This is a genomic window from Rhodanobacter soli (assembly GCF_040548735.1).
Lineage (GTDB): Bacteria > Pseudomonadota > Gammaproteobacteria > Xanthomonadales > Rhodanobacteraceae > Rhodanobacter > Rhodanobacter soli_A.
Genome location: NZ_JBEPSD010000002.1, coordinates 220,119 through 276,241, shown reverse-complemented (window position 1 = coordinate 276,241; position 56,123 = coordinate 220,119). Strand labels below are relative to the sequence as shown.

The 56,123-nt window shown below is 66.9% G+C and carries 53 protein-coding genes (2 of these 53 cut by a window edge); 24 read left to right on the top strand and 29 right to left on the bottom strand.

Annotation, left to right across the window (positions count from 1 at the left end):
- Window positions 1–16 carry the 3' end of a winged helix-turn-helix transcriptional regulator gene (locus tag ABIE04_RS12130; protein ID WP_354550450.1) on the top strand. It extends 398 nt beyond the left edge of the window, so only the last 16 of its 414 coding nucleotides appear in the window; its start codon lies beyond the left edge, outside the window; it ends in the stop codon at window positions 14–16.
- Between the two features lie 34 nt (window positions 17–50).
- Here ABIE04_RS12130 and ABIE04_RS12125 read toward each other — a convergent pair whose 3' ends face one another.
- The 5 genes from ABIE04_RS12125 to ABIE04_RS12105 all read right to left on the bottom strand — a co-directional run bounded on the left by ABIE04_RS12125 (window position 51) and on the right by ABIE04_RS12105 (window position 5,333).
- Window positions 51–1,301 carry an RNA polymerase sigma factor gene (locus ABIE04_RS12125; RefSeq protein WP_354550445.1) on the bottom strand — a complete coding sequence of 417 codons (1,251 nt, stop codon included), beginning with the start codon at window positions 1,299–1,301 and terminating at the stop codon, window positions 51–53.
- 1 nt (window position 1,302) lies between these two features.
- A complete protein-coding gene (locus ABIE04_RS12120; protein WP_354550441.1) occupies window positions 1,303–1,650 on the bottom strand; it encodes a YciI family protein in 348 nt (115 codons plus the stop codon).
- Window positions 1,651–1,773: 123 nt separating this feature from the next.
- Window positions 1,774–3,144 carry an FAD-containing oxidoreductase gene (locus ABIE04_RS12115; RefSeq protein ID WP_354550437.1) on the bottom strand — a complete coding sequence of 457 codons (1,371 nt, stop codon included), beginning with the start codon at window positions 3,142–3,144 and terminating at the stop codon, window positions 1,774–1,776.
- Window positions 3,145–3,261: 117 nt separating this feature from the next.
- Complete coding sequence (locus ABIE04_RS12110; RefSeq protein ID WP_354550432.1) at window positions 3,262–4,485, bottom strand: DesA family fatty acid desaturase; 1,224 nt, start codon at window positions 4,483–4,485, stop codon at window positions 3,262–3,264.
- 278 nt (window positions 4,486–4,763) lie between these two features.
- Window positions 4,764–5,333, bottom strand: coding sequence for an NADPH-dependent FMN reductase (locus ABIE04_RS12105; RefSeq protein WP_354550428.1), 570 nt, complete (start codon window positions 5,331–5,333; stop codon window positions 4,764–4,766).
- 300 nt (window positions 5,334–5,633) lie between these two features.
- On the opposite strand from ABIE04_RS12105, the gene ABIE04_RS12100 reads away from it, so the two are divergent.
- Window positions 5,634–5,786 (top strand): hypothetical protein, encoded by a 153-nt coding sequence (locus tag ABIE04_RS12100; protein ID WP_354550424.1) that lies wholly within the window; start codon window positions 5,634–5,636, stop codon window positions 5,784–5,786.
- A gap of 81 nt (window positions 5,787–5,867) precedes the next feature.
- Here ABIE04_RS12100 and ABIE04_RS12095 read toward each other — a convergent pair whose 3' ends face one another.
- Window positions 5,868–6,242, bottom strand: coding sequence for a hypothetical protein (locus ABIE04_RS12095; protein WP_354550420.1), 375 nt, complete (start codon window positions 6,240–6,242; stop codon window positions 5,868–5,870).
- Window positions 6,243–6,459: 217 nt separating this feature from the next.
- Between ABIE04_RS12095 and ABIE04_RS12090 the strand changes: the two genes are divergently transcribed.
- On the top strand, window positions 6,460–7,317 hold the full coding sequence (locus ABIE04_RS12090; protein WP_354550416.1) for a class I SAM-dependent methyltransferase: 858 nt from the start codon (window positions 6,460–6,462) through the stop codon (window positions 7,315–7,317).
- A gap of 103 nt (window positions 7,318–7,420) precedes the next feature.
- On the opposite strand, the gene ABIE04_RS12085 is transcribed toward ABIE04_RS12090, so the two are convergent.
- A complete protein-coding gene (locus ABIE04_RS12085; RefSeq protein WP_354550412.1) occupies window positions 7,421–9,277 on the bottom strand; it encodes a hypothetical protein in 1,857 nt (618 codons plus the stop codon).
- A gap of 331 nt (window positions 9,278–9,608) precedes the next feature.
- Here ABIE04_RS12085 and ABIE04_RS12080 point away from each other — a divergent pair, with 331 nt between their 5' ends.
- From ABIE04_RS12080 to ABIE04_RS12070, 3 genes are all read left to right on the top strand, one after another.
- The gene (locus ABIE04_RS12080) at window positions 9,609–10,397 is read left to right on the top strand and encodes an SAM-dependent methyltransferase (RefSeq protein ID WP_354551449.1); all 789 of its coding nucleotides are present in this window, start codon (window positions 9,609–9,611) and stop codon (window positions 10,395–10,397) included.
- A gap of 103 nt (window positions 10,398–10,500) precedes the next feature.
- Window positions 10,501–10,863 carry a hypothetical protein gene (locus tag ABIE04_RS12075; RefSeq protein ID WP_354550408.1) on the top strand — a complete coding sequence of 121 codons (363 nt, stop codon included), beginning with the start codon at window positions 10,501–10,503 and terminating at the stop codon, window positions 10,861–10,863.
- A 58-nt stretch (window positions 10,864–10,921) separates the two neighbouring features.
- Window positions 10,922–12,649, top strand: coding sequence for a tetratricopeptide repeat-containing diguanylate cyclase (locus tag ABIE04_RS12070; protein WP_354550404.1), 1,728 nt, complete (start codon window positions 10,922–10,924; stop codon window positions 12,647–12,649).
- A 147-nt stretch (window positions 12,650–12,796) separates the two neighbouring features.
- On the opposite strand, the gene ABIE04_RS12065 is transcribed toward ABIE04_RS12070, so the two are convergent.
- Both ABIE04_RS12065 and ABIE04_RS12060 read right to left on the bottom strand, forming a co-directional pair.
- Entirely contained in the window at window positions 12,797–13,600 is an 804-nt protein-coding gene (locus ABIE04_RS12065; RefSeq protein WP_354550400.1) for a LytR/AlgR family response regulator transcription factor, read from the bottom strand.
- Window positions 13,597–14,709: a sensor histidine kinase gene (locus ABIE04_RS12060; RefSeq protein WP_354550396.1), complete on the bottom strand. Its 1,113-nt coding sequence runs from the start codon at window positions 14,707–14,709 to the stop codon at window positions 13,597–13,599. The genes ABIE04_RS12065 and ABIE04_RS12060 overlap by 4 nt, the downstream gene beginning before the upstream one ends.
- Window positions 14,710–14,928: 219 nt before the next feature.
- Here ABIE04_RS12060 and ABIE04_RS12055 point away from each other — a divergent pair, with 219 nt between their 5' ends.
- Window positions 14,929–15,294, top strand: coding sequence for a hypothetical protein (locus ABIE04_RS12055; RefSeq protein ID WP_354550392.1), 366 nt, complete (start codon window positions 14,929–14,931; stop codon window positions 15,292–15,294).
- Window positions 15,295–15,348: 54 nt separating this feature from the next.
- On the opposite strand, the gene ABIE04_RS12050 is transcribed toward ABIE04_RS12055, so the two are convergent.
- The 3 genes from ABIE04_RS12050 to ABIE04_RS12040 all read right to left on the bottom strand — a co-directional run bounded on the left by ABIE04_RS12050 (window position 15,349) and on the right by ABIE04_RS12040 (window position 19,030).
- Complete coding sequence (locus ABIE04_RS12050; protein ID WP_354550388.1) at window positions 15,349–17,301, bottom strand: M61 family metallopeptidase; 1,953 nt, start codon at window positions 17,299–17,301, stop codon at window positions 15,349–15,351.
- 113 nt (window positions 17,302–17,414) lie between these two features.
- Window positions 17,415–18,257 carry a DUF2182 domain-containing protein gene (locus ABIE04_RS12045; protein ID WP_354550383.1) on the bottom strand — a complete coding sequence of 281 codons (843 nt, stop codon included), beginning with the start codon at window positions 18,255–18,257 and terminating at the stop codon, window positions 17,415–17,417.
- An 8-nt stretch (window positions 18,258–18,265) separates the two neighbouring features.
- Complete coding sequence (locus tag ABIE04_RS12040; protein WP_354550379.1) at window positions 18,266–19,030, bottom strand: DUF899 domain-containing protein; 765 nt, start codon at window positions 19,028–19,030, stop codon at window positions 18,266–18,268.
- 116 nt (window positions 19,031–19,146) lie between these two features.
- On the opposite strand from ABIE04_RS12040, the gene ABIE04_RS12035 reads away from it, so the two are divergent.
- Entirely contained in the window at window positions 19,147–20,367 is a 1,221-nt protein-coding gene (locus ABIE04_RS12035) for a helix-turn-helix domain-containing protein (RefSeq protein ID WP_354550375.1), read from the top strand.
- A 9-nt stretch (window positions 20,368–20,376) separates the two neighbouring features.
- Window positions 20,377–21,027 (top strand): Vgb family protein, encoded by a 651-nt coding sequence (locus tag ABIE04_RS12030; protein ID WP_354550370.1) that lies wholly within the window; start codon window positions 20,377–20,379, stop codon window positions 21,025–21,027.
- Window positions 21,028–21,066: 39 nt separating this feature from the next.
- Here the strand turns inward: ABIE04_RS12030 and ABIE04_RS12025 are convergent, their stop codons facing one another.
- Both ABIE04_RS12025 and ABIE04_RS12020 read right to left on the bottom strand, forming a co-directional pair.
- The gene (locus tag ABIE04_RS12025) at window positions 21,067–22,434 is read right to left on the bottom strand and encodes a permease prefix domain 1-containing protein (protein ID WP_354550366.1); all 1,368 of its coding nucleotides are present in this window, start codon (window positions 22,432–22,434) and stop codon (window positions 21,067–21,069) included.
- Window positions 22,435–22,436: 2 nt separating this feature from the next.
- A complete protein-coding gene (locus tag ABIE04_RS12020) occupies window positions 22,437–22,823 on the bottom strand; it encodes a PadR family transcriptional regulator (RefSeq protein ID WP_354550364.1) in 387 nt (128 codons plus the stop codon).
- Window positions 22,824–23,088: 265 nt separating this feature from the next.
- Between ABIE04_RS12020 and ABIE04_RS12015 the strand changes: the two genes are divergently transcribed.
- Window positions 23,089–25,272, top strand: coding sequence for an alpha-galactosidase (locus tag ABIE04_RS12015; protein ID WP_354550362.1), 2,184 nt, complete (start codon window positions 23,089–23,091; stop codon window positions 25,270–25,272).
- A 130-nt stretch (window positions 25,273–25,402) separates the two neighbouring features.
- Window positions 25,403–26,179, top strand: a complete 777-nt coding sequence (locus tag ABIE04_RS12010) for a ThuA domain-containing protein (RefSeq protein ID WP_354550358.1) — start codon at window positions 25,403–25,405, stop codon at window positions 26,177–26,179.
- A gap of 27 nt (window positions 26,180–26,206) precedes the next feature.
- Here ABIE04_RS12010 and ABIE04_RS12005 read toward each other — a convergent pair whose 3' ends face one another.
- The 6 genes from ABIE04_RS12005 to ABIE04_RS11980 all read right to left on the bottom strand — a co-directional run bounded on the left by ABIE04_RS12005 (window position 26,207) and on the right by ABIE04_RS11980 (window position 32,634).
- Window positions 26,207–26,689, bottom strand: coding sequence for a hypothetical protein (locus tag ABIE04_RS12005; RefSeq protein ID WP_354550353.1), 483 nt, complete (start codon window positions 26,687–26,689; stop codon window positions 26,207–26,209).
- A 93-nt stretch (window positions 26,690–26,782) separates the two neighbouring features.
- Window positions 26,783–27,352 carry a gluconate 2-dehydrogenase subunit 3 family protein gene (locus tag ABIE04_RS12000; RefSeq protein WP_354550349.1) on the bottom strand — a complete coding sequence of 190 codons (570 nt, stop codon included), beginning with the start codon at window positions 27,350–27,352 and terminating at the stop codon, window positions 26,783–26,785.
- Window positions 27,349–29,043 (bottom strand): GMC family oxidoreductase, encoded by a 1,695-nt coding sequence (locus tag ABIE04_RS11995; protein ID WP_354550345.1) that lies wholly within the window; start codon window positions 29,041–29,043, stop codon window positions 27,349–27,351. The genes ABIE04_RS12000 and ABIE04_RS11995 overlap by 4 nt, the downstream gene beginning before the upstream one ends.
- Window positions 29,040–29,990, bottom strand: coding sequence for a 3-keto-disaccharide hydrolase (locus tag ABIE04_RS11990; RefSeq protein WP_354550341.1), 951 nt, complete (start codon window positions 29,988–29,990; stop codon window positions 29,040–29,042). The genes ABIE04_RS11995 and ABIE04_RS11990 overlap by 4 nt, the downstream gene beginning before the upstream one ends.
- Before the next feature lie 112 nt (window positions 29,991–30,102).
- Window positions 30,103–30,915 (bottom strand): SGNH/GDSL hydrolase family protein, encoded by an 813-nt coding sequence (locus ABIE04_RS11985; RefSeq protein ID WP_354550337.1) that lies wholly within the window; start codon window positions 30,913–30,915, stop codon window positions 30,103–30,105.
- 141 nt (window positions 30,916–31,056) lie between these two features.
- Window positions 31,057–32,634, bottom strand: coding sequence for a M20/M25/M40 family metallo-hydrolase (locus tag ABIE04_RS11980; protein WP_354551446.1), 1,578 nt, complete (start codon window positions 32,632–32,634; stop codon window positions 31,057–31,059).
- Window positions 32,635–33,029: 395 nt separating this feature from the next.
- On the opposite strand from ABIE04_RS11980, the gene ABIE04_RS11975 reads away from it, so the two are divergent.
- The 4 genes from ABIE04_RS11975 (at window position 33,030) to ABIE04_RS11960 (ending at window position 35,754) form a co-directional block, all read left to right on the top strand.
- Window positions 33,030–33,566, top strand: a complete 537-nt coding sequence (locus ABIE04_RS11975; protein ID WP_354550335.1) for a bactofilin family protein — start codon at window positions 33,030–33,032, stop codon at window positions 33,564–33,566.
- Window positions 33,563–33,925, top strand: a complete 363-nt coding sequence (locus ABIE04_RS11970; RefSeq protein WP_354550333.1) for a hypothetical protein — start codon at window positions 33,563–33,565, stop codon at window positions 33,923–33,925. Before ABIE04_RS11975 ends, ABIE04_RS11970 begins: the two co-directional genes overlap by 4 nt.
- Before the next feature lie 122 nt (window positions 33,926–34,047).
- Window positions 34,048–34,395 carry a RidA family protein gene (locus ABIE04_RS11965; protein ID WP_354551444.1) on the top strand — a complete coding sequence of 116 codons (348 nt, stop codon included), beginning with the start codon at window positions 34,048–34,050 and terminating at the stop codon, window positions 34,393–34,395.
- Between the two features lie 138 nt (window positions 34,396–34,533).
- Window positions 34,534–35,754 carry a serine hydrolase domain-containing protein gene (locus tag ABIE04_RS11960; RefSeq protein WP_354550331.1) on the top strand — a complete coding sequence of 407 codons (1,221 nt, stop codon included), beginning with the start codon at window positions 34,534–34,536 and terminating at the stop codon, window positions 35,752–35,754.
- 36 nt (window positions 35,755–35,790) lie between these two features.
- Here the strand turns inward: ABIE04_RS11960 and ABIE04_RS11955 are convergent, their stop codons facing one another.
- Window positions 35,791–36,177 (bottom strand): hypothetical protein, encoded by a 387-nt coding sequence (locus ABIE04_RS11955; RefSeq protein ID WP_354550329.1) that lies wholly within the window; start codon window positions 36,175–36,177, stop codon window positions 35,791–35,793.
- Between the two features lie 224 nt (window positions 36,178–36,401).
- Between ABIE04_RS11955 and ABIE04_RS11950 the strand changes: the two genes are divergently transcribed.
- Window positions 36,402–37,256: a DUF899 domain-containing protein gene (locus ABIE04_RS11950; RefSeq protein WP_354550327.1), complete on the top strand. Its 855-nt coding sequence runs from the start codon at window positions 36,402–36,404 to the stop codon at window positions 37,254–37,256.
- Window positions 37,257–37,293: 37 nt separating this feature from the next.
- On the opposite strand, the gene bglX is transcribed toward ABIE04_RS11950, so the two are convergent.
- Both bglX and ABIE04_RS11940 read right to left on the bottom strand, forming a co-directional pair.
- A complete protein-coding gene (gene bglX / locus ABIE04_RS11945) occupies window positions 37,294–39,693 on the bottom strand; it encodes a beta-glucosidase BglX (RefSeq protein WP_354550325.1) in 2,400 nt (799 codons plus the stop codon).
- Between the two features lie 120 nt (window positions 39,694–39,813).
- Window positions 39,814–40,755 (bottom strand): LysR family transcriptional regulator, encoded by a 942-nt coding sequence (locus tag ABIE04_RS11940; protein ID WP_354550323.1) that lies wholly within the window; start codon window positions 40,753–40,755, stop codon window positions 39,814–39,816.
- A 171-nt stretch (window positions 40,756–40,926) separates the two neighbouring features.
- Here ABIE04_RS11940 and ABIE04_RS11935 point away from each other — a divergent pair, with 171 nt between their 5' ends.
- A complete protein-coding gene (locus ABIE04_RS11935; RefSeq protein WP_354550321.1) occupies window positions 40,927–41,448 on the top strand; it encodes a hypothetical protein in 522 nt (173 codons plus the stop codon).
- Window positions 41,449–41,612: 164 nt separating this feature from the next.
- Window positions 41,613–43,556: a CocE/NonD family hydrolase gene (locus tag ABIE04_RS11930; protein ID WP_354550319.1), complete on the top strand. Its 1,944-nt coding sequence runs from the start codon at window positions 41,613–41,615 to the stop codon at window positions 43,554–43,556.
- Between the two features lie 159 nt (window positions 43,557–43,715).
- Here ABIE04_RS11930 and ABIE04_RS11925 read toward each other — a convergent pair whose 3' ends face one another.
- The 3 genes from ABIE04_RS11925 to ABIE04_RS11915 all read right to left on the bottom strand — a co-directional run bounded on the left by ABIE04_RS11925 (window position 43,716) and on the right by ABIE04_RS11915 (window position 46,984).
- Window positions 43,716–44,624, bottom strand: coding sequence for a DUF5996 family protein (locus tag ABIE04_RS11925; RefSeq protein ID WP_354550317.1), 909 nt, complete (start codon window positions 44,622–44,624; stop codon window positions 43,716–43,718).
- A gap of 158 nt (window positions 44,625–44,782) precedes the next feature.
- Window positions 44,783–45,769 (bottom strand): VOC family protein, encoded by a 987-nt coding sequence (locus ABIE04_RS11920; protein WP_354550315.1) that lies wholly within the window; start codon window positions 45,767–45,769, stop codon window positions 44,783–44,785.
- A gap of 279 nt (window positions 45,770–46,048) precedes the next feature.
- Window positions 46,049–46,984, bottom strand: coding sequence for a GlxA family transcriptional regulator (locus tag ABIE04_RS11915; protein ID WP_354550313.1), 936 nt, complete (start codon window positions 46,982–46,984; stop codon window positions 46,049–46,051).
- A 260-nt stretch (window positions 46,985–47,244) separates the two neighbouring features.
- Here ABIE04_RS11915 and ABIE04_RS11910 point away from each other — a divergent pair, with 260 nt between their 5' ends.
- Both ABIE04_RS11910 and ABIE04_RS11905 read left to right on the top strand, forming a co-directional pair.
- Entirely contained in the window at window positions 47,245–48,147 is a 903-nt protein-coding gene (locus ABIE04_RS11910) for a hypothetical protein (RefSeq protein WP_354550311.1), read from the top strand.
- Between the two features lie 99 nt (window positions 48,148–48,246).
- Window positions 48,247–49,098, top strand: coding sequence for a zinc-dependent peptidase (locus ABIE04_RS11905; RefSeq protein WP_354550309.1), 852 nt, complete (start codon window positions 48,247–48,249; stop codon window positions 49,096–49,098).
- Window positions 49,099–49,156: 58 nt separating this feature from the next.
- Here the strand turns inward: ABIE04_RS11905 and ABIE04_RS11900 are convergent, their stop codons facing one another.
- A complete protein-coding gene (locus ABIE04_RS11900) occupies window positions 49,157–49,960 on the bottom strand; it encodes a hypothetical protein (RefSeq protein WP_354550307.1) in 804 nt (267 codons plus the stop codon).
- A gap of 426 nt (window positions 49,961–50,386) precedes the next feature.
- Between ABIE04_RS11900 and ABIE04_RS11895 the strand changes: the two genes are divergently transcribed.
- The 3 genes from ABIE04_RS11895 to ABIE04_RS11885 all read left to right on the top strand — a co-directional run bounded on the left by ABIE04_RS11895 (window position 50,387) and on the right by ABIE04_RS11885 (window position 53,533).
- The gene (locus ABIE04_RS11895) at window positions 50,387–52,054 is read left to right on the top strand and encodes a tetratricopeptide repeat protein (protein WP_354550306.1); all 1,668 of its coding nucleotides are present in this window, start codon (window positions 50,387–50,389) and stop codon (window positions 52,052–52,054) included.
- 4 nt (window positions 52,055–52,058) lie between these two features.
- Window positions 52,059–52,199 (top strand): hypothetical protein, encoded by a 141-nt coding sequence (locus tag ABIE04_RS11890; protein ID WP_354550304.1) that lies wholly within the window; start codon window positions 52,059–52,061, stop codon window positions 52,197–52,199.
- 95 nt (window positions 52,200–52,294) lie between these two features.
- A complete protein-coding gene (locus ABIE04_RS11885; protein ID WP_354550302.1) occupies window positions 52,295–53,533 on the top strand; it encodes an MFS transporter in 1,239 nt (412 codons plus the stop codon).
- Between the two features lie 59 nt (window positions 53,534–53,592).
- Here the strand turns inward: ABIE04_RS11885 and ABIE04_RS11880 are convergent, their stop codons facing one another.
- The gene (locus ABIE04_RS11880; protein ID WP_354550300.1) at window positions 53,593–54,528 is read right to left on the bottom strand and encodes a LysR family transcriptional regulator; all 936 of its coding nucleotides are present in this window, start codon (window positions 54,526–54,528) and stop codon (window positions 53,593–53,595) included.
- A gap of 96 nt (window positions 54,529–54,624) precedes the next feature.
- On the opposite strand from ABIE04_RS11880, the gene ABIE04_RS11875 reads away from it, so the two are divergent.
- A complete protein-coding gene (locus ABIE04_RS11875) occupies window positions 54,625–55,797 on the top strand; it encodes a YbfB/YjiJ family MFS transporter (RefSeq protein ID WP_354550298.1) in 1,173 nt (390 codons plus the stop codon).
- 30 nt (window positions 55,798–55,827) lie between these two features.
- Here the strand turns inward: ABIE04_RS11875 and ABIE04_RS11870 are convergent, their stop codons facing one another.
- On the bottom strand, window positions 55,828–56,123 hold the 3' portion of the coding sequence (locus tag ABIE04_RS11870; RefSeq protein ID WP_354550296.1) for a LysR substrate-binding domain-containing protein. 586 nt of this gene lie beyond the right edge of the window; the window shows 296 of its 882 coding nt (coding positions 587–882); the start codon falls outside the window, past its right edge; the stop codon is at window positions 55,828–55,830.

The window sequence follows — 56,123 nt, the reverse complement described above, 5'->3', positions numbered from 1 at the left end:
GCGGGGAAACGCCTGACCTCCCGTCGCGATCCCTTCGCAGCGCACCAGGCTCAGCGCGGCAACGCGGCCTGGCGATCCTGCAGGTAACGGCGCACGGCTGGATCGCCGGCAAGACCGATCGCGACGTCGAAGGCGTGCCGCGCATCGTGGCAGGCGTGCGCCCTGGCCAGCAACGCCGCCCGTGCCGCCCAGTAAGGCTGGTAGTCGACGAGCCGGCCATCGGCGGCGAGCGCGTCCATGATCTCGAGCGCAGCCTCCGGCCCCTTCAGCTCCGCGATGGCCAGCGCACGGTTGAGCGCGACCACCGGCGAGCCGCAGAGCGCCAGCAACGCGTCGTAGATCTGCACCTCCGGCGTCCAGTCGGTACGGCTGTTGCGGCAACGCTCGACATGCGCCGACTGCAGCGCGGCTTCGAGTTGGTAACGGCCGATACGGCCCAGCCTGCTGGCGCGCGACAGCAGAGCCTCGGCTTCGTCGATCATCGCCGCATCCCACAGCGCGACATCCTGCTCGGCCAGCGGCACGTAGTCGCCTTCCGCCGTGCGGCGCGCGGAACGACGTGCTTCCGCATGCAGCATGCAGGCCAGCAGGCCCAGCACCTCCGGCTCCTGCGGCAGCAACTCGGCGACCAGCCTGGCGAGGAACAACGCCTCCGCCGTGAGGTCGCGGCGGATCGCGTCGGTGCCGCCGGGATCGCTCCAGCCTTCCGCGAAGGCGGCGTAGATGGCTTCCAGCACCCCGTCCAGCCGCCCGGCCAGTTCGTCGCGCGTCGGCACGACAAAGGGAACGCCGGCCTGCCGGATCTTCTGCTTCGCCCGCCCCAGCCGCTTGCCCATGGCCGCCGGCGAGGCGAGGAAGGCGGCGGCGATCGCCTTCGCATCCAGCCCGAGTACCGTCTGCAGCATCAGCGGCGCGCGGGTGCCGGCATCGATGGCCGGATGGGCACAGGCAAACAGCAGCGCGAGGCGCCGATCCGGAATGGCCGCGTCGTCGCCTTCCGCCGACGCGCTCTCGCCGATCTCCGCCAGAACCTGCAACTGCACGGCCACTGCTTCGCCATGGCGGTGATGCCGGAACCTGTCGACCCCCTTGCGTCTGGCGACGGTCAGCAGCCATGCCTCCGGATTCGCGGGGCAGCCGTTGCGCGGCCAGTCCGCCAGGGCCGCGGCAAACGCTTCGGACAAGGCATCCTCGGCCGCCGCCACGTCGTGCATGGCAGCGGCCAGGAAGGCGACGAGCTTGCCGTAGCTGCGGCGGGCCACCGCATCCGCCGCACGGCGTGCCTGCGCGGTGCGATCCAATCTACATGCTCCAGACCGGCCGCACTTCGACAATGCCGTGAGTGGCGGCCGGGCAGCGCGCCGCCCAGGCGAGCGCGGCGTCCAGATCGGCCACGTCGATGAGGTAGTAGCCGGCCAGTTGCTCCTTGGAGTCCGCATAGGGCCCGTCCAGCACCTGCGACTTGCCGTTCGCCACGCGCACGGTGGTCGCGGTCGCGCTGCCTTGCAGGCGGTTCGAGCCGACCAGCGCGCCCGCCGTCTTCAACGCCTGCGTATAGGCCCCGTAAGCCGCGACGCCCTGCTCCTGTTCGGCCGGCGACATGCGCGCCCAGCCGCCTTCCTCCGCATACAGCATCAATAGATATTGCATCGTGATTCTCCGTTCCGGGTGATCGGCGGGCAGCATGCTCCGCCGTGCCTATGACGCGTGGGGTCCCGCGATTTGGACAAGACCGGTCCTGCAGGGCGATGGCGGTGCATCCGGCCCGTCGCCCTACCCGTCCGGTGCGTGCACTTCCGCGATCAGCGTGGGGAGGAGTTCCGACACGGTCGGGTGGATCGGCACCGTGCGCTGCAGTTGGGTGGCGGTGGCGCCCACGCTCATCATGTCGATGATGCCGTGGATCGCCTCGTCGCCTTCGACGCCGAGAATCGCGGCGCCGAGGATCGCCTTCGTTTCGGCGTCGACGATCACCTTCATGAAACCCTGCGTCTCGTCCTTTTCCACCGCGCGGCCGACCCGGCCCATCGGCCGCTTGCCGACCAGGAACGGGCGCCCGCGCTTGCGCGCCTGCGCCTCGTTGATGCCGACGCGGCCCAGCGGCGGGTCGATGTACAGCGCGTAGCCGCTGACGCGTTCGCTGAGCCGGCGGTGCTCGCCGTCGAGCAGGTTCGCCGCGACCATCTCGAAGTCGTTGTACGCGGTATGCGTGAACGCGCCGCGACCGTTGCAGTCGCCCAGCGCCCAGATGCCGGGCACGTTCGTGCGCAATTCGTCGTCGACGCTGATGTAGCCGCGCGCATCCGCCGCCACGCCGGCCTTGTCGAGGCCGAGGTCGCCGGTGTTCGGTACGCGTCCCACCGCCACCAGCACGTGGCTGCAGGCGAGCCGTTCGCCGTCGACCGTCACCGCGAGCGTGCCGCCTTCGCCCGCGAACGCGAGGTCGGCGACGCCGGTGCGGATGTCGATGCCTTCGCCTTCCAGGATCTCGCGCACTGCCGTCGACACGTCCTCGTCCTCGCGCCCGATCAGGTACGGGCCTTTTTCCACCACGGTGACGCGGGCGCCGAAGCGCCTGTACATCTGCGCGTATTCCAGCCCGATGTAGCTGCCGCCGACGATCAGCAGATGCACCGGCACGCGGTCCAGACCCAGGATCGAGGTGTTGGTGAGGTACGGAATCGCGTGCAGGCCCGGCATGTCCGGCACCGCGGCACGGCCGCCGACATTCAGGAAGATCTGCGGCGCGCTGAGTCGCTCGTCACCCACGCGCAGGGTTTGCGCATCCTCGAACTGCGCATGGCCTTCGATCACCGTGCAGCCGTCCATGCCGTCCAGCCACGAGCGCACGCCGTGGCGCGCGTTGGCGATGACGGTATCGGCACGCGACTTCACCTTGGCCATGTCGATGCCCACCTCGCCCGTCAGCACCACGCCGAAATCGGCCGCGCGACGGGCGATGTGCGCGGCGCGCGCGCTGGCGACCAGGGTCTTGGTCGGCATGCAGCCGGTGTTGACGCAGGTGCCGCCGAACAGCTTGCGCTCGACCAGCGCCACCGACCGGCCGGCCTGGGTCAGCCGGTTCGCCAGCGGCGGGCCGGCCTGGCCGGCGCCGACGATGATGGCGTCGAACCGGCGGCTCATGACGCGGCCACCGCAAGCGGCAGCATGCTGGCGATCGAGAACGCAAACGGATAGAAGGTCATGCCGTTACTCCCGCATGGATGAACTACGCGGTGTCCATGGTGCCATTACCAAGCATCACGGGCGCGCGAATTCCAGCAGGTCGGCATGGACCCGTTCCTTGCCGGCGATGCAACAGCCTTTCAGGCGGGCGGCGAAATCGGCCAGCGCACGGACCTGGCTCATTTCCGCCTCCGCACACCAGCGCTTCAGTTCTTCCAGCAGGGCCTGGGCGTCACGGCCGTTGCGTTCGGTCAGCCCGGCGAGTCGCGCACGGAACTCGCATACGGTGGACAGCCGGAAACGCTGGTGCAGGAACGCGGAGAGCTCCCCGCGCAATACCGGGTCCAGCCAGCGCCCTCCGCTCGCCAGTCCCCGCCGCAGCCGGCGTGGCAGCCGCCCATCGACCGCGCGTTCCGCGCGCAAGGTCGGGGCGATCACGCCGACGACGTAGTCATGCAGGATGCGGCACCGCTGCGCCAGCAACGCCTTGACCGTTTCCGCATCCGGTTGCTCCACGTGGGCACGGAAACCGAGTGCCGGCGCGACCCGCCGCACCTGCGCCAAGCCCAGCCGGCGCAGCAGGCAGATCAGCATCCAGCCGCCATCGAATTCGAACCTGCGCTGCGAGAATTTCGCCGAGCTGGGAAACGCATGGTGGTTGTTGTGCAGTTCCTCGCCGCCCACGATCAGCCCCCACGGCACCAGGTTGGCCGAGGTGTCGGCCGTCTCGAAATTGCGGTAGCCGCACCAGTGGCCGAGGCCGTTGACGACGCCGGCGGCCCAGAACGGGATCCACGCCATCTGCAGCGCCCAGAGCGCGATACCGACCACGCCGAACAGGCCAAGGCTGATCAGCGCCAGCAGGGTCGGCCCCGCCGCCGACCAGCGCGCGTAGAGATGGCGTTCGATCCAGTCGTCGGGCGCGCCGACGCCGTAGGTCGCCAGGTCGCCCGCATCCGCGGCAGCCTTCTTGTAAAGATCCACGCCGCGCCACAGGACCGCACGGATGCCGTACACCTGCGGGCTGTGCGGATCCTCGGCGGTCTCGCATTTCGCATGGTGCTTGCGATGCACGGCGATCCATTGCCGGGTCACCATGCCCGTCGTCAGCCAGCACCAGAAGCGAAAGACGTGCGCGACGGCCGGATGGAAATCGACGCCGCGGTGCGCCTGGCTGCGGTGCAGGTACAAGGTGACGGCGGTGATCGTCGCCTGCGTCATGACCACGAAGTAGATCAGCCAGGCCATCCACGATGCCTGGGTCAGTCCGCGCGCCGCATAGGAAAGCAGGTCCAACATGGATTCCTCCGGAACCGCCCGTGCCGGGCGGAACTCCATGCCTTCTTGTAACGCGTACTACCGAACGTGCCCGGCAAATTTCCGTGAAGCCGCCGTCCTTCCATCGCCGCCGCGACACCCATGGAGGGACCCGGCCTGCAGCTCGCCTTCGGCCAGGAGCATGACGGAGATTGCGCGGAGGCGGGCTTTGCACACCCGAGCCACATGGCCCGCTGCGTGCGCCGCGTGCTGGGGCTGAGCCCCACGCAAACCGCGGGCCGCTCGGCAAGGCCTCCTGGTTAGACGGTGCTCGCCGGGTTGGCCTGCGCGAAAGCAACGAAGCCCTCCACGAACTGGCGCAGCGAGTCATGGGTGCGTGCATCGACGATGGCGCCATCGGCATCGAACACGCTGCCCGCACGCGACACCATCAGGCGACCGCCGGTCCAGAGTTCCGCACCGAGCGTGCGCAACACCGGCAGCCAGGCGTTCTGCGAAAGGATCGTGCCGAAACCGCCGGGCGACGCACCCATCACCGCCACCGGCTTGCCGGCGAACACGCGCGGAATGTCGGCCGGCGGTCGCGTCAACCAGTCCAGCGCATTCTTGGTCACACCGGGAATGCTGTTGTTGTATTCCGGCGTTGCGATCAGCAGGCCGTCGGCCGCGGCGATCGCCTCCTTGAGCGCCGCGACCGCAGCCGGAACGCCATGCGCGGCTTCATCGTCGCCGTTGTACAGCGGGAACGCGGCGATCGACATGATCTCCAGCCGGCTGTCGGCCGGCATCATCGCACCGGCGGCACGCAGCAGCGCGGCATTGAACGAACCCTTGCGCAGGCTGCCGGAAAAACCCACGAGAACGGCCATGTTCCACCTCCCCAAACAGTCATGACGACGGGAGCGGCAAGGGTAACGCGGAAACAGGGACCGCCCATGCTCGGGGACCGACCTGCAGGCACGCGCCGGCGCCTGTGCACGCCCATGTCCGCACCACCGTCCGGCACGCGGTGTCCGGACAACGCGGCGACCGTCCGCGGACAGTCGAACCTGGGCCGGAGCAGGCGGGGAATGGCCTGGAAATGCGGGTTTCCACGCTTTGGCAGCGTTGGCACGCCACTTGCCATACACCTCTTGAAAGCTTCATTTCCTCACAGCCGGAGAACGACCATGAAATTCGAAACCTTGATGCTGCAGACCCTGTTCAGCGCTTGCGCCCTGGTTTGCCTGCTGGCGATGGGCGCCATGCTGACGACGAAGGTGCCGGTGTCCGTAGCCGCCAGCCACGCACCGGCAGCCAAGGTGGTCAGTTCGGCCGGCTAGGCCGGGCACGCCCTCCGCGGCAAGTCGCGGAGTTCCGAGCCCAGGGGCCGAACGAGATCGGCTCCTGGCCGATGGGCTCTCTCAGCGCACATGCAGCCAGTGCACATGGACACCGTTGGCCTGATCCTCGGCACGGTATCCTTCACGTCCTTCCACGACCACTCCCCACACCACGCGGACGCCCTCGCCCAGGTAGCAGTCCACTCGCACGTGTTCGCCCTGCGCGATGGGGAAGCAGGTTTCCAGCACCATGGCCTGGTCGCGTTCCCAGACCAGCAGCGCAGGCTTGCAGGCGGCAGCACCCCAGCCGATATGGATCTGCACCTCTTGCGCGGGATAGACACCGCGATTGTCGAGCTTCCATTTCTCGGTCTTTCGCAACAGCGATTCCAGGTGCGGATCGTTCCAGTCGACACGGTTGGCTGGCTTCTGCGCAGGCGGGCTGTAACGGTTCATTGCGCAAAGACTCCCGGGGATGATGCAAGCAACGCAGAAGGCGGCGGCGTGTGGATCCCGGCACCCAGAGCGACTCAATGGCTATCGGCCGCGCCGGAGAGTTCTGAAGGAAACAGGCCATTCGATGGCGCATCTTCGGATGGCGTTTGCGCGCGCGGGCAGTGCGGGGCTCCGGCCAAGGTTATGATCCACCCGGTTTTTGACGAGAATTCCCGACGTGCCACATTATTCCGGCCCGATACTCACGCGGCCCACCGCCCAGGCGCTGTTGGCCGCACGCGATGCCGGCACAGGCGAATGGTCCGGTTCGCTCGACCTTGGCCGCTCGAACGGCCACGCGTCACTGAAATCGGACGCCTGGCAGTGGCGGGACCAGCGCTACCCGTATCCGCCCACGCTGAAGGACCGCACGATTTACTACTGGGATGGCGACGGGTTCGCACCGGTGTCGCGCTATGCCGGCTCGCTGATCAAACTGGTGCCCACGGAATGGGGCGCGCCCACGTTCGAGATCGACGGCATCAAGATGCTGCCCACCGCGAAGGAGTCGCCGGTGGCGGATGCGCGCCACAAGGTGGCGCTGGTCGAGCCGCACGGCAAGGTGGTGCTGGATACCTGCGGCGGCCTGGGCTACTTCGCCGCGTGCTGCCTGGAAGCCGGCGCCGCGCGCATCCACTCGTTCGAGAAGAACGCCGACGTGCTGTGGCTGCGCACGCTCAACCCATGGTCGCCGGATCCTGATGAGCTTGACCCGGGCGCGCCCGCCAGCGGCGGCCGCCTGCAACTCGCCCATGCCGACGTGTCGCAGGCGATCGCGCAGATCGCCGACGCCTCGGTGGACGCCGTGCTGCACGACCCGCCGCGCTTCGGCATCGCCGGCGAGCTGTACTCGCAGGCCTTCTACGACCAGCTGGCGCGTGTACTGCGCAAGCGCGGCCGGCTGTTCCACTACACCGGCAGCCCGAACAAGCTCACCAGCGGCCGCGATGTGCCGCGCGAGGTGGCCAAACGGCTGGAGAAGGCCGGCTTCAAGGCGCAGCTGGCGCTGGACGGCGTGCTGGCGACACGGCGCTGAAGAGGGCCGACCGGAAGGCAGCTGCGAACCGGTCCGGCTCTAGGCAAAACGGGCGCGATGGGCACCACCCATCACGCCCGTCATTTGGCGCTTTGTCGCGATTTCAGAGTCCGATCGCCGAGATGCGGGTCGCCCAGTTGCCGAGTGCAGCGCGCGTGCCGCCGCACTGGAACAATGGAGCCGTCAGGTATTCGGCCAGGGTGCACGTCTGCGCGATGTACTCCGAGGCGGTCCAGATCGTGTTGCCGTCGGCCGCAGCCGCACCGTAGTCGCCCCAACGGGGCCGATCACCGGCAAGGTAAGGGATGCCGGTAAAGCCGTCCCACGGGCCTGCGCCTGCTGCCGCGACATGGACATCGCCGGCGCCCAGCTTCGCATCCAGGCTGGCGTAGCCGGCGCTCGGATGGTCGTTGGGGCCAACGACAGTGAACGCGATGACGCCACGTCCGCTTTGCGTGACGGCCGCCGCGCCGTAGGTCAGATTCGCATCGGGCAAGGCCAGCGTGCCATTGACGGAAACGCCGCCGGACTTCGGATTGATGACGAAGTAGTTGATGCCCGAGCCATGGCTGCCATTGGCCAGCAGGACATCGGTGTCCAGCGTGCCCCACAGTTTGCCGTTGGCGTAGCTCACCTGCTGCATGCGCGAGTCGTTCACCGCCATGGGGCGTGGCGTCGGGTAGACGATATTCGGGTAGCCGAGATACGTCGGTGCGCAACCGGCCAGGGCAAAACAATCGCGCAGGGGTGCACTGCCCGGCTTCTGCTGGGCCAGGCTGCTCGGCACGGCATAGGTCTGCACGGTCAGCGGCGAGACGCCCAACACCAGGGTCGTGGGCGCGGTGTCGATGGCCTGCGTGTTCGACACCGACCACAGCCAGATCGTGTTCGAGATGCCCGAGTCGTAGAACACCGCGTCCGAACTGAGCAGGTATTCGGTTCCGCCCAGCGTGTCGACATACTGCCCCCCGGACGAGATGGCCGGCCAGACGGTGAACGCGGGCGCCGGAACACTCGGATCGCCGCCGTTGAACAGCACCACATTCGGTGAGGCGGCACCCGATGCCAGCGCCTGCTTGGAGATGGCGTAGATCTGCGCGCCGTAGAAGCCGGAGCCGAACAGCGCGAACTCGTTGGTGGTCAGGAAGATCGCATGGGCGTCAGCGCCGATGTGGGGATAGTCGCCCAGGCAGAACCCACCCGTACAACCGTGATCCGGGGTGCCCTGGGTGCCGTTGTTCTGCACCGGCAGGTGGTAGATGTTCCAGGCACCGGTGGGGTTGGCAGTCTGGCTGACCGCGATGTCCAGGTGATTGGTGCCGGCCAGGGACGACGTCGTGCCGATGCGATCGAGCGTCAACACGACCTGGAACCAACGCTGCGTGCCTGCGTCGTAGTAGCAGGACGGGTCGGTGATGCTGGGCCCGTACGCACCGGTGGTGCGATTGATCGCTGCGGGGTAGCCGTAGAACGTGTTGAGATCGACGGGGCCGACGAGTTCGTTGCCGGAGCCGTCATAGATCGCCAATACGTCGTTGACGCTTTCCATGACGAATCCGTTGCCGGCGCACAACCCCTGATCGGGCGGTTCCACCGAGAACTGGTTGCCGCCATTGGCGTAACGCTGGTCGTGGAAATTGAGGCCGTCGAAGCCGCCCAGCAATTGGGGGTTCGACTTGGCACGCCGGGCATTTCCGATCCGGTTGCTGCCGGCGTGACCGCGGGCGATGCTGCGATTCACCACGGGCTGTGCTCCGAGTTCATCACCATCGCCAGAATCGGCATCCCCGGCGGTCATCGCCGGGTCCTGTTCCAGGGTTGTCAGCGGCGCGCCCCCTACCGGCGTGGTCGTTGGCACCGTGGTGCCCCCTTTTTGCAGCTTGAGCGTCGTTGGAGTGGCGCCCAAGGCGCACGTAGCGAACGCCATGCCCATTACTGCGATGAGCAGTCGAGTCTTCATATCATCGGTCTCCCGTTCGTTTGATAGGTGACCGCGTCCCCTGAGACGCCGGTATCGGTCGCGCCGATGAGCGTCCACGCAAGTACGCATATTGACATATGCGCCGGCATACGATACGCGCGTGTCGGCGAAGCCGCCATAGGTCCGCAGGACCGAGGTCCTGCTCGCCCAAACCCCGACAAGTTCCAGGCCACGATGGGAAAGGTCCTGGCCCACCCTACCCCGCCGGAAGACGATCGCGCCGGTGCACTCCAGCACCATAAAATTGCCCTACTATCAAGCGGTGAGCACACCAACTCTTCCATCATCGAACGACGCGCGACCCGGCAACCTGGCCTGCGTCGGCATGGGCATGACCCTGGGGTCCCACCTCACGCCATTGGCACGCAGCCACATCGAGCAGGCCGACGTGGTGTTTGCCGGGCTTTCCGACGGCGTCGTGGAGCTCTGGCTGGAACGCATGCACCCGGATGTACGCAGCCTTCATCCCTACTATGCCGAAGGCAAGTCGCGAATGAAGACCTATCGGCAGTGGGTCGACCTGATGATGGCCGAGGTGCGTGCAGGCAAACGTGTTTGTGGAGTGTTCTACGGTCATCCCGGCATCTTTGCCTGGTCGCCGCACAAGGTCATCGAAGTTGCCCGTGCGGAAGGCTTCGAAGCACACATGGAGCCTGGCATCTCCGCCGAGGACTGCCTCTATGCCGACCTGGGCATTGATCCGGGCCGCTTCGGCTGTCAGCACTTCGAGGCCAGCCAGCTCCTTTTCTACGAACGGCGCATCGACCCCTTCGGTTACCTCGTGCTGTGGCAGGTCGGGCTGGTGGGCGACTGGTCGCTGACGCGCTTCCAGACCGGGCCCGAATACCGGCAGGTGCTAGTGGATCTATTGAACCTGGATTATCCGCTCGACCATGAAGTGATAATCTACCGCGGGGCAACGTTACCGATCGAGAAACCGCGCATCCGTCGTGTCGCCCTGCGTGATCTTCCCAATGTCGGATTGACCGCCGAGGAAACAGTCGTGCTACCGCCGGCCCAGGCATTGCGGCCGAATATCGCCATGCGAGAGCGACTGGAAGCATTGGACAAGTTGCGCAAGGAAGGCATGCCGGCGTGAAGTGGGGGAACGCCAAGAGATGGGAATTTTTCTGCGGTGAATACGGCAATCATGGAACGCGTAGGCACTGACGACGGCTGTTAGCGTGCCTTGATCATGGCTGATGGCCGTACACCGCCAATTTGCCAAAGCTGTCGGCTTGTCGCACGACAAACACACAAAACGGGGGAAACACATGACGGACACGATTGAATTGCTGGAGGCCATCGGTCGGGATGCCTCGCTGCGCCATGCATCGGCCGAGGATTTGACAGGCATGCTGGAACAAGCACAAGCATCTGGTGCACTCAAGGCTGCTGTGGCGTCCGGCGACCGAATGCTGTTATCCGAGGAGCTTGGCAGCAAACCTCTAGCGCCGCCTCAAAGTACCCTTGGTCCAGCTCACGAAGATGAGCCAGAGCAGGATGACAACGAACCACTGGATAATCCGGCTTCCGACCACCGCAAATCCTCACCGCATCCCTAAACGAGCCAGCATGCTTCGGCTGCCCAGCCGCTTCTGGTCATGGCCTGTAATGATAAGCATGGCCATGGGATCACTCGTGCCTCATTGCCATGCCACGACGTCCGCATCGGATCCAGCCATACTTCTCGATCAGGCTGAAAGCCTGCAAAGGAAAGATCACTCCCGGTTTGTGCAAATACTTGCGCAAATCCATAATGAAGTTCCTCACCTGACGCCGGAAGAGCGATGGCGTTTTAGTTATCTCGATGCGTGGAAAAACGCATTCGAGGGAAATTACTCCAAATCCGAAACCCAGCTTCACAAGGTAATCGATCACGCCGATAGCGCGATCTTGGTCGCCAAGGCATCTGCGCTGCTGTTGACCAACTTGGGAATCAATCGGCGTTATGAGGAGGCCTTTACGCTGGCCAATCGCCTGACAGCCGAGCTGCCTCAGATCAGGGACCCAGGGGCTCGCTACCTGGTTCTGATGAATCTTTCGCAGATGCTGGATTTTTCTGGCCAAACAGATCTCGCCCTCAAGTACGCACGCATGATGGAGGATTCCATACCTCCCGGCGAGACCCGTTGCCTTCCCCTCAACCTGCAAATCGCGGCGCTTTACAACAGCAAGCAACTGACCTCCGCCGACCCAAAACTGCAACAGACCGTCGACGTCTGCACAGCGGCGCAGCGCCCCGTCGCCACCAACAGCACCTGGTTGGTTCTGAGCAGCCTCTACCTGGACGAAAATCAACCGCGCAAGGCCATGGAGCTGCTCGACAGGATCGGCCCCAGCGTCCGCACCAATCAGTACCACGACCACATGCTGTCGGCGCAGGTGGAGCGGGCACAGGCCCATGCCAAGCTGGGCAACGACAACGAGGCCAGGAAAGCCGCGCTTTCCGCCGTCGCCATGAGCCGCCCCGGTGACATCAGCGAATGGCTGATGGTGGCCTATCAGTTGCTCTACCAGATCGAGAAGAAGCAGGGCCACAGCGCCGCCGCGCTCGCCTACTACGAGCACTATGTCGTCCAGGACAAGGGTTATCTCAACGATGTCAGCGCCAGGGCGCTGGCCTACCAGGTAGCCCAGCAACACATGCTTGTGCAGAGGCTCGAAACAGAAAAGCTGAGCAAGCAGAACAACATCCTGCGATTGCAACAGGCACTGGACACCAAGGCCGTCGAGACAAGCCGGCTTTATATCACGCTGTTGCTCGTGATCCTGGCATCCATCGTGCTCTGGCTGTTCCGGCTCAAGCGCTCGCAGCTTCGCTTCATGCGACTGTCCCATCGCGACGGGCTCACCGGCATCCTGAACCACCAGCACTTCATCACTGAGGCCGGTCGTGTCCTGCGCCTGCTGGAGAAGAAGCTCGGCCACGCCTGCCTGATATCCATCGACCTCGATCACTTCAAGCGGGTCAACGATACCTATGGCCATGCCATGGGCGACGTCGTGCTGAAGCTTGCCGTGGCCATCTGCCAGCAGCACCTGCGCCCCAGCGACCTGTTTGGCCGCCTGGGCGGCGAGGAGTTCGGCATCCTGCTGCACGACTGCTCCCGCAAGCAGGGACTGGACATCGCCAATCGCATCCGGATCGCCATCGGAACGACACCGATGGAACAGGACGGCAGCGGCGTATCGATTTCCGCCAGCGTGGGCCTGGCTTCCACCGACACCTCCGGCTACGAGCTGCAACGCCTTTGCAAGGAGGCCGATTCAGCGCTCTATCGTGCCAAGCGCGCCGGGCGCAATCGCGTCATCGCCGATACCGAAGACGGCAATCTGGTCGAAGCCTGAAACGGCGGACAACGGAGCCGGCAATCGTTGAACGTGCGCAGCGCAGCGGCCATCCGCTGTGCTGGTTCGTCGGGTGCGAAGTGGTCGCTGCCGGCAAGCATGCCGACAGAACCGGCCGCAGCGTGAAGCCGTCGCGCCGGACGGGATTCAACTTTTTTCCCCGTCCCGTTTCTCGTCCCTGCGCCCGGCCAGGACCAGGCGCAGAAAAGTTTCGTGCTGGTAGCGGCTCATGCGCAACTTCTGGCCGGTATCCATCGTGACCACGTGGTAACCGTTGAACCATGGGTGGATGGCCTGGATGCGGCGTACGTTGATGATGGCGGAGCGGTGGACGCGCGCAAAATGCCGCGAATCGAGGCGTGCGGCGAGTGCGCTCATAGTCTCGCGCATTTCATGGACGCCGTCGGCAAGATGGATCTGCACGGTATTGCCGTTGGCCTTGATCCACACGATGTCGTCGACGTCGATGAAGGTGATGCGCTCGTCGATACGCACCGGGAGGCGCTGCAGGTAGTCGTGGCGCTGACGCAATGCGTCGAGCGCCTGCAGGATCCGCGCCGAGGCAGCCCCATTCACGCCCTCGCCGAGGGACAGCCGCGCCTTCACCCGGCGCAGGGTGTCCGCGAAGCGCTCGCGGCTGAACGGTTTCACCAGGTAGTCCACCGCATTCGCTTCGAACGCCCGCACCGCATACTGCTCGAAGGCGGTGACGAACACCGTCATCGGCATGCGCCCCGCACCGATGGTCGCCACCACGTCCATGCCGTTGATCGCGGGCATCTGGATGTCGAGGAAGACCAGGTCGGGCGACTGGCTGCGTATCGCCTCGACCGCCGATGCGCCATCGCCGCACTCGCCCAGCAGCTCGATGTCGGGGTCGTCGCGCAGCAGGCGCACGACGGCACGGCGCGCGATCGGCTCGTCATCCACGACCAGGGTGGCGATGCTCATGCGGAAGCGACCTCGGGCGCGTCGTCCGCTTCACACATCTCGCGGAACGGCAGGCGCAGCCGACAGACCACACCCTGCGGCCAGATCATCTCAAGACGCACTTGCGCCACATCGCCATATAGCTCGCGCAGGCGCAGCTCCGTGTTCGACAGACCGATGCCGTGCCCTGGCGCCGAGGCCGGTCCGTCCTCCAGCGTGCTGTTGCGATTGCGCACGTCGATGCACAGGCTGTCGCCCTCGCGCCGGCTTTCGACCTCGATGCAGTCCACGCCGACACGCTGGCTGATCCCGTGCGAGATGGCGTTTTCCACGATCGGCTGCAGGATCAGGCTGGGCACGGCGCAATCCAGCGTATCCGGAGCCACGTAGATCTGCGTGGTCAGTCGATCCTTGAAGCGCGTGCGCTGGATGCCGAGATAGAGATCCAGCAACACCAGCTCCCGCCGCAGGCTGATCTCCTGGCCGTCGTAGTCCTCCAGGAACGCACGCAGCAGATCGCTCAGGCGCAGCAGCATGTCCTCGGCCGACAGCGTGTCCTCGTGCAGCAGGGTCGCGACCGCGTGCAGCGTATTGAACAGGAAATGCGGCTGCAGCTGCGTCTTGAGCACCTGCAGCCGCGACTGCGCGAGTTCCGAAGCCAGCCGGCTCGCTTCCAGTTCGCGGCGCGTTTTCTCCTCGTGGAACTGCATGGCCCGCTGGATCGCGAAGAGCGCCCAGTACGTGAACAGACCCGTGGCGGCATGCTGGTTGACGAAGAACCGCAGCTGCTCGACGAACCCGCTCGGCTCGAACACCGTCGAGACCGCGGCGCCGATCACCAGCGCCAGGAAGGTCATGTTCACGCTGGCCACCAGCTGCGCACCAAGGCCGCCCAGGCGCAGCGGTGTCTGGATCGGAAAGCGCACCGCCAGGCGAAACACCGTCGGCGCAAGCGCAGCCCACGTGTACCACTGGATCATCGACCAGCGCAGGTAATCGAAAGCCGACCAGGTATGGCCGGTGAGCGTGTCGCGCATGAATTCCTGCACCGCAAACACCACCACCACGGCGCTCCATAGGCCGAGGTAGCGGACCAGGCCAATCCGGGTATTGCCGAGGCGAACCATCATCGCGGGGTGTCCCGTAGGTCGGAGTGGTCATCCTAGGCGCAGTGCACGACGCTGAAAAGCAAATGCGCGGCGTCTCTACGATTCGCCACCGCGTCGCAACGATTCGTCCCGGAAAGCTTTCGCGGGGCACTGCCGATCCGGCCAGATCACGCTGCCGAGCTTGTGCGCGATACCGCGCGCAAGCCACCGGCGACACTTCTTCCCCGCCGGAGCCACGCCATGAGTCCGACCCGCGCCATCGCCTTCGCCGCCCTGCTCGCCATCGCGCCTGGCAGCATGCTCGCCGCACCCGCGCCCAGCGCCGCCCACGCCGACGCCGGGCGCAAGTCCACGCGACATTTCAAGCTCGTGAACGCCACGTTCGACAGCGTGATCGCGCTTGCCATCGCGCCTCACGGCAGCGATGCCTTCCACGACGTCGCACTCGGTGATCCGCTGCAAGGGGGACTGAGCTCGATGACCGTCGATGTCCCCGCCGGCGGATGCCTGCGCGACCTCCGCGTGACCTTCCGCGGCGGACGCATCCTGCTTCTTCCGTACATCGACGTCTGCCGCAGCGATGGGCTGCGGCTGACGCCAGGGTGACGGCGCCAGCTTCAGTCCCCCGACCCGTAGCCGAACCCTCGTGCCTGGTCGCCTTTACCTGCGCGCCGTGATGATCTCGCTCAGGTAATCGGGCGTACCCTTGACGCGCACCAGATGCGGGTACTGCAGGCCCTCGTGGTAATCCACCGGCACCGTGCGATAGGTGCCCTGGTATTTCAGCAGGAGCTTGATCGGTGCCTTGCCGGTCCTGGCCGCCGTGATCGCCTGCTTCAGCACATCGCCGGAATAGTCCTGGCCATTCACGGCGACAATGGTGGCGCCCGTGCTGACTCCGGCCTTGAACGCCGGGCCATCCCAGCGCACGTCGTTGATCTGGCCACCCTTGGCCATCGTCAGGCCGATCGACCAGGCGAAGTTGTACAGGTGGCGCGAGGATTGCGGCCGGCTGTTGTACTGCTTCTCGTAGGCGCTCTCCTTGTCGGTGTAGACCAGTTTCCAGCCGGTGCCCTCGATGCCGTCCAGCAGCGGCGGCTTGCGCGCATCCACGTGCGCGCGCAGGAAACCCGCCCAGTCATAAGGGGCCACGTCGTTCAACGCCGCCACCACATCGTCGAAGGTGTAGGTTTTCGTCACGTAGCTGCCGTTGTCGACGCCGAAGAACGCGCGCGCGAAATCGTCCAGCGACTTGCGGTCGTGCGTCAGCGCGCGCAGCCTGGCGTCCACCTCCAGCCACATCATCTGGCCGGCGCTGTAGTACTCCTCGCTCATCTGCCAGCTGCGATACGGCAGGCCCGAGCGGCGCGCGGCGGTCGGGTCGTTGGTGGTGTCCTCGAGCGTGCGCCACCGGAAGCCCTCGCGGTTGCGGTCGTAGTTGGCCGCCACCATCGCCAGCGCGTCGCGGAACTGTTCGGGCGTCCACAGGCCGGCGCGCGCGGTCAGCACGTAGCCCCAGTACTGCGTCTGCCCCTCGTACACCCACAGCAACGAATCGCCCATCGGCACGTTGAAGTTGGGCGTCCACAGGTCGACCGGACGGCGGAACTTGCCGTTCCACGAATGCGCGTACTCGTGCGCCAGCAGGTCGCGGCCCGGCGCGTTGTCGTCCCAGGCGGTGAAGTAGTCGGCATCCATGCCGTCCTCGCTGGACTGGTGGTGCTCCGTGCCGTTGCCGCCCAACTGGTCCGACAGCGAGAACAGGAAGTCGTAGTGGTCGTAATGGTGCGAGCCGAACAGTTTGGTCGCCTGCACCGCCAGCGCGCGATGCACGTTCACCTGTTCGGGCGTCATGGCCAGGTACTTCGGCGCGTCGGCGACGACGTCCAGATGCACCGGCGCCCCGCCGGGCGGCGTGAGATCGACACGCTTGAAGTACTGGCCGGCGTAGATCGGCGAATCGACCAGGTTGTTGAAGGTCACCGGCTTGAAGGTGGTGGTGTCCCCCGACTGCGAGCTCGTCTCCAGTGCGGTGCCGAGCTGCCAGCCATGCGCCAGCGTCACGCTGGGCGCGAAGGTGATGCCGCGCGTGAAATGGCCGGCCGGATACAGCGCCACCTTGCTCCACTCCATGTCCATCATGCGGTCGGTGATCTCGAACCCGCCGTCGCGGGGCGACAGGTACTGGAACTCCGCATCGATGCGTGACACCCCTGCGGGCACGTCGAGATGGAACGCGTATACGTCGTACTTGTCGCGCGTCCATGCCAGCGGCTTGCCGCCGGCGCTGAGCGTGAGGCCGGCGAGCATGGCAATCGGGCCGGTCGGCGAGTGGTCGCCGGGAATCCACTGCGGGTACAGCAAGGTCAACGCGCCGGCCTGCACCGGAATCGTCTCGTGCACGCGAAAGATGCCCTGCGCGGTGTCGCTGGCATCGACGTGCAGAGCGATCGTGCCGGGGTACGGCACGTCCTGCGGCGGCGGTACCTGGGCGCTGCGCATCTCCTGCGCGCCCGCGACACCTGCCGCAAACACCATCGATACGGCCAGGACAAGACGCACCATCGTGCGGCGCGCGCCCGCCGGCAATGCGGCGAAAAAGGGAACGAACATGCGGGACTCCGGCAACCAGACCAAGGGTCCCTTCAACTTAGCACCACGGCGCGACGCGTGGACGAATGGCAGAACGCGCAGAAGAATACCGGCAAGACGGTGGTGGCAATCGCCTACCACGTAAAGGCAAAGGCATGGCTCGCGATCACGAACAGCCCTGCTCCGATGGCGACGGCCCCGCTGGCCCGCGCAACGCGCTCACCGGCCGGTGCGAGACGCTCGAGCGTGATCGCCGCCGTCACGGCGGCCATCGCCTGCAGGTCCATGACCCCAATGACCAGGAGGACCGCGGTCGAACCGGCGCAACAGAGATTGCAGTGGAAGCCAAGGCGCAGGCCGAGACGCCAGGCCATGCCGACGTTGACCGGCAACCTGCGGTCGTGCCCCGGCGCATTCCGGCAGCAGGCCAGCTGACGCGCTTTCCACGCAGTGAACTGAAGGGCGCCGGCGATAAGGACCACCCCGCCGACGGCGATCGGCACGCCGCGCGCCAGCGCCGGCTGCTGCATCTCGATCGTCGCCAGCGCGGCGCCCAAGGCAAAAGCAGCCATGCCGAATACTGTCCAGACCGCGAAGTAACCCACACCCACGATCGTGGCCAGACGACCGGGACGCGCGTTGCCCGTCCTGCCGATGGCCTGGCGGCAGCGCCACAGCACCTGGGCCAGGGATGGCAGCATCATCGCCACCATCATCACCACCCACATGCCCAGAAACGCCGCCGTGGCGCTGGGCCAGGTCTGCCCCGGCATCCGCATCCACGTCATCGACATCGTCCAGCCGCCGGGCATCGGCATCCCGCCCATCGTCGACATGGACGTGCAGCGGGCGATCGTCACCGCGGCGCTGGCGGCGAACAGCAGCGTCGCCACGCCGAAGAAGATTCGCCGCGAAGCTTGCTCGATGGCCATGCCGCGCGAGACATCCACACCTCCGGTTGCACCGACGATATCCATGGCCGGGCTCAGCGTGTGGCGTATTCGTCGTGGCGGCGCCACCAGATGCCCGCCTCGTTGCGCCCCAGCGGCGCGCGGTCGAGCCACTGGTACGCGCCCCACAGGCCGTCCAGGCCGCGCGCGTAGGTGGAGTAGGTGTGATAGATCGCGCCGTCCTCGAGCACGAAGGCGCTCATGCCTGGGCGGTCGCGCACGTAGGTGGCTGCATCCGTGCCGCAGGTGGCCGCAAACTCGTGCACCGGTTCCGGGAGTTCGGCGGCGACGATCGGGTGGCCGCCGCGCCGGTAGTTGTATTCGACGCCGCCTGCGCGCTGCTGCGCTTCGGTGATCGAAACGTTGAAGTCGTAGTTGAAGTCGCCGCCGTGCGATGACGCCCACGGGAACGCCCAGCCCATGCGCCGCTTGTACGCTTGCAGCTTGGCGAGCGGCGCGCGCGACACCGCCGTCAGCGCGACGTCGTGGTTGGCCAGGTGGACGGCGAAGCCGTTGAAGCCGTCGGCGATCATCGAGCAGGACGGACACCCCGCCGTGTAGTCGGGCCCGAACATGAAGTGGTAGACGAGGAGCTGCGAGTGCCCCTGGAAGAGGTCCTCCAGCGAGGCGCTCCCTGCGTCGGTGTCGAAGTGGTACGCCTTGTCGATCCGGACCCACGGCAGCGCCTGCCGCCGCCGCGCCAGCTCGTCGCTGCGCCGCGTGTGCTCCTTCTCCGCATCGAGTAGCGCCATCCGCGCGGCGAGCCATTCCTGCCGCGTTCCGGTCATGTGCTTGGTCATCGCTGCTATCTCCGCCTGGAGACGACCCGGCGGTCGTCGGTCATGCGCTAGATTAGGCACCGGGTTTCCAGCGGCGGGAGTGACAAGTGTGGCGCGATTGACATGAGCTCGTTCCCGTGGACTCGCTGATCACCGCCGCCGCGCGCGCACTCGCCGCAGGCGACCCCCTCGGCGCACTGAAGCGGGTCGCCCTGCGCGACGATCCGCCCGGCCTCGCGCTGCGAGGCATCGCGATGGCGCAGCTCGGCGATCTGGTTCGGGCGAAGGCGCTGCTGCGAAAAGCGGCGCGTGCCTTCGGTGCGAAGGAAGCCGTGGCGCGCGCGCGATGCGTCGTCGCCGAAGCCGAGATCGCACTGGCCTCGCGCGAACTGGGTTGGCCTGCGAAGGCGCTCGACGCCGCGCGGGCGACGCTCGAAGAACACGGCGATCGGGTGAACGCCGCGCACGCGCGCTATCTCGAAGTCCGGCGCCTCCTGCTGATCGGGTACCTCGACGAAGCCGAACGCATGCTCGGCGGGCTCGATCCCACGTCCCTGTCGCCTGCGTTGCAAGCCGTCCACGAACTGGTGGCGGCAGGGATCGGGTTGCGGCGCCTGCAGACGAAGGCCGCGCGTGCGGCACTCACCCGGGCCGCGCGTGCCGCGCAACATGCACGCATTCCCGCGCTGACGGCAGAGGTCGAAAACGCCTTCTTGGTCCTGGACACGCCCGCCGCGCGCCTGGTCGCAAGTGGCGGGGAACGATTCCTCCGGCTCGCGGAGGTCGAAGCGCTGCTGGCATCGAATGCCTTCGTCGTGGATGCCTGCCGCCACGCCGTGCGCCATGCGGGCACGACGATCCCGCTCGCGAAGCGCCCGGTGCTGTTCACGCTCGCCCGCGCGCTGGGCGAAGCGTGGCCGCAGGACGTGCCCAGGGACGCGCTCGTCGCGCACGCATTCCGCTTGAAGCTCGCCGACGAATCGCATCGCGCACGCTTGCGTGTCGAAATCGGGCGGCTGCGCGCCGAGCTGCGCCCGCTGGCCGAAGTGAACGCGACGAAGCGGGGGTTCGTGCTGGTGCCGCGCCATGCACGCGAAGTCGTCGTGCTGGCCCGGCCGGTCGAGGAGAAGCATGCGACGGTGCTCGCCCTGCTCGCCGACGGCGAGTCGTGGTCGAGCTCGGCCCTGGCGCTTGCCCTCGGCGCCAGCCAGCGTACCGTGCAGCGGGCACTCGACGCGTTGGCGGCTGCAGGCAAGGTGCAGTCGTTCGGTCATGCACGGGCGCGCCGCTGGACGACCCCGCCGGTGCCGGGATTCGCGACCACCTTGTTACTCCCCGCCCCGCTGCCGGGCGACTAGGATGGAAACATGCATCGAACAAAAGCCGAAGTCTTCCGTGAGTACGGCCCCTTTCCCGGTGCCGACAACGTGCATGGCGTCACCTACGACGGCCACAACGTCTGGTTTGCGTCCGGCGACAGGCTGAATGCCTTCGATCCGGCGAGCGGGAAGCCGCTGGACTCGATCGACGTCGCCGCACATGCGGGAACCGCCTTCGACGGCGAGCACCTGTTCCAGCTTGCCGAGGATCGCATCCAGAAGATCGACCCGCAGACCGGCCGCGTGCTCGCCACGATCCCGGCGCCCGGCGGTGGCGGCGACTCGGGACTCGCGTGGGCCGAAGGGACGCTGTGGGTGGGGCAATACCGGGACCGGAAAATCCATCAGATCGATCCCCTGACCGGGGCGATTCTTCGCACCATCGAGTCCAACCGCTTCGTCACCGGGGTCACCTGGGTCGACGGCGAACTCTGGCACGGCACCTGGGAAAGCGACGAAAGCGAGTTGAGGCGGGTCGACCCTCGAACCGGAAAGGTTCTGGAGAGTCTGGAGATGCCACCCGGCGTCGGCGTGTCGGGGCTCGATTCCGATGGCGGCGATCAATTCTTCTGCGGCGGCGGAAACAGCGCGAAGGTGCGCGCGGTTCGCCGGCCGAGGCGAGCCGCGGCGGACCGATAGGCAAGCAGGTTGTTCCGGATGCCGGTTGGCCGTACCCGGTCAGATGTATCGGAACAGCGGCGGAAAGACGATCACGACGACCATCGCCCACGCGGCATAGATCGGCAGGTAATCCGTCTGCCACCGCTCAAGGCGCGCGAATGATCCGCGGCCTCGCAGAAAGCGGATGTAGAGCACGGCGGACCATGCCAGATTGGCCAGGAGAATCACGTTCTCTCCCAGCGCGGCCACGCGATTCGGCGTGAATCCGAATTCGTTGATGCGCGCGGCGATGGCCCATAGCGCGAGCGCATTCGCCAGCAACGCGCCGACCACGAGCACGACCTGCACCACGTCGAAGGCGCCGGGAGGCGACTGCGGGTCGCGGGCGGAGACCGAATAGAGCAGCAGGCCGAGGACCAGGACGAGCAGCAGGTCGAAGGCGATCAGCACGTTCCGCTCGATGTCGACGCCGTGCCCGGTCCACAGCACGGTCCCCAGGAACACCGCCAGCACGGCGGCGAAGATCGGCGTGAACAGGCGAGTCAACACGGGTGCCATGTTCTCGATCACGCTCTGCTTGGCCTCCACCAGCCACGCGGCGACCAGCACGGCCGCGGCCGCCCCGCACGGCAACAGCCAGGCGCTGAAGAAAGGCTCGGCCTTGACCCCGATCGCCTCGAACATCATCACCATGAACGCCGTGAGCACGGCGCCGCCAAGGGCGATCAGGACGTAGTAGATGAACAGCTCGCCCGAGAAGCGAATGAAGTCCATGCGCCCGCTCCCCTGACGCCAGCGGCCGCCGGCGTACACGATCCCCACCGCCAGCCACAGCGCGATCGGCAGGTGCAGCGCCGCCAGCCTCTCGCTGGCGCCGCCCGGCATGAAAGGATAGACGTTGGCGAAGACCGCCGCAGCAACGAATGCCGCAGCCAGCCAGGACAGCGTCTTCGTGCCGAGCTGCCGTTTCCACACGAAATAACCGGCCAGGAAAGGCAGCACGAACAGGCTGAGGTTGCGGGCGTAGAAGCCGACGTCCTGTTCCAGCTGCAGCCCGAAGAGCACCGGCAGCTTGATCGCCACGGCCGCCGCCAGCGCGAGCCCGAAAGCGACGATGGCATCCGTTCGAGTGCGCGCCCGCGGACCATCGGCTTCCGACGGGACGACGACGAGCTGCTTCCACAGGCGCTCCGAATGCTCGCGCGCGAACTCGCGCGAGAGAGCGTCGAGGTCGCCCATGCGCTTGACCGCCACCAGGAACGCTTCGTCGGTGGCGAGCCCCGCGTCGACCAGAACCGCGACCTGCTCGCGCAGATGGTCTTCCAGCTCCGCGACGTCGACGGCGTGGATCGCCTGCCGGCGGTGCAGGTAGTTGCGCCACTGGTCGATCTGCGCTTCGAGCGATGCGTGATCCGAGGCGGCCATGGTCAGGCTCCTTGTGGCGATAACGCGGCAGATGCCGGGCGGATCACCGGACCGGCGACGGAGAGCGCCTTCCAGATGGACCGTAAGGTCGCGTCCACCGCCTGCCATTGCCGGCGTTCCTCCGCGAGCTGGTCCCGGCCGGCGGCTGTGATCCGGTAGTACTTGCGACGACGGCCGCTCTCGGCGATTTCCCATCGCGCCTCGATCTGGCCGAGCCGCTCGAGCCGATGCAGCACGGGGTAGAGCATGCCGTCCGTCCACTCCATGTGTCCGCCCGACAATTCCCGGACGCGCTGGATGATCGCGTAGCCGTAGCTGTCCCCCTCGGCCAGGATCGCCAGCACGATCGGGGTCGAAGAGGCGGCTATCAGGTCCTTGTTGATCGCCATGGAGGTCCCGTGTTGCGCGGTGCGGATGGACTCATTCGCGGATACATGGCCACACTATACATTGGTGTGCTATGTATGCAACGGGGTCACGCCCATCGAGCGACCGTCCGTGCCGGTGGCTCCGCGCCGGCATGGCTGCATCGATGCGATGCCGGCAACTAAGCCGGAGAAAGCCAAAGGGCCTGCAATCGCCTTATGGTAGTTTTCCAGACTTGATGGCATCGCCGTCCCCGACAGACCTTCGACGCACGGGGTATCCGCAGCAATGAAGTCGGCGCATCGCAAGGCGATCATCGCCGGCATGTGGCTGGCCGCGACGCTGTTGCCGATGGGCGCGCTCGCGGATGCCCTCCTGCACGTCGGCAATCTCGATACGCATCTTGTCTTGCAGGCCGGGCCGTCGGCGCCGCGCTTGCTTCGTCTGTCCGGGGATACGGGGCCGGCGTGGACCGGCACCGTCGCTGTCACGCTGATCGACCGGGCCCGCGTGAATGGCAAGGAAGCGCCGCTGCATTGGCGATTCAATCGCGCAGCCAGCCGCGTGCGAGCGGATTCGGTGAGCCTGGTGTACGAGACGGGACATCCGCACCTGCGGCTGACCTGGGAGTGGCACGCGCGTGCACCGCACGGGCCGCTCGAACACTCGATACGGATCGAGAACCGGACCGCGCAGGAACTATGGATTCCGCTGCAGGACAGCTTTCGCTTCGGCTGGAAGGTGGCGGCGAACCGGGCGCTGCAGCAACTGTGGATCGACAAGGGCGCCGGCGAGGCGCCGCCCGTCGGCACCCACCTGCAGGATGTCGCCGAGGGCTATCGCTGGCGCGGCACATCGAGCAGCTATGCGCATCCGCCCAAGGGTGAGCCCCGCGAGATCATTCCGTACATGCTGGTGCGATCGCCGGCGGATACGGCGACGACCGGCTGGTATCTCGGCGTGGAATTCAGCGGCCGCGTCGCGATGCAATTGCAGCGGCGCGGCGACATGCTCGAGGGCCGCGCCGGGCTCGATCCCGAACCCGGCCCGTTCCGCACGCGGCTGCTGCCGGGCGCCAGCTTCACCACGCCCACCGTATTCCTCGGCGCCAGCCGCGGCAGCGTCGACGACGCGGGCAATGTGCTGCGGCGCTGGGTCCGTCGGGTGCTGAACGATCCGCGGACGTTGCGCGACCCGGCCTATCCGCTGCTGACCAACAACAGCTGGGGCAGCGGCATGGCGATTGACGAGAGCCAGGCGCGGCGCATGATCGACGATTCGGCCGCCTTGGGTTTCGAGATGTTCCACCTCGACGCGGGCTGGTTTCGCGGCGTCGGCGATTGGGTGCCGGATCCGGCCAAGTTTCCGCACGGATTGGCCGCCCTTGCCGACGATGCCCATCGGCACGGCCTGAAATTCGGCCTGTGGGTGGACTGGGCACAGGCCGGCGACAGCACGCGGCCCGAGGCGATGAGCGTCATCCATGCCGCCACGCGCGACTGGCTGACCGCCGATCCGCCGCCGGGCTGGAAGCCCGGCGAGTTCAAGGGCATCACCATCGACATCGGCCAGCCGGCCGCCGCCCGCTGGGTCTCGAACGAACTGGATCGGATGGTGCGTGACTACCACCTGGACATGCTGGAACACGACGGCTACGTCATCGCCCAGGGCTGCGACCGCGCCGACCACCCGCACGCGACCTGCGATCCGAAGGACGTGCATCGCTACGAGGACCAGGGATTCCTGTGGCAGGACGGCCCCAACTCCACCGACGTCAGCTATCACGCCGCGCGCGCCTACGAGAACATCTACCGTGCGCTGCGGCGCAAGCATCCCGGCCTGCTCCTGGAGATCTGCAACGACGGCGGACGCATGGTGGATTTCGGCAGCGCCTCGGTGGGCGACTACTTCTCGATCGTCGATGCCTATGATCCGCTGACGAACCGGCAGGCCTTCTACGATGCCAGCCACGTGCTGCCTCCGGCGATGCTGGAAACCTATGTGGCGCAGTGGCCGACGCCGCGCATCGAGAATTTTCGCTACATGCTGCGCAGCGGCATGATGGGCTGGTTCACGCTGATGCTGGATACGACGAAATGGAGCCGCTCGCAGCACGACACCGCCATCGAGGAGTTGCGCCTGTACAAGACCGTGCTGCGCCCGCTGATCCGCGAAGCCGACCTGTATCACGTCGCTCCGCGCCCGGACGGCAAGGGCTGGGACGGCATGGAATATATCGATGCCCCACGCGGAAGGGGCGTGCTGTATGCCTTCCGCGGCACCGATCGCGGCGACACGTCGCATACCTTCGTGCTGAAAGGCCTGCAGCCGCAACGGCGCTATCGCCTGCATTTCCACGACGGCAGCGCAGGTGACAAGGTCCTCCGCGGCAGCGCGCTGATGCGCACCGGTGTCGAGGTAACGCTGCCGCTGCCGGATTCGTCGGAACTGGTGTTGCTGCAGGCGCTGTGAGCCGGGCTCAAACGCGGGAGTGCTGCGCGCCGCGACCGAGGTGACGCTCCGTCGGCGGTGCACTTTTGTTCCGTGTTCTGTCCGTCGGGATCGCCTGGGCGGGCATCCGCTGGATTGCTACACTCGGAACATGCACAAGAGCCAGGTCCTGACCGCCATCCTGGTGCTGGCCGCGGCGCTGCTGCCGGGCTGCACGCCGCCCGCCGCGAGCCGGCCGGACCGCGCAAGGGCAACCGTGAGTTCGCGGCACGCACCGCGGATCCTGGTGTTCACCCGCACGACGGGTTATCGCCACGCATCGATCCCGGTCGGCGTGCAGACGCTGCGCGAGCTTGCGCAGGCGGAGGGGATCGCGCTGACCCGCAGCGAGGACCCTGCCCTGTTCGACGACGCCAGCTTGGCCCGCTTCGATGCGGTGGTGTTTCTCAGCACCACCGGCGATGTGCTGGACGACGCCCAGCAGGCGGCGTTCGAGCGCTACGTCGGCAAGGGTGGTGGTTACATGGGCGTGCACGCTGCCGCCGATACCGAATACGACTGGCCCTGGTACGGCCGTCTGGTCGGCGCCTGGTTCGACAGCCATCCGCAGGGGCTGCAGACCACCCGGGTGCGCTTCGAAGGCGACGCCGTCGCGCTGGCGCAGGACTGGCAGGTCACCGACGAGCTGTACAACTACCGCCGCGACCCGCGCGGCACCGTCGAGGTGATCGCTACCGTGGACGAAAGCCGGTACCAGGGCGGCAAGATGGGTACCGACCACCCGATCGCCTGGTGTCACACCCGCCTGGGCGGCCGCGCCTGGTACACCGGCCTGGGGCATGACGCGGCGCTGTATGCCGACCCGATCTACCGTGCGCACCTGCTGCGCGGCCTGCGCTACGTCACCGGCCGCGCGGACGTGTGCTGAACCCGGTTTTCTTTGATTCTTTGTCGGCTACCGGACGCGCGTGAAATAGTTCGTCCGCATCATCGGCAGGCCGTTGCCCCCGGCATAGGCAGCGGTCTCGGTCAGCGTCTTGCCGTCCGCAGCGACGGTATAGACGCGCGTCGATGCCGGAATGCCTTTCTTCACAAGGTCCATGACCAGGACATTGGGCGCGGGCAGCTTCAAGGCGACGGTGTCGGCCTCGATGCTGTCCTTAACGGACGCGGCTGTGCCATCGAGGGCGGCGTTGCTTACGGCGTGGCTCACCGCTCCACTGGCGTCGACGATGTCGACACGCGTCGTCCACTTCCCCCCACCCGCATCGCTGAACGTTATCGTGACGCTCTTCGGTCGCGCCGTCGGCGGAATCGGCAAACGCGAGACATCGACAGCCCAGCTGCCGAGCAAGGGAGAAGCGGTGGACGACCGTGCAAGAGCCGGCGCGGTCTGAATCACGCCAGCGACCAGCAGGATGGCATAGAGCGCTTTCATAGGACCTCCCCCACGAGGTTGGCGAGCAGCAGCGTACCGGCAAAAGGACCCGAAAGGGTGAGGTTGGCCCCTTATTTTCCAGGGGGTCATTGGCTATCCACCCCACGCCGGCTGCCCGGGCGCAAGTGGGAGGCATCCCTCCCAGCGCCCGGGAATGGCCACGTAGCGCATCGCCCGCGTCATGCCGATCTCTGACGTGAAGTAGACCCGCAGCGCGAGCTCGCGTACGACCACGAACCAGTGCGATTCGCCGGCCTGTCGCGCCACGGCATCCACCTCGCGAAGCAGCCGCTCGCGTTCGGGCCGAGGCAGCGAGGCGAAGGCGCCGCCGCGTTCCCGGCAGATCGCCCGGAACGCCCGCAGTCCATCCGAGACCCGCTGCTGCACGTCCGTGGCCATGCAGTCGGCGAGCAGCAGGGCCATCGTCGCACCCACACCGGCGGCCTTCGCTCCCGGCGAGGCCGCGGTCGTCGGAAGGAGCGAATCGGCGATGTCTTCGAGCAACGCCTGGTCATCGCGCTCGTCTTCGGGCCCGCGTCCGCCGCGCCAGCCGCCGGCCAGCACGCCGGGCGCGATCAGCGCACCGCCCACCAGGACGGTCAGCGCCTTCATCGCCTCGCGCCGCGTCATCGCCATCGACATCATCGGCTCGCGATCGCTCACAGGTTCCGCCTCCCCAGTTCCTCGACGGCATGATTCACCGCGCGGGCCGTGAGGGCCATGTAGAGAAGCGACGGGCTCTGGTTGCCGGTGGAGGTCATGCACGCACCGTCGGTGACGAAGACGTTGGGGCACGCATGCAGCTGGTTCCAGCGGTTGAGCAGCGAGGTCTCCGGGTCGCGCCCCATGCGGCAACCGCCCATCTCGTGGATGTCGCGCCCCGGGGACCAGTGATTGTCGACCGTCTCGATGTCGCGGCATCCGGCGACGCCGAGCATCTCGGTGGCCTGCGTGCGCCAGTCGCGGACCATCTTCTCGTCGTTGTCGTCGTATCCCACCGAGGTGACCAGCAGCGGCATGCCCCATTCGTCCTTTTGCGTTTCATGCAGGCGGACGTGGTTCGCCTCCTTGGGAATCGTCTCGCCCTGGAGGTACATGTAGATCTTCCATGGCCCGGGCCGGGCCTGCGCATCCTTGTACGCGCCGCCGACCTGCTCGGCCGTGACCGCGCCACGCTCGCGATACGCACCGGTGAACGTGGTGTAGCCGCCGACGAAGTCCATCTCCTGCTTCCCGAGGTTGCGGAAGTTGGCGAGGATGCACTCCGAGGGCCTGCGGCCGAAGTAGTACTTGTCGTCGAAACCGTCGATGAATCCCCTGCCGGAGGCGCGGTAGTTCTGGAAGGCCACGTATTTCCCGAGCAGGCCGTTGTCGTTGCCGAGCCCGTGCGGGAATCGGGCCGAGACCGAGTTGAACAGGATCAGCACCGTGTTCAGCGCCGACGCGTTGACGAAGACGATGCGGGCGCGATACTCGCTGACGGCATGGGTGTTCGCGTCGATCACCCGCACTCCCGTCGCCCTGTTCCTGCGTTCGTCATAAATGATGGAATGCACGACGGCGTCGGGACGAAGCGTCAGGTTCCCGGTTTTCTCCGCCCACGGCAGCGTCGACGAGTTCGAACTGAAGTAGGCGCCGAAGGGACACCCGCGCCAGCACAGGTTGCGCGCCAGGCAGCGGCTGCGTCCCTGTTGCAGATGGATCGGCTCCGGCCGGGTGAGGTGGGCCCAGCGGCCGTGCACCACGTGGCGATTGCCGTAGTGCGCGCGGATCCTGTCGCTCATGTGCTGCTCGACGCAATTGAAGTCGAACGGCGGCAGGAACTCCCCGTCGGGCATCGACTCGATCCCGTCGCGCGTCCCGCACACACCGATGAATTTCTCCACGTGCGAGTACCACGGGGCGATGTCGTCGTAGCCGATCGGCCAGGCGATGCCGTAGCCGTCGCGCTCCGGCGCCTCGAACTCGTACCGGCTCCAGCGCTGGCAGGCGCGCCCCCACATGATCGACTTGCCGCCCACCTGGTAGCCGCGGATCCAGTCGAACGGCCGCTCCTGCACGTAGGGATGCTCGGCGTCCTTGACGAAGAAGTGCACCACGTCCTCGGCGGCGATCTTGCTCATGACCGGGTTTTCCTGCACGAGCTTGCGCGTCAGCGCGCCGCGGTGCGGAAGCTGCCAGGGAGCCAGGTTCGCGGTGGGATAGTCCTTGACGTGGGTGACGTTGCGGCCGCGTTCCAGCACCAGCGTCTTCAGGCCCTTGTCGCACAGCTCCTTCGCCGCCCAGCCGCCGGAGATGCCGGAGCCGATGACGATGGCGTCGAAGGTGGTGGTGGCATCGGCGGCGGAGTTCATTGCGCAGGCGTCAGCGTGATGTTGCGGAACTCGACCGGGCCGTGGTCACCCTGCAGCAGCAGCGGCCCGGGCGCGCCTTCATCGCTGTCGAGCGCGCCGCCGGTGATGCCTGGGATCTCGCGGTCGCAGATGACCGTCCTGCCGTTGAGCATGACGGTGATCCTACGCCCGATCAGGGTGATGTCCAGCGACTGCCATGCATCCGGACCCCTGGCCACGTCCTCGCTCGGCGCAAGGAAACCGTACACGGCGCCGAGACGGTCGCTCGGGGGCTCGCCCAGCGCGTCGGCAATCTGCACTTCGTAGCGCCCCCGCAGGTACACGCCGCTGTTGCTGCCCGCGGGCAGGCGCAACTCGACGTGCAGCTTGAAGTCGTCGAACTTGCGCTCGGTCACCAGGTTGGCGCCTCCGGCCGTGTTGCGCAGCACGCCATCGGCAACTTCCCACCGGGACTGTCCCAGCGCGCGCCAGCCGCGCAGGTCGGTCCCGTTGAAGAGGCGGATCGGCCTGGCCCAGTCCGGCGCCGTCGGCCGCTGCAATGACGGTGCGCGACGGGCGCTCCAGTCGAAACGCCGGTGGTCGGGAAACGTCATCGAGCCGGTGATCGTGTCGCCGTGCAACCGTCCCCGGAACGACAGATCATCCTTGCCGTCCTCCCATTGCGGCGGCAGGGAGAAACGCAGCTCGCCGCCTTCGACCTCCACGCGGGAGATCGGCCGCGCGCTGCCGACCACGCCCACGAACTGGCCGACGAGCGTCCGGGATCCGGAGCGGCGGATTTCGAGCCAGGAAGGAAGATCGCCTGCAGGTGTATGGATATCGATGTCCCACCGCCCCACCAGCGCCTCCCCGGCGGCCTCGGTCGTCGCGGCGAAAGCGCTGCCAAGGATCATCGATCCGCCGAGGCCGAGGGCAAGCAGTGCCTGCAGGTGACGTCGCATGGTCATGTCCCTCTCTTCGGGAAGTCGACTCTAACTCCGCCCCGTCACGCTGTTACCAGCTGCCGGAGCAAACGGCCCGCAAGGCTTTCCATGGCGCTGCATCGCACCGGGCCGATCGCTACTTCGCCAGCGCCCGTTCGATGGCCCGCTGGGCCAGCGGCGCCATGATCATGTAACCCGCCGGCGTCGGGTGCACGCCGTCGCTGGCGAGGCGGGAGTCCATGCCACCCTGCGCGTTGGCCAGCGCGCTGTAGTAGTCGAGATAGGTGGCGCCATTCGACGCCGCATAGGACTTGAGCCATGCGTTGAGCGCGCGGACCTTGCTGGCCGGCTGCAACCCCGGGTGCCAGGGATAGTCGCTGACCGGCAGCACGGAAGCGAGAATGACCCGGATGTGGTGGGCCTGCGCCAGTTCCGTCATGGAACGGAAGTTGTCCTCGATCATCGGCAACGTGGCGAGGCCCGTATTGCCCGCGATGTCGTTGGTGCCGGCCAGTATGACCACCGCTGCGGGATGGAGCCCGATCACATCCTGCCGGAAACGCAGCAGCATCTGCGCGGTCGTCTGCCCCGATATGCCGCGGTTGATGTACGGCTTCCCTGGGAAAAAACGGGTGCCCCTGGCACGCCCCCACGCATCCGTGATGGAGTCCCCGAAAAACACCACACGGGTCCCGCCAGGCGCAGGCGCCGGGAGCTGCGCGTTGTCATCGCGGTAGCGGCCCAGTTGCGGCCAGTCCGACAACAGCTGCTGCATGGACGCGACCTGCTCGGCAGTGACCGATGCCGGCGGCATGGTGTAGAGCGGATTGATGGCGACGGGCCTCGCCGCGATGGAGGCGGAAGCCGCAGCCTGGCCCGTGGCATGCAGCGGGCCGGCCATGCTGGCTAGAAACGCGAAAGCAGCGGTAAAGACCGACGGAAACGTCATGCTCGAAATCTCCACGCAAGACTTGAAGCGCCAACGGTGAGCAAGCTACCTCGAGAAAGATATTGGCCCTCCCTCGAGCAGAGGAGAGGGCCGATATGGAGCTTACATACTACCCGCCCGCCGGTGTCGTCCCACCGGGAATCAGCCTTCCAGCAGCGGCTTGCGCGGCAGTTTTTCCTCGCGCATGGCGGCGTGGTAGACGAAGGACGCGACGATGGCCGCCGCCTGCTTCAGGTCTTCCGGCTCGGCGTGGTCCCAGGTGTCCAGGTTGCTGTGATGGACGTTGCTGAAGTAGTCCAGACGATCCTGGATGAACTGGAACCCCGGCAGGCCGACGCGATCGAAGGAAATGTGGTCGGTGCTGCCGGTATTGCGGGTGACCACGGTGGTGGCGCCGACGTCGTGGAACGGCTCCAGCCAGGCCTTGAAGATCGGCATCACCGCCAGGTTCTCCTGGGCATAGATGCCGCGGAAGCGGCCCGAGCCGTTGTCCATGTTGAAGTAGGCCGCGAAGTGGTCGTAGTCGCGCTTCTTCTGCAACGCGCCGGTCGATTCGCGCAGCGACGCCGGCAGCGCCTTCTGCGCGGGATCGGTGGGCTCCGGATAGGCGGCAAAGTGCTTGGCCACGTACGCCTGCGAACCGATCAGGCCCTGCTCCTCGCCGCTCCACAGCGCAACGCGAATGGTGCGTTTGGGCTTGGCGCCCACCGCCTTGAGGATGCGCATGGCCTCCATCATCACCGCCACGCCGGCGGCGTTGTCGGCCGCGCCGGTACCGGTGTGCCAGGAGTCCATGTGCGCGCCCAGCATGACGATCTCGCCGGCCTTGCTGCCGCTGCCCGGGATCTCGGCCACGGTGTTGTAGCCGGGCCGGTTGGCCTCGTCGGTGAAGCGTGCCTTCACGTTCACCCGCAGCTTCACCGCCTGCTTGCGCTCGACCGCGCGCGCCAGCTGGTTGTAGTGCTCGGCCGCCATCGCCAGCTCCGGCACGCCGACCGATTCACCGGCCTTGCGCGAGCCACCGCCGCCGACGCGGATGATGCCGTTGTCCCAGCCGCTGATGCTGAGGGTGGCCAGCACGCCTTCGGCGACGAAGAACTCGTTGGTGGCGCGGGTCAACTCCTGGCGCTCGGTGTACCGCTTGATCCGCTTGGCGCGGTCATTGTCGACATCCTTGGGCACGGCGAACGCCTGCAGTTCGGCCAGGCCGGCCTCGCCGTGGCGGTGCGAATCCGCTTCGACGCCGCGCTTGTATTCGCGTGCCTCGTTCAGCAACAGGATCTTGCCTGCCAGCTTGCCCTTGTACTTTTCAAGGTCGGCGCGGGTCTTGATGGCGACCGCCATCACCTCGCCCTCGACCGGGCCGTTGGTGCCGGGCGTCCACGCCTTGGGCAGCGCATGCAACGGCAGCGTGCGCGGGCTGAGCATTTCCACGCTGGCATCGCTGAATTCCCAGCCGCGGCCGAAGTCGTCGAAGGCTTCGTCGTGGACGTTGGTCAGGCCCCAGTCGTTGAACTTTTCGCGGGTCCAGGCATTGGCCTGCGCCATCTGCGGCGAGTTGGTCAGACGCGGACCAATGTTCTCGGTCAGATGGCTGAATGTGGCCATGACCTGCGAACGATGGAAAGCCTCCTGGCGAATGCGGCTGACCATATCCAGGTCCACCGGCTCCTGCGCCGCGGCCATGCCGCTGATTCCCAGACACATCATCACCCACATGCAACGCTTGATCACGGCTTTCCCCTGGCGCGGTTGAACGCAAGAACTTTCGAATCTAGCGCCCCGCCTCCTCGCACTCATGGGCCTTTAGTCATGCTGCCTGCCTCGGGTCCGGGAAATTGTCACCGATGCTTTGCCCCGCCGTGGTCCTGCACGTCACGCACAAGGCAGGACCAGGGGAATGGAAACGTTCCCTCCGCCCCGCCCGATTCGGAGTTTTTTAGCCACGCTCATGCACGATCGCCCACGCGTAATGGACGCTCAAGCTCGTAGCCAATGGCTAACGGGACGTGAACGTGACCCCGTTTTTGCCCGGGTAAGTGAACCTGACCCCGTTTTGGGCACCGTTTGGGGGGTACGGTTGACCTTCCGTCCGACTGAACCGGAGTCCCGCCATGGCCCTGTGGAAAGAATCCGTCAAGACCTCCGCCGCTGAAACGCCCGAAGCCACGGACCTGGCACGCCCCGGCATTCCGGAGACCAAACCCGAAGCGCAAACGCCGGTGCAGCCCGCACTCCGCCCTACGCCCACGCCCATGCCCACGCCGGGCAAGCCCAAGACCGAATCGCTGATCGCGCCCGATATCACCATCGAGGGCAAGATCGAAGGTGAGGGCCACGTGCGCATCGCCGGCAACTTCAAGGGCGACGTCAACGTGCGCGGCGACCTCACCATCGAGCCCGGTGCCAGGGTGACCGGCAGCGTGCGCGCCGAGAAGGTCACCATTGCGGGCGAACTGACCGGCAACATCGAATCCGCGGCGCACGTGGAACTGCAGCAAAGTGGCGCGCTGACCGGCGACCTGAAGGCAGGGTCGCTCAGCGTGGCGGCGGGTTCGCGCATGCGCGGCCAGGCCGAGTTCGGCTGGGACGACGCCAAGGACAGCAACAGCGCACACAAGACCAGCGGACACAACGGCACAATTTCGTGACCACCGCACATCCGGGCGCGGCCGGAGCGACGCGCATCTGTCCGCACTGCCGGGAGACCATCCTGGAAAGTGCGGGCGTGTGCCCCGCCTGCCGCCACAAGTTGCGCTTCAGCGAGCCAGCCAGCGCGATCGAAGCGCCAGCATCCGTGCCGCTGCGGGTGGAAGGCAGCTTTCGCAACCCCGTCGACAGCGGTGCATGGGAATACTCGATGGTGCTGACCATCCGCAACGAACGCGGCGAGGAGATCGCGCGCAAGCTGGTTGGCGTCGGCGCCATGCTGCCGAACGAACAGCGCACCTTCACCTTGAGCGTCGAGATGAACCCTGCCAGCGCGGGCGGCAAGCGCATATGGCATTGATGCGCGCACCGCCCTCTTGAGCTGCATGCGAGGTGCAGGGATATCCAACCCGCATGGAAAGTGCCCCTGTCCCCTTCGTTTCTGGTAACAATGACGGTGATATCCCCACAGGAAGCCACCCCATGATCCAGCGTTTCGATAGCGGCCCCCGCATGTCCGAAATGACCATCCACAACGGCGTGGCGTATCTCGCCGGGCAGGTAGCCGAGGACACCAGCGCCGATATCGTCGGTCAGACCGAGCAAGTGCTCCATGCCATCGATGACCTGTTGAAGCTGGCCATGACCGACAAGACCAACATCCTGCGCGCGGAAATCTTCCTGGCCGACATGGCCGATTTCGCCGGCATGAACGAAGCCTGGGACAAATGGGTACCCCAGGGCGCTACGCCAGCGCGTGCCACGGTGCAGGCGAAGCTGGCCAGGCCGAACTGGAAAATCGAGATCGTGGTCACCGCTGCGGTGCCGTGATCGCGCGGCACACCGGCCGTCCTTCCGTAACGGGTCCGCATTCCCGGCCGTGGAATGCGGTGCATCGCGAAAACCGAAAACCAGGAACATGCCGCCATCACTAGAATGCCGGCAGACCCCATGTCGGAGGCGATACCCATGAGCACCCGCTGGATGCGCAAAGGCGGAAGCATCTGTCTGCTCGGCCTGCTTCTTCTCGCCGGCACGGCACGGGCAGGCGGCCCCGTCGCCACCGTCCGTGTCGGCTTCGACCGCGACGGCATCACGTCGACCCAGGTCCATGGCTTCGCCGACAAAGCCGACGGACGCAAGGTCACCGCCGACGACCCGGTGCGCATCGCCTCGATCTCCAAGCTGGTCACCGCCATCGGCGTGATGCGTCTGGTGGAGGCTGGAAAGCTCAACCTGGATGCCGACGTCTCCGGGCAACTGGGCTGGCCGCTGCGCAATCCGGCCTTCCCCGACACGCCCATCACGCTGCGCCTGCTGATGTCGCACCGCTCCAGCCTTACCGACGCCGCCGGCTACTGGCAGACGCCGTTGGGCGAACAGTTGCGCGACATCCTCAAGGATCCGCGTGCCTGGGACACGCAACACGCGCCGGGAACGTATTTTCGCTACACCAACCTCAACTTCCCGTTGGTGGCCCAGGTGATGGAGCATGCCACCGGCGAGCGCTTCGACCGGCTGATGCAGCGCCTGGTGTTGAAGCCGCTGAACATCGACGGATGCTTCAACTGGGACACGTGCAGCGAGGCAACCGCTGCGCGTGCGGTGGTGCTGTATGACGCCGACGGCAAGCCGGCGAAGGACGACAACCACGGCCGCAAACCGGACTGCCCGGTGGTTCCCGCCCAGGACGGCAGCTGCAACCTCGCGCAATGGCGTGCAGGCGAGAACGGCGCACTGTTCTCGCCGCAGGGCGGCCTGCGCATCTCGGCCAATGGCCTCGCGCGCATCGGGCGGCTGCTGCTGGACAACGGCCGCATCGACGGCGTGCAACTGCTGACGCCCGTCTCCGTGCAGGCGCTGGCCACTCCACTCTGGCGGTACCACGACGGCGACGGCCTGACCTACGAGGAAGACACCGACGACCGCGGCAAGGGTTTCTTCTGCCGTTACGGCATGGCCGTGCAAACCCTGGCCACGCCGGCCACGGGCTGTCACGACGATCCGTTCGGCGACGGCATCGAACGCATCGGGCATTCCGGTTCCGCCTACGGCCTTCAAGCGGGACTGTGGGTGGATCGCGAGCATGGCACCGGCGTCGTCTGGTTCGCGACCGGCATGCCGGATCAACGGCTTGGCGGGCGCTCCGCGTTCAGCGCGGTGGAAGAGGAGCTGGCGCGCGGGAAGTAGCCCCTTGTCGCGACGTCGGGACCGGCGGTTATGTCGTCAGCCGATGCGCAACTTGTTCAGGAACAGGCCGTGCTCGCGATCCTCGACGCGGTGACCCTCGCGTCCTTCGACGATCCAGCCCCACACGGTACGCGTGCCGTCCGCATGCTGGCTGTCAACGCGCACGTGGTCGCCCTGCGGAACCGGAAACCGGGTCACCAGCACCATGGTTTGCTCGTCCATCGAAATCAGCTGCGCAGGCTTGCTGACGACGGAATTGGCCGTCCATCCGGAGCTGATATGAATCTGCACTTCCTGCGGCGGCTGGTCGCTGCGGTTGTCGAGCCTCCAGCCGTCGACTTTCTGCAGCAGCGCATCCAGATTCGGATCATTCCAGTCGACCGTGCCGACCGAAACGCTCGAGCGTGACTTGTCGTGCCCCATGTGGCTGACCTCCCGCCGGATAAATGCGAATGGACATGCAAACGCGCTTCCCGGGGCCAACATATCAGAACTTCCGCCCGGCGGCTGGATCCAGGCAATCGCAAGCGGCCCGTTGGCCTGGGGCTTTCAGCGGCCACACGCATGAATCCCGCCACACTTGTCACTCCCGCCGTTCGACGTCCGGCGGTAAAACGGGGTCCATCACCCACAGCGAGCGATCGGCCGTGAACGCTACGGCGTCCCAGCCCGAACACGCGAGAGATCGCTCTCATCCGGAGGCTGCGATGACCACGAACAAATCAACCGAGGATGGCCGGAAGGAAGGACGCCGCGCCATGAACACGCCACCGGTGGTGCCGCCGCAAGCATGGGAGGCCGCGCGTGAGCAGCTTCTCGTCAGGGAGAAGGCCATGACCCGCGCCCGTGACGCGCTGGCCGCCGAGCGACGACGCATGCCGTGGATGGCGGTGGAAAAGTCCTATGCGTTCGAAGGGCCCGATGGCAAGGCAAGCCTGCTCGACCTGTTCGCGGGCCGCCGTCAGCTGATCGTCTACCGCGCCTTCTTCGAGCCGGGCGTGCATGGCTGGCCGGAGCATGCCTGCATCGGCTGTTCCCTGGGAGCGGATCAGGTGTCCCATCTCGCCCACTTGAACGCACGCGACACGACGCTTGTGTATGCCTCGCGCGCGCCACAGGCCGACATCGCGCGCCTGAAGACGCGGATGGGTTGGGAAAAAATCCCGTGGTACACGATCACCGACAGCTTCGACGCCGACTTCGGCGTGGACGAGTGGCATGGACACAACGCGTTCGTCCGCGACGGCGACCGCGTGTTCCGCACCTACTTCATCAACGGCCGCGGCGACGAGGCGATGGGCACCGTCTGGAGCTACCTCGACATGACGGCGCTGGGGCGCCAGGAATCGTGGGAGGACTCGCCGGAAGGCTATCCGCAGACCCGGCCGTACAAGTGGTGGAACTGGCACGAGCTTTACGTCCCCGGCGCCGCGATCGACCCGGAATGGGACAAGGTGTCGGAAGCCGGAGAGGCCGCGTTTCGGGAAAAACACGACGGCTGATCGGGGCGGAACCGCCGGCTTGGCAACCGGCAGCCGTCTATCGCGTGACGTCGAACTCCGCCTGCTCCGTCGCCTGCGAGCTGCCGCCGACCCACACCGTGTAGTGCGTGGGCTCCACGACCTGGCGACTGCGCACGTCGTAGAAGGACAGTTCCGGGAAGCCCAGCTCGAAGCGCAGCTGCCGTGACTCGCCCGGCTTGAGCGTGACGCGCTGAAAACCCTTCAGGCTGCGCACCGGCTGCTCGACGCTGGCACCGAGGTTGCGCACGTAAAGCTGGGCGACCTCGGTGGCTTCGCGTCCGCCGGTATTGGTCAGCGTGGCGGTCACGGTCAGCAGCGGCCTGGCGTCCGGCCGGTTGGCCTCGGCCACCGGCAACGTGCGGCGCGAGACGTGCACGTCGGAATAGGCAAAGCTGCTGTAGCTCAATCCGTAGCCGAACGGGAACAGCGCATCGTTCGGCACGTCGATGTAGCGCGAGACGAAGCGGGTGTCGCCGGCAGGCGGCCTGGACAGGTCGGCGGCGCCCGGCGGACGACCGGTCGGGAACTGGTTGTAATAGAGCGGCTCCTGTCCCACCGCGCGCGGAAAGCTCATCGGCAGCTTGCCGCTGGGCGCCACGTCGCCGAACAGCACGTTCGCCAGCGCGTTGCCCGCCTCGGTACCCGGGAACCACACCGCCATGATCGCCGGCACGTGCCGGGCCGCCCAGTCCAGCACCAGCGGGCGGCCGGAGAACACCAGCAGCACCACCGGCTTGCCGGTTGCGGCCACCTGCTCCAGCAGTTGCTGCTGGTTGCCCGGCAGGTCGAGGTGGGCGCGCGAGCCGGCTTCGCCGCTCATCGCCGACGATTCGCCGAGCGCCATCACCACCACGTCCGCCTGGCGGGCCGCCTGCAGCGCGGCGTCGAAGCCCGCGGTCGAATCGCCGTCGATGTCGGTGCCTTGCGCGAACAGCAGGTGGCCGCCGCGCTGCTGCATGCGCCGCTCCAGCGCCTGGCGCAGGGTCACCACGTCGGGCGCCTGGGTTCCGCCGCCCCATGCGCCCTGCATTTCGTTGGAGGCATCCGCAAGCGGGCCGATGAGCGCCACCGACTTCACGCCCTCGCGCAGCGGCAGCACCGCCTTGCTGCCGACCGGCGCGTTGCGCAGCAGCACGAAGGACTCCTCGGCGGCGCGCCGCACCAGCGGGCGATGGCCCGGCACCGCATGCGTCACCTCGACGCCTTGCGCGTAGGGATGCTCGAACAGCCCCAGCGCGAACTTCACGCGCAGCACGCGGCGCACCGCCTCGTCCACGGTGGCCATCGACAGCCTGTGTTCGGCGAGGAGCTTCGGAATCTGCGTGTCGTAGAAGTGGGACATCATGTCCACCTCGACGCCGGCCTTCAGCGCCTTTTCGGTGGCGGCGGCCGCATCGAGCGCGATGCCGTGGTTGTTCAATTCCATCACCGCGGTGTAGTCGCTCACCACGAAGCTGTCGAAGCCCCATTCCTTGCGCAGGATCTCGTCCATCAGGTACGGGTTGGCCGTGGCCGGCACGCCATTGAGCGCGTTGAACGAGCTCATCATGGTCGCGGCGCCCGCCTCAACGGCGGCCTTGTAGGGCGGCAGGTAGACCTGGCGCAGGCGGATGTCGGACATGTCGGTCGTGTTGTACTCGCGCCCGGCCTCGGCCGCGCCGTAGGCGGCGAAGTGCTTGACCGAGGCCGCGACGCTGTCCGGCTTCGACAGGTCGCTGCCCTGGTAGCCACGCACGTAGGCGCGCGCCATCGCCGAACCCAGGTACGGGTCCTCCCCCGCCCCTTCGGTGGAGCGGCCCCAGCGCGCGTCGCGCGAGATGTCCACCATCGGCGAATAGAACCACTTCACGCCCGCGGTGGTGGCCTCCGTCGCGGACATGTGGGAGACGTCCTCCACCAACCTGGTATCCCACGACGCGGCCAGGCCCAGCGGCACCGGGTAGATCGTGCGGTAACCGTGGATCACGTCGGCGCCGAACAGGATCGGGATGTGCAGGCGGCTGTGCACCGCCGCTTCCTGGAAGGCGCGCGTCTTTTCGGCGCCGATGACGTTCAGCATCGAGCCCAGCCGCCCTTCGCGCGCCAGCTGCATGGCGTCCACCCGGGTCTTTGTCTCCGGATTGGCGGCCAGCGCCTTGTTGCCGTCGGCGGTGGTCGCGCTGAAACCCTGGTCGTTGTACTGCACCAGCTGGCCGATCTTCTCGCCCAGGGTCATCTGCTTGAGCAGCGCCTCGACGCGCCGCGCAATTTGCGGCGAAGCCAGCTGCGCGTTGGGCGGGACGGTCGCGCTCGGCGATCGCAGTTCCTGGCCTGGCGAAGCACCGGCTGTCGAAGCCGCGGCAGCGCCGGCCGATGCGACAGCAACGGCAAGCAACAGCACGGCGGGATACAACGAAAACGTGGCGGGTCGTTTCATGAAGGCCTGGGCCGGCATCACTGGTTGACCAGGGATGATAACGTTTAAACGCGCTGCGCGAAGAAAGCGCTGGTGGCGCGCGCGGCGACTACCTTGCGGATCAAGCGAACCGGCTTCCCGTCAGTCCGCGTGGCCCCGGGGCGTGTCGGCGGCGGCCGCGCGGCGTTTCACGTGATCGACGAAGGCGCGCAGCTTGGGCAGCATCTGCCGGCGACTGGGATAGTAGAGAAACATGCCAGGCGCCGTCGGCGCGTACGGCTCCAGCACCTGCACGAGGTCTCCCGTCGCCAGCGCCTTCGCGGCGATCGGCTCGGGCACCTGGGCGAGACCGACGCCTCGCATGGCGGCGCCGAGCGTGGTGACGAAATCATTGGCGATCAAGGGCCCCGACACGGCGATCTCGACCGGGCGGCCGTGGTCGACGAGCGACCACAGCGCGAGCGCCCCGGAGGAGCGTCGCAGCCGCAGGCAGGCGTGGCCACGCAAGTCGTCCGGGCGTTCGGGCGGATCGCGGCGGGCGAAGTAGATGGGGCTGCCGACGACGATGAAGCGAAACGGCGGCGTCAGTGGCACCGCCACCATGTCGGCGGCGATGAGCTGGCCCAGCCGGATGCCGGCATCGAACCCCTCGGCCGCGACGTCGATCAGCTCCTCGCTCGCGGCGATCTCCACCTCGACCTCGGGACACGCCTCGCAGAAGGAGGCGACCAGCGGCTCCAGCAGGACCGACACCACCGCACGCGGCACCGACAGACGCAGCAGGCCGCTCGGTCGCTGTCCGAGATTACGCGCCACCTCGCTCGCCGCGACCAGCTCCTCGAAAGCGGGCTTGGCGCGCGCGAGGAAACGTTCGCCGGCTTCGGTCAAGCCGACGCTGCGCGTGGTGCGCATGAACAGCGCCGTGCCGATGCGCGCCTCGAGCGCACGCACCGTCTGGCTGACCGCCGACGGCGTCACTCCGAGCGCCGCGGCCGCCTTGCGGAAGCTGCGATGTTCGGCCACGCCGAGGAACACTTCCACGCCGTCGAGCGCGCCCTGCCTGACTGTGAAGTTCTGCTTCATACCTCGTCGACATTATCGCAAGTAGTCCCTCGTCGGAAACGGTCTTACATTGCATCTCCCACCCGGACATCCGCCAGCGCGGGTATCCGGATTCCATCGGTATCGCAGAACAACATTGCGTGGCCGGCGCATTCGATGGCGTGGCAACGCACGCCTGACAGGAGATCCCCCATGTCACCAGCGATCATTTTCACCCTGCACCTGGGCCTGGGTTACGTGCCCTGGCTGCTCTGCTTCCGTGCGTACGTGTGGCCGCGGCTCGGATCCATGGATGCCGTCGCGGCACATCGCGCCATCGCCACCCTGCACAGCTTCCGTTTTTTCGGGTTGGTGTTCCTCGTGCCGGGCGTCGTCGGTCCGCACCTGCCCGCCGGCTTCGCCACGTTCGCCGCCTACGGCGACCTGGCCACCGGCGTGCTGGCCATACTGGCGCTGCTGACCATCCGCACGCGGCCGCTGTTCTGGCTGTTCACCGTCGCGTTCAACGTGGTGGGAATGCTCGACCTCATCGTCGACTACTACCACGGCGTCACGCTCAACCTTCCCGCGCTGTCGGGCGAACTGGGCGCCGCCTATGCGATCCCGGTCCTCTACGTGCCCTTGCTGATGATCACGCACTGCGCCGCGTTCTGCCTGATGGTTCGCCACCGGCGTGGCGCTTCCCGGCTCGTCATTGGCGAAGCGGCGTCATAGACCCGGGTCCGGCCTCTCTGTCAGGAAACTGCACTAAAGCTCCTCCCTTTTTGGATACCCTTCCCCGCATCCGGATTGCAAAATCCTTGTGGCCGCTCTCATAGTCGCGGCGTGCAACCGCGGTAGATTGCGGACGCGACCACCACCACGAGGACCTTCCGGACATGAAGAAAACCACTCTGGGCGCGGCACTCGTTTCGCTTGCCTGCCTCTTGTCAGCCGCCGCGTTCGCGATGCCCCCGACGGGCCAGGAATCGGCGAAGGTCACGCCCGACATGATCCAGACCGGATCCGACATCCCCACTGACTGGAAACAGCCGCAAGGCAACTTCGACTACATCAAGCGCGACGTGATGATCCCGATGCGCGACGGCGTGAAGCTGCACACCGTGGTCCTGATCCCGAAGGGCGCGCACGACCTGCCGATGCTGCTCGAACGCACGCCTTACAAGGCCAGCGGCATGATGCCCGACAACAGTCCGCACATGGCCGACGCGGTGTGGTCGGGCGACAAGGACTGGGCTGACGGCAGCTACATCCTGGTCTGGCAGGACGTGCGCGGCAAATACGGCTCGGAAGGCAACTACATCATGACGCGCCCGCCGATGGGGCCGCTCAACCCGACCACCACCGACGACACCACCGATGCGTGGGACACGATCGACTGGCTGGTGAAAAACACCAAGGAATCGAACGGCAAGGTCGGCATGATCGGTTCGTCCTACGACGGCTGGACGGTCGCCATGGCCCTGCTCCACCCGCACCCCGCGCTGAAGGTCGCGGCGCCGGAAAGCCCGATGATCGACGGCTGGATGGGTGACGACTGGTACCACTACGGCGCCCTGCGCCAGGTGAACCTCGACTACTTCAGCGGCCAGACGAGCAAGAAGGGCGAGGGCGAGAACATCCCGCGCGAGAGCTACGACGACTACACCAATTTCCTCGACGCGGGCTCGGCCGGCGCCTATGCCGAGGCCAACGGCTTCAAGCAGCTGCCCTGGTGGAACCGCTTCGCCGCGCACCCGGCCTACGACGCCTTCTGGCAACTGCAGGCGCTCGACAAGCTGCTCGTCGCGCATCCCTCCAGCGTGCCCACGATGTGGCTGCAGGGCCTGTGGGACCAGGAAGACATCTACGGCGCCGTGCATGCCTGGGAAGCGCTCAAGAAAGCCGGGCACGGCGCCAACAACCATCTCGTGATGGGCCCCTGGTGGCACAGCCAGATCAACCGCGACGGCTGGAACATGGGACCGCTCAAGTGGCCGGGCAACACCACCGCACAGTTCCGCCAGCAGGTGATGATCCCCTGGTTCAACCACTACCTGCGCGGCACCCCGCTGCCCAAGCCGCTGCCCGAGGCGATGATCTACAACGCGGTCGGGCAGCACTGGGACAGCTTCGCGAACTGGAAGCCGGCCAGCGAGCAGTCGCTCACCCCGCTCTACCTGCAGGCGGACATGGGCCTCGGCCTCCAGCAGCCGGCCGACGGCAGCGACAGCTACGTCTCCGATCCGGCCAAGCCGGTGCCCTACCTGCCGCGCCCGATTCCGCAGAAGAACGACCGCTGGCGCACCTGGCTGGTCCACGACCAGCGCTTCGTGGCGGACCGGCCCGACGTGCTCACCTATGCCACGCCGGTGCTGACCAAGGCCGTGACGGTCCAGGGCGCGCCGATCGCCGACCTCTTCGCCAGCACCACCGGCACCGACGGCGACTTCGTGGTCAAGCTGATCGACGTCTATCCCGGCACCGATCCGAGCGACCCCACGATGGGCGGCTACCAGCTGCCGGTCTCGCTCGACATCTTCCGCGGGCGCTATCGCAAGAGCTTCTCCGACCCGTCACCGATCCCGGCGAACCAGGTGCAGGAATACAAGTTCCGCCTGCCGACCGTGAACTACGAGTTCAAGCCTGGCCACCGGATCATGGTGCAGATCCAGTCCAGCCTGTTCCCGCTCTACGACCGCAACCCGCAGAGCTACGTGCCCAACATCCTCTTCGCCAAGCCGGCCGACTACCGCAAGGCGACGGTGACGATCGAGCACGGGGCCGCTGGGCGCAGCGCCGTGCTGTTGCCAGTGATAGCGGGGGCGACCAACAACGGCTGACCCGAACCTTGATCTGCTCCGGCGCAGGCATATCAGGCGGACATCACCGATGGCAGTGTGAGGAGGCCCTGGTGAACGTGGCCGCGCGCAAACCTTGCATGAGGCGCTCAGGTGGATGGCCACTCTGAGCCCTTCTGTTTTCAGAACGGTCCGTGTGCTCTACGCCATGGCGCGGCGATCGAGCGCGTTTCGATCCCACTTGGCCAGGTCGGCGGCGCGTGCGTAGGTGCTGTCGATGAAGGCGTGGATCATTTCGTCCGGCGCCTCGGCTTGCCGGACCGCGTCGTAGGGCAGGATGAACTCGTTGAGCTCGCGATGATAATAGGCGGGCTGCGGCTGCACGCGCGCCTCCTTCAATCCCGGTGGTTCCGGCGCGGCGTACGCGTAGAAAGCAGGTTCAAGCAAGGCTCCGCTGCCGGGCCAGAAGCCGTGGCTGATGACTTCGTGCGAGTACGCGTCGCGCTCGAATGCCGGCCCCTCGCGTGGCGGCGCGCGACGACCGGAGAAGCGCGTTACCGCCAGGTCGAAACTGCCCCAGAAGAAGTTCACGGGACTGCTCTTGCCGACGAACGCGCATTGCGAAGCGGTGAACACGCGATCGACCTGCACGAGGACCCGCCACAGGCGGTTGGCATACGCGGGGTCGTAGGCGTGGTGCTGCGTGTCCCGGTCGAGCCGGATCGGCTCGGCAACCTCGACGGCTCCGGGCAGTATCTTCACGGGCAATCGCATCGCGTCCAGGGTGGCCATCAATTCGCGGTAGAAATCGGCCACGCTGCGCGGCACCAGCGCCAGCGTCCGCGTCTGGCCGTCCGAGGCGCGGACGGCCAGTTGGTGGTCGATGAAGTCGAGCTCGAGGGTAAACGAACGGGCGCCGTACGGCAGCGAGCGCGTCGCCAGTCCCCGCGGCGTGACGCGCAAGGCCACCGACCAGCAATGATTGAGTGGCGGCGCCTGCGCCAGCGCGACCTTGCCGATCACCTGCAGCCACATATGCAGGGTTGCGTAGGTGTCCTTCCATGCGCCGTAAGGCAGCGCGGGCCAACTGGTTTCAGGCGTCGTTGTCATGTCGCTGCCCCACATCGATCGACGACGACCCCGACGGGACGTCTGGTGGCACGTGATCACGGGATCCTTGTGTTCACGTTGCCGCCCGACACGTGTACGGCGCGGGAAGGCGCCTCGAGTTCCAGCGAACAGCGCACCTTCTTGCCGATGTGGCCAAGCTAGATGCCCGCATCGGCACACGGCGCCATGCCGGGCTGGATCGCGTGGAATTCGATCGACAGACCGAGGTCGTCCCGCGTCGGCGCAAGGAAGGATTCGCCGGACAGACCGCGGTAGGTTGTCAGCCTGCGCTCGTAGCCGCGTTCGACCCAGCGTTGCGCACGCGCCAGATCGGCGACGCCGACGCTCACGCCCAGGACGCGCGAGCCACCACCGGCCATCACCTCGGCGGCGACACCCGCGCCGTCAGGCTGAAGCGCCAGCAGCGCCGTCGGTCCGACCGGCACGCAAAAGCCCGTGGCGCCGAGCTGGGGCAACTTGACCGGCACTGCGTGGCCAAAGCCCATCGTTTCGAGCTGCCTGCGGTCGGCATCCGCATCGGCCGACACCAGCCACATCGCCGACAATTCGCGCGCACCGTTGGGGTGTTCGCGCGTTGCCCGGTAATCGCCGGCATTCGAAGGATCAAACTGGTCGGGGGCGTAGTCGGCGGCATAGTCGATGAAGAAGGTGTTGCTCGACAGCGGCGCGTGATTGAACGCGAACAATCGCCAGCCCGGCTTCGCGCTGTCCGGCCCTGTGAAAAAGGGCGTGACTGCATAGTTGAGTCTCTTGAGCCGGCGGTAGATCGCATCGAGCTCGGAGGACCGAAAACCGAAGCTGCGCGATCCGGGCCCGCCCTTGAGCGCCTGCTGGTCCTCCTTCATGCCCGGATCGAAAGCCGGATCGGGCCGGGTGATGCCCAGTAGTTCGATGAAGCTGCTGTCGGCGAACCGGACGTAGCGGTTGGCGACCCCGCCCGGGTCATGTCCGGGCCGCACCTGAAAGCCCAGCTTGACCGCCATGACCGAGGTCACCTGATCGATGCCGCGCCCCCAGAGAAGGATGTGGTCGAGCCGCGTCGGGGACGCCGCGGGAGAGGATGGGGACGCCCGCACCACACCCAGACACAGGAGCATTGCCGAAACGAGCAGAATCAGACGCATGTGAAACCTCGAGCCGTGGTGTGGTGAATTTTCAGCCCCGCTGCAGGACACGCATCGAATCTGCACGTTCGCATGCCGCCAAGGGCCACCTGGTTGGCGCAAGCCCGCAAGCGCTCAAGCGGGGTCGGACGCGCGTTGCTCACGCAGCCGAGGCGCACTTTTTTATCGCAGGTTCGACCATTGCCCACAAGGACAATTTCCCGGCGAAAACTGCCAGCGCGACTCGGGCGCCACGCACGCAACGCATGGCGATCGCCCACCCTGCAGCAACACGTGGAGTCAGACGCCCGCGCTTCGACGCAGGGTCTGGGGCGGCATGCCGAAGGCACGGACGAACGCGCGGCGCATGCGGCTGGCGTCGCCAAAACCCGTCGATGCAGCGATATGGTCCAGGCTGAGATGGCTCGTCTCGACCGCGACGCGGGCGGCCTCCAGCCGTAGGCCCTCGACCACCTTCGCCGGTGTCGCGCCGATCTCCGCCACGAAGGCGCGGGCAAAGTTGCGCGGGCTCATCGCCGCGCGCGCGGCCAGCCGCTCGACCGTCATCGGCTCGGTGAGGCGCGCACGCATCCAGCCGATCAGGTCGCCGAAGCGTCCGGTCCTGCCGCCCTGTTCCACCAGGGCCGAGTATTGCGACTGCCCGCCGTGCCGTCGCTGGTGGACCACGAGCTGCTGGGCCGTGCGCCGCGCAATGCCGGGACCGAGGTCGTCCTCGACGAGCGCCAGCGCGAGATCGATCCCCGCGGAAATGCCCGCCGACGTCCATACCTTGCCGTCCCTGATGAACATGCGGTCGGCATCGAGCCGCACGTTCGGATAGCGCGTCCGGAAGCGCTCGGCCACATCCCAGTGCGTGGTGGCGCGCCGGCCATCGAGCAGGCCGGCTTCCGCCAGGAAAAACGCACCGGAGCAGACACCGGCCGTGCGGCGCCACGCGTCATCGCAAAGCCAGGGGACGATATCGCGCTGGCTCTCCTCCACCAGCGTCATGCTGCCGCCCGATACCACCACGGTATCGAAACCGCGCCGCTCCAGCGGCGCCGCCGCCAGGCTTACGCCCGAGGAACTGCGTACGACGCCACCCGCCGGGGCGAGCACATTTATCGAATAGCTGTCGGGCCGGAACCGCTCCGCCATTTCGAACACGGCTACCGGGCCAGCGGCGTCCAGCAGCTGGAATCCCGGAAAAACGACGATGGCGATTTCGCGTCGCATGAGGCAGTCGCTCGGTGATCCGATTTCCGGAAAAGTGACGTAACGGCAAGGCACACGTCAAGTTCGGACCGGCGAGCGGAACAGAGACATCGCATTATTGGGTTACATAAAGCGCAGGGGATGGGATCAGAGACGCGAGAAGCTCTCTCTCTGAGCTCCTGGGTTTCTCCAGAATTCGAATACGCATGGATGGCATTGGCTGCTACCCGCTATGCTCGGCCTGCACGGCGCGGGGGCGCCGATCATCGGGGAATCGACACATGACGACACGATCCAGGGGACCGTTGGCTGGCTTTGGCTGGCTGACGCAAGGTTTCAGCGCGAGCTACCGCCATCCAAAACCATTGCTCGGAGGGGCAGCCTTCCTGATGCTGGCGTGCCTGTTGCCGTCGCTGATCACACTGCCTTTGCAGTTCCACGCGATCAAAGCGGGCACACAGCCGAGCGTGGCAACCTTCGGTTGGATCATGGCGATCTCCATGTTGCTCGGTCTGCTGACCGTGCCGCTCTACGCGGGCTATCTGCAGATGATCGACGCGGCCGAGCGTGGGCTGCCGGCCCGCGCGCTCGACATCTTCAAGCCCTATCGACAAGGCGAAGCATTGCGCCTGATCGGCTACGGGCTGGCAATGATCGTGGTCTACGTCGCCATGTTCGGGATCATCATCGCGGCAACCGGAGGCGGCATCGCCAGCTGGTACATGCAAGTGCTGACCGCACAGGCCAGCCATCAGCCACCGCCAACGGTGTTGCCCAACGGTTTCGGGATCACCATGGCGCTGTTCATGGTGCTGGGCCTCTTCATGACAGCTTTCTACGCGATCAGCCTCGGCCAGGTCGCGCTGCGCCGTCGCAGCGTGTTCGGCGCCATCGGCGACGGCATGATCGGCGCGCTGAAAAACCTGCTGCCGCTGCTCGTGTTTGCAGTGAGCTCCGTCCTGGCCTGGATTGTCGTGGCTGTCGCCTTGGTGATCGTGCTCCTTCTGGTCACCCTGCTCGCCAAACTCATCAGCCCATGGCTGGTGCTCGTGGTGATCGTTCCGCTTTATATCGCGCTGTTTCTGATGATGTTCGCGGTGATGTTCGGGATGATGTACCACCTGTGGCGTGATGTGTGCGGCGACGACACCCTGACCGGCATGGCTCCGGCGCTCGCCGCCTGACCCGCGTCGTTGCTTCCCGTGCGAAGGCGGCCGTGGCCGCCTTCGCTATCTGCGCGCCCGAAGCTATACAGCCAGGAATGGACGTGCCGGAGCGGATTCGTGGGGAAACCCCAAGCTCTGCCCCTGCCCTCCTTCTTGAGAAAGGGCGCGTCGGCCCAGATGCTGTTGGATTGCGACTCCCTCCAGCGTGTGGCCATGTTCACCAAAATCAGAAACTGGCGCGTACGGCGCACCATCGCGCGGCGCCCGATCGCCGAATCGCTCTGGCGAGACGCGCTGCAGCGCTGTACTGCAGCGCGCCGGCTGGGCGCTTCCGACCAGGCCACGCTACGCGTGCTGGCAACGCTGTTCCTGCAGAGCAAGTCGCTGGAACCGACCAAGGGCTTGCATCTTGGCGACGCCGACCGTGTCTTGATCGCCGCGCATGCTTGCGTACCCATCCTGAAACTGGGCATCGACTGGTACGACGGTTGGCACAGCGTCATCGTGTACCCGGACGCGTTCATTCCACGGCGCCCACACACCGACGCAGCGGGGGTGGTTCACCAGACCAGCAGCGTGATGGCCGGTGAGGCATGGGGGCGCGGACCGGTGATCCTGTCGTGGGCGGATGTGCTGAATGGCGGAAGGAAACCGGGGCACAACGTGGTCGTCCACGAAATGGCGCACAAGCTCGACATGCTCAACGGCGACGCCAACGGTTTCCCGCCGCTGCACCGGCGCATGGATCGGCGGGAATGGTCACGGGTGTTTTCCACGGCGTGGGACCGCCTCAAGCAGGCGCAAGGCGACGGCGTCGACCTGCCGGTCGACCCGTATGCGTTGGAAAATCCCGCCGAGTTCTTCGCGGTCGCCAGCGAGCAATTTTTCGAGACGCCCGCCAACCTGCGCGAGCATCTGCCGGACGTCTACCGGCAACTCGAACTGTTCTATCGGCAACACCCGCTGTAGGCCCTGCCGGCCGGCAGCGGGCGCGCCACGGCGCCGGGTCCGGCCGGCCGCCCCGTGGTCACGGCGCCAGGAATCGCGGCGCGAATGCGTGCCAGGCCGGCGCATCCCATAACAGCTGGATGGTGATGGCAACAGGCAGGGACACGCCCAGCCAGACCAGGTAGACGCGGGGTACCGACTGATGCCGGCTCGCGTCCCACAGGAACATCGGCGACACCGCGAGCAAGGTGTAGATGTCGGTCGAGACGGGGCCGGGATAGATGGAGGGCAACCAGGTGATCCGGTCGATCGCCGCCTGCAACGGCCATGCCGTCGCCAGGAACATCATCCGCTTGTGAAAGCCCGGGTCGATACGTCGCGCGCGCAAGGCCAGCCAGATGAAAACGGTGAAGAGAATGCCGGCCTGCAGCTGCAGCAACGCGATGTTGTCGAGGAACAGGAGCGTTTGCCGCAGTTGCTCCCGCACCGGCGGCGGCGCCGTCTGCGCCCCGTTCCAGACCTGATGGTAAATCGCCGGGACGAGGATGAAACCCACCACGATCATGGCCGGCACGAGCACGAAAGCCACGCGGCCCAGCAGCTGGTGCCGATCGCGACGGCCGGTTGCCATCAGCCAGGACTGGGCCAGCAGCAACAGCAGGAAGCTGCCCATCAACACCGCATGCACGTGCAGGATCGGCGGGAACGGCGGCCGCGCCCCGGCGCGCACCATGGCGAGTTTTTGCAGCGAGTCCGGCACGAATCCGGTCAGCGTGATGGCGATGAAGAAGGCCGCCATGAAGACCCAGATCCAGCGGTCGACAGCCGCCATGACATGCGGGCTGGCGGGTAGATCGAGCGCTTGCGCGTGATTGGTGGTCATGACGCCCCCGGCTGCTGTTTGCCGCAACGGATGGCTCGACCAGGCCCGGCGACCTCATCCATCACGGTGCCGGAACCCGCCGAGTCGAATGGCACGCGGAGCCGTGCCTGACCCGGAAATCCGGGCACACGGCGGCGTTCGTGCCGGCCAAAAACTGGTTCGTCCCCTCACTGCCCCCATCGCCCGTTTGATGCGGGCGAACGCGACGAAGTACTCGTGCGCATCGCTCATGGTGAGCTTTCCGGCACGCGGCCGCAACAGCCGGCTGGACGGCCAAAACCTGCCGGGGACAATGTGTCCGTGGACGGTATGGACGGACGGCCAATCCGCGCGTGGAAAGCCGAATTCGAGCACGCATTGCCGCCAACTCCAGTTATTCTGTCCGCCGCTTTCTCCTGTTCCCGAACCGATCCTGGGAGAACCTCGATGATCCGTCGATCCTTGTTCCTGCCGCTGCTGGCAGTCGCGCTGGCGGCTTGCAACCCGGCGCAGAAGACCGCCAGCGACGCACCCGCCACCGAAGCCGCCGCCCCGCCGCTGTTCGATACCTTCGGCGACCTGCACCACGACGTGGCCACCCGGGTGCCCGCGGCGCAGCGCTATTTCGACCAGGGCCTGCGCATGGCCTACGGCTTCAACCACGAGGCGGCCGGGCGCTCCTTTGCCGAAGCGGCGCGACTGGATCCGCAATGCGCAATGTGCGTCTGGGGTCAGGCGCTGGTGCTGGGGCCGAACATCAACCTGCCGATGGACCCGGCGCGGGCGAAGGACGCCACCGCCCTCGCCGCGCGCGCAGCGAGCCTGGCCGCCACGGCACGGCCGGTCGACCGCGCGCTGATCCAGGCGCTGCAGGCACGCTACGCCGACCCGGCACCGGAGGACCGCGCGCCACTGGACCGCGCCTACGCCGAAGCGATGGCGCGCGTGGTCGCGCAGTTCCCCGAGGACGACGACGCGGCGACCCTGTACGCGGAAGCGCTGATGGATCTCTCGCCATGGGCGTACTGGGAAAAGGACGGCGCCCCGGCCGCATTCACCCCGCGCCTGCTCGGCGAACTGGAACGCGTGCTCGCGCGCAACCCGCGCCACATCGGCGCGATGCACTACTACATCCACGCCACCGAGTCCTCGCCCGAGCCGCAGCGCGCCGAACCCTGGGCCGATGCCCTGGCCGCGCTGGCGCCCGGTTCGGGCCACCTGGTGCACATGCCCGCGCACATCTACATCCGCGTCGGCCGCTACCACGACGCGACCCTGATCAACCTCGCCGCCACCACCGCGGACAAGGATTTCCTGGCGATGTGCCGCGGCAGCAACGGGGTCTACCCGCTGGGCTACGTGCCGCACAACTGGCATTTCGCCACGATGACGACGGGCCTGACCGGCTCGCGCACGCTGGCGCTGCAGGCGGCCGGGCAGACCGCCCGGCGCGCCGACCGTGCCGTGATGGGCGAGGCGCCGATGGAGTTCATGCAGCAGTTCGTGGTCGCACCGCTGCTCACCCAGGTCCGCTTCGGCGACTGGGACGCGATCCTCGCCGATACCGCGGCATCCCCGGAGCTGCCCTACCCGGCCGCGATCCGGCACTTCGCCCGCGGCATGGCGCACGCACGCAAGGGCGCACTGGCCGAGGCCGCGCGCGAGGCCGCCGCCCTGCATGCGGTCGCCGGTGATCCGGCCATGGCGAAAGTGAGCTTCTTCGACATCAACCACGCCGACGGCGTGTTGCGGGTGGCCGATGCCCTGCTGCGCGGGGAACTTCTGCGGGCCCGGGGCAAGCGCGCGCAGGCCATCGCCGCGTTGCGCGACGCGGTAGCCGCCGAGGACGCCCTGGCCTACAACGAACCGGCCGACTGGCCGCTGCCGGTGCGCCCCTACCTGGGTGCCGCGCTGCTTGAAGCGGGCGACGCCAAGGGCGCGGCGGAAGCGTTCGACCAGGACCTGAAAACCTACCCGCTCAACGGCTGGTCGCTGTTCGGCCTGGCGCAGGCGCAACAGAAACTCGGGCAGGCCGACGCCGCGCGCGAAACCTCGAAGCGGCAGGCGGCCGCATGGCAGTGGGCCGACGCGCCGCTGACGGCAGCGCGGTACTGACGAGGTGCGGCGCGCTCCGATCGGTTCCGGAGCGCGCTGGTCGGCGCAGGGCGACAGCGTGCGCGAAACCGCAATGGCCTCCCGCGACGGCGGCAAGACCTGGGCGCCCCTGTTCGACCTGCTGTTCCGTCCGCACGGCAGATAAGCCCGAAGGCCGTCCTCGCGAAGGCGGCGACAAACGCTTTCCTACCCGGTTACCCTGCCGAAGCCGCACCTGCTCCGCCGCCCCGGGTCTTTCGCATGTTGAGCAGCATCCGCACCACCGCACCGCTGTTGTCGAGCACCGTGTTCCTGTTGATGGGAGTGAGCCTGCTGCATACGCATATCGCGTTGCAGGGCGAGGCGCTGGGCTTTTCCGTCGCGATGATCGGGATCCTGACCTCGGCCTATTACACCGGCTTCCTGATCGGCACCTACACGGTGCCGAGGCTCACGCACCGCTTCGGCCACATCCGCACCTTCGCGTTCTGCACTTCGGTGCTGGCGGTGGTGGTGCTGGTGCAGGCGCTGACCTCGATCTACGCGGCATGGCTGGTGTTGCGCGTGCTGCAGGGGCTGCTGCTGGTGGGCCTCTACGCGATCATCGAAAGCTGGCTGAACACTGCCGCCGATCCGAAACATCGCAGTTCGGTGTTCGCGGTCTACATGATGCTGAACCTCGGCGCCAGCGCAGTGGCGCAGCAGTTCCTGCACCTCGGCGGCGAGGGCTTCGTGTTGTTCTGCGTGGTGGCGATCCTGGTCTGCGCGGCGAACCTGCCGGTGGTGATGACCCCGCAACCGCAGCCGTCCATCCACGCGGCATCGCGGGTGCAGGTGGGGCGCATGTTCCGGCTGGTGCCGACCGCGCTGGTCAGCGCGCTGATATCGGGCATGGTGCTCGGCGCGTTCTGGGGCCTGTTGCCGCTGTACGCGGCCGCCCGCGGCCTCGGCATCGCCGAGGTCGGCACCTACATGAGCGTGGCCATCGCGGGTGGCGTGGTGCTGCAACTGCCGCTGGGGCGCCTGTCCGACCGCATCGACCGGCGCCTCGCCCTTGCCCTGATCGGCGCCGCCGCGGCACTGGCGGCGTTGGCCAACCTGGCGCTGCCGACCGCCGGCCACCTCGCCGCCATGCTGCTGGTGTTCGCCTTCGGCGGCATGAGCTTCGCCGTGTACCCGATCGCGGTGGCGCACCTGGTCGACTACCTGCGCCGGGACGAACTGCTGTCCGGATCGAGTACGGTGCTGCTGGTCAACGGCATCGGCTCGGCGGTGGGCCCGTTGCTGGCCGGCGCGCTCATGACCCTGACGCGACCGGCCTTCCTGTTCGCCTGGTTCGCGATCCTCGACGGCCTGCTGGCCGGCTATGCGCTGTACCGCTTCACGCGCCGCAAGCGCGAAGTGACGCCGGACGACAACTTCGTGCCGCTGGTGAACACCACGCCGGGCGCGATGGACATGCATCCCGATGCGCCGCAGCGGCCGGGCGAGGTGACCTGAGGCGGACACCCGGGCTCAAGCGGACGGTCGCGGCCGGAAGGTGACCACGTCTCCGGGACTCATCGAACAGCCGACACGGCCTTCTGCTTTTCCGCCTTCACGCGGCCGCATCCGCTCCCGGCACGCTGCTTCGCTGCGTCCTCGCGCAGGCACTCCTCCAGTCTCGCCAGCGACGGCAGGTGCCGGTCGCGCGAGGTGATCAGAAAGGTCTTGAGGCGCGCCAGGCGTGGCGCGATGTCGCGCGTCGACAGGACGTCCCTCTGCGGAAACACTTCCAGCACCGAACGCGGCAACATGCCGAGGCCCACCCCGCCTGCCGCCGCGGCGAACATCCCGTGATAAGAGGCGAATTCCAGCACGTGCGCCGGCACGATGTGCTGGGATTCCAGCCATTGCTCGAATCGCCTGCGGTAGGCGCAACCGGGCTTGTGATAGACCAGCACGGCGCCACCGGCAAGGCGCCGGGGCTCCCGCAGCATCACGCTGTCGCGCGCGCCCACCAGCACCAGTTCCTCCTCGTACAGCGGCACGCTGCGAAAGCGTGTGGCATCCACCGCCTCGCCGACGATCGCCGCGTCGAGGCCACCCGACTGCACGTCCGCCACCAGCCCGTGCGAGGACATGGTCGAGAGGTTGACCCAGACCTGCGGATAGCGGCGGTGGAATTGGGCAAGGGGATGCGGCAACCGGCTGGCCGCGATGCTTTCCATCGCCCCCAGCCGGATCTTGCCGCCGACCTCGTCGCTGCGCACCGCCGTACGGGTCTGGTCGGCCAGTTCGAGCAGGCGGCGCGCGTGGTCGACCAGCGTCTCGCCGGCCACGGTGAGGCGCAACCGCTGGCTCTCGCGGTGAAACAGCGTCATGCCCAGCGAGGATTCCAGCTGGTGGATGCGGCTGGTGATGCTGGACTGCGCGCGATGGAGGCGTGCCGCGGCGCGGCCGACGCCACCGGTTTCCACCACGGCCAGGAAGGCTTCCAGTTCGCGAAGGTCCATGTTCGATTTCGTCGATGAAAGTATTCGGAATTATTCGTTTTACTCGATGTATGGGCAAGCCTAGCATGCCATCGCACCTAGGCGATCGGAGTTGGCATGTTTTCCCCCTTGCGTTCAGCGCTTGCCGGCATGGCGATACTCGCCCTGGCGCTTGGCGTCGGCCGCTTCGCGTTCACGCCGCTGCTACCACTGATGCAGGCCGACGGCCTGAGCCTGGTCGATGGTGGGTGGCTTGCCTCAATCAACAACATCGGCTACATGCTCGGCGCCCTCGCCTGCATCGCGCTTTCGCTGCCCCAACGCCCCGCGCTGCGCGGCGGCATCGCGTTGCTGGCGCTGGCCACGCTGGGCATGGGCCTGACCGTCTCGCTGCCGCTGTGGATGCTGTGTCGTTTTGCGGCGGGCGTGGCCGCGGCGTTGCTGATGGTGCACGGCGTTGCATGGTGCATGGCCCGCCTGCGCGCGCAACGACGAAGCGGACTGGAATCACTGCTGTTCAGCGGCCCGGGTATCGGCGTCGCCATCACCGGGGCGCTGGTGGCCGCCGTTCACGGGCCGACCGTGGATGCGCCACGCTGGTGGCTGGTCTTCGGCGTGCTCACCGCACTCGTCGCGGTACCGCTGTGGCGCCCGCTCGCCGCGCCGGAAAGCGCCGCGACCGCGGCGGCCGCGGCCGCTTCGGCGCAGCACGGCACGCCGTGGCCACTGGTCCTGATCTATGCGCTGCTGGGTTTCAGCTACATCATTCCGGCGACCTTCCTGCCGCTGATTGCCGACGCACAGTTGCACATGCCGGCGCTGCGCGAATGGTTCTGGCCGCTGTACGGTGTGGCGGCGATGCTGACCACCTGGCTGCTGGGCGCGTTGCCGGCGCCGCGCAGCAACTACACGGGACTGGCGCTTTGCCTCCTGTCGCAACTGCTGGGCATCGTGCTGTGCCTGTACCGGCCGCGGCTGGACAGCCTGCTCCTCGGCACCGTGCTGCTGGGCGCCATGTCCATGCCTTCAGTGATGTTCACGATGCGCGAAGCCAACCGGCTGGCTGGATGCCATCCGACGCGCCTGATCGGCGCGCTGACCGTCGCATTCGGCATCGGCCAGATCGCCGGGCCGATGGTGGCCGCCACGCTGGCGACACACCACGACGGCTTTGACGCGCCGCTCGAACTGGCCGCGCTCGCTACGGTCATCGCGTTGCTGACGGCACTTGTCGTCGCGCGCCGTCGTTCACCGCGGCCCGTGGGGAAAAAGGTGTCGGGAACCGTTTGAACTGCTTCCCCGCCCCACAGCCCGGTCGTTTCAATCCGTTTGGCCCAGATGCGTCTGTGCCTGCTCCATCACCGCTTGCCGCAGGTGTGTCAGCGCCGCCGACCGTGGGCCAGGGGCGGTATGCAGGCACAGGTCCACGCCCGGCAGCGCCGGCAGGCCGTGACGTTCATCCAGGCGCATCAGCGACGGCGGGAGGTCGGCGGCCGTGCGCACGGTGATGCCCAGCCCCGCGGCCACGCCGGCCCACAGGCTGTGCAGGCTGGCGGTGACGAACGCCGGCCGCCAGGCGATGCCGGCCCGATCCAGTGCCGCCGTACCCGCCTGGC

Coding starts and splice junctions, on each gene's coding strand:
- ABIE04_RS12120 (WP_354550441.1), bottom strand. CDS start 1,650: ATGCAATATCTATTGATGCTGTATGCGGAGGAAGGCGGCTGGGCGCGC.
- ABIE04_RS12115 (WP_354550437.1), bottom strand. CDS start 3,144: ATGAGCCGCCGGTTCGACGCCATCATCGTCGGCGCCGGCCAGGCCGGC.
- ABIE04_RS12110 (WP_354550432.1), bottom strand. CDS start 4,485: ATGTTGGACCTGCTTTCCTATGCGGCGCGCGGACTGACCCAGGCATCG.
- ABIE04_RS12105 (WP_354550428.1), bottom strand. CDS start 5,333: ATGGCCGTTCTCGTGGGTTTTTCCGGCAGCCTGCGCAAGGGTTCGTTC.
- ABIE04_RS12100 (WP_354550424.1), top strand. CDS start 5,634: ATGAAATTCGAAACCTTGATGCTGCAGACCCTGTTCAGCGCTTGCGCC.
- ABIE04_RS12095 (WP_354550420.1), bottom strand. CDS start 6,242: ATGAACCGTTACAGCCCGCCTGCGCAGAAGCCAGCCAACCGTGTCGAC.
- ABIE04_RS12085 (WP_354550412.1), bottom strand. CDS start 9,277: ATGAAGACTCGACTGCTCATCGCAGTAATGGGCATGGCGTTCGCTACG.
- ABIE04_RS12075 (WP_354550408.1), top strand. CDS start 10,501: ATGGCCGTACACCGCCAATTTGCCAAAGCTGTCGGCTTGTCGCACGAC.
- ABIE04_RS12070 (WP_354550404.1), top strand. CDS start 10,922: ATGGCCATGGGATCACTCGTGCCTCATTGCCATGCCACGACGTCCGCA.
- ABIE04_RS12065 (WP_354550400.1), bottom strand. CDS start 13,600: ATGAGCATCGCCACCCTGGTCGTGGATGACGAGCCGATCGCGCGCCGT.
- ABIE04_RS12060 (WP_354550396.1), bottom strand. CDS start 14,709: ATGATGGTTCGCCTCGGCAATACCCGGATTGGCCTGGTCCGCTACCTC.
- ABIE04_RS12055 (WP_354550392.1), top strand. CDS start 14,929: ATGAGTCCGACCCGCGCCATCGCCTTCGCCGCCCTGCTCGCCATCGCG.
- ABIE04_RS12050 (WP_354550388.1), bottom strand. CDS start 17,301: ATGTTCGTTCCCTTTTTCGCCGCATTGCCGGCGGGCGCGCGCCGCACG.
- ABIE04_RS12045 (WP_354550383.1), bottom strand. CDS start 18,257: ATGGATATCGTCGGTGCAACCGGAGGTGTGGATGTCTCGCGCGGCATG.
- ABIE04_RS12040 (WP_354550379.1), bottom strand. CDS start 19,030: ATGACCAAGCACATGACCGGAACGCGGCAGGAATGGCTCGCCGCGCGG.
- ABIE04_RS12030 (WP_354550370.1), top strand. CDS start 20,377: ATGCATCGAACAAAAGCCGAAGTCTTCCGTGAGTACGGCCCCTTTCCC.
- ABIE04_RS12025 (WP_354550366.1), bottom strand. CDS start 22,434: ATGGCCGCCTCGGATCACGCATCGCTCGAAGCGCAGATCGACCAGTGG.
- ABIE04_RS12020 (WP_354550364.1), bottom strand. CDS start 22,823: ATGGCGATCAACAAGGACCTGATAGCCGCCTCTTCGACCCCGATCGTG.
- ABIE04_RS12015 (WP_354550362.1), top strand. CDS start 23,089: ATGAAGTCGGCGCATCGCAAGGCGATCATCGCCGGCATGTGGCTGGCC.
- ABIE04_RS12010 (WP_354550358.1), top strand. CDS start 25,403: ATGCACAAGAGCCAGGTCCTGACCGCCATCCTGGTGCTGGCCGCGGCG.
- ABIE04_RS12005 (WP_354550353.1), bottom strand. CDS start 26,689: ATGAAAGCGCTCTATGCCATCCTGCTGGTCGCTGGCGTGATTCAGACC.
- ABIE04_RS11995 (WP_354550345.1), bottom strand. CDS start 29,043: ATGAACTCCGCCGCCGATGCCACCACCACCTTCGACGCCATCGTCATC.
- ABIE04_RS11990 (WP_354550341.1), bottom strand. CDS start 29,990: ATGACCATGCGACGTCACCTGCAGGCACTGCTTGCCCTCGGCCTCGGC.
- ABIE04_RS11985 (WP_354550337.1), bottom strand. CDS start 30,915: ATGACGTTTCCGTCGGTCTTTACCGCTGCTTTCGCGTTTCTAGCCAGC.
- ABIE04_RS11980 (WP_354551446.1), bottom strand. CDS start 32,634: ATGTGGGTGATGATGTGTCTGGGAATCAGCGGCATGGCCGCGGCGCAG.
- ABIE04_RS11975 (WP_354550335.1), top strand. CDS start 33,030: ATGGCCCTGTGGAAAGAATCCGTCAAGACCTCCGCCGCTGAAACGCCC.
- ABIE04_RS11965 (WP_354551444.1), top strand. CDS start 34,048: ATGATCCAGCGTTTCGATAGCGGCCCCCGCATGTCCGAAATGACCATC.
- ABIE04_RS11960 (WP_354550331.1), top strand. CDS start 34,534: ATGAGCACCCGCTGGATGCGCAAAGGCGGAAGCATCTGTCTGCTCGGC.
- ABIE04_RS11955 (WP_354550329.1), bottom strand. CDS start 36,177: ATGGGGCACGACAAGTCACGCTCGAGCGTTTCGGTCGGCACGGTCGAC.
- bglX (WP_354550325.1), bottom strand. CDS start 39,693: ATGAAACGACCCGCCACGTTTTCGTTGTATCCCGCCGTGCTGTTGCTT.
- ABIE04_RS11940 (WP_354550323.1), bottom strand. CDS start 40,755: ATGAAGCAGAACTTCACAGTCAGGCAGGGCGCGCTCGACGGCGTGGAA.
- ABIE04_RS11935 (WP_354550321.1), top strand. CDS start 40,927: ATGTCACCAGCGATCATTTTCACCCTGCACCTGGGCCTGGGTTACGTG.
- ABIE04_RS11930 (WP_354550319.1), top strand. CDS start 41,613: ATGAAGAAAACCACTCTGGGCGCGGCACTCGTTTCGCTTGCCTGCCTC.
- ABIE04_RS11925 (WP_354550317.1), bottom strand. CDS start 44,624: ATGACAACGACGCCTGAAACCAGTTGGCCCGCGCTGCCTTACGGCGCA.
- ABIE04_RS11920 (WP_354550315.1), bottom strand. CDS start 45,769: ATGCGTCTGATTCTGCTCGTTTCGGCAATGCTCCTGTGTCTGGGTGTG.
- ABIE04_RS11915 (WP_354550313.1), bottom strand. CDS start 46,984: ATGCGACGCGAAATCGCCATCGTCGTTTTTCCGGGATTCCAGCTGCTG.
- ABIE04_RS11910 (WP_354550311.1), top strand. CDS start 47,245: ATGACGACACGATCCAGGGGACCGTTGGCTGGCTTTGGCTGGCTGACG.
- ABIE04_RS11900 (WP_354550307.1), bottom strand. CDS start 49,960: ATGACCACCAATCACGCGCAAGCGCTCGATCTACCCGCCAGCCCGCAT.
- ABIE04_RS11895 (WP_354550306.1), top strand. CDS start 50,387: ATGATCCGTCGATCCTTGTTCCTGCCGCTGCTGGCAGTCGCGCTGGCG.
- ABIE04_RS11885 (WP_354550302.1), top strand. CDS start 52,295: ATGTTGAGCAGCATCCGCACCACCGCACCGCTGTTGTCGAGCACCGTG.
- ABIE04_RS11880 (WP_354550300.1), bottom strand. CDS start 54,528: ATGGACCTTCGCGAACTGGAAGCCTTCCTGGCCGTGGTGGAAACCGGT.
- ABIE04_RS11875 (WP_354550298.1), top strand. CDS start 54,625: ATGTTTTCCCCCTTGCGTTCAGCGCTTGCCGGCATGGCGATACTCGCC.